This window comes from Paenibacillus arenilitoris, assembly GCF_014705655.1.
GTDB classification, from domain to species: Bacteria; Bacillota; Bacilli; order Paenibacillales; family Paenibacillaceae; genus Pristimantibacillus; species Pristimantibacillus arenilitoris.
In genome coordinates this window covers 1-57671 of sequence record NZ_JACXIY010000009.1, presented here as the reverse complement: position 1 = coordinate 57671, position 57671 = coordinate 1, and the positions used below count along the sequence as shown (strand labels likewise).

The following is a 57671-nucleotide window of genomic DNA, read 5'->3' as shown; positions in this document are numbered from 1 at the left end:
GTTAATACGTAAGCGAGCAGAAAAGCGACCGCATTAATAAGCACGACCGTAATGAATACGTACTTTAAAGTCAATAAAAAGGATTTCCAAAACACCGTATCTTGAAAGACCGAAAAATAGTTTTGAACGCCTACGAAACTGCTTGTCGTCGAAATGCCGTCCCAGTTCGTAAAGGTCAAATAAATGCCATAAAGGAAAGGAACGATCATTACGGCAAGAAAAGCAAACAATGTAGGTCCGGTAAACAGCAGCCGCAGACGCAAACGATTCCACAGCCCTTTTTCCGTTATCATCATGATCCCTCGCATTCGTGGATGGTTTGCTTGCGCGAAAGCAATCAAACGCAATCGGCTTACCCCGTCGTTTGGAAAAGGGTAAGCCGGCGTATCGCGGCTAATAATTACTTAACCGACTTCCAATATTCCTGAATTTCTTTGGTCAGCACGGAACGATCCGCTTCGCCTGCTAAATATTTTTGCATGGAGGCGCCGATTTTGGCCCAGTGATCGGCCGGCAAGGTGCTCATGGAATCCTGCGTCTTGCCTTCTGCGATATAATCGGTAATCGATTTCGCCAGCGGATCTTGCGCTTCAAGCGTGATGTTCTTGAAAGCGGGAATGATATTCGCTTTGTTCACAAGGAAATCTTGACCTTTGTCGCTGTAGACCATCCACTCAAGGAATTTCTTAGCGGCCGTTTGCTGCTCTGCCGTATTTTTCTCCTTGTCGAGCACCAGCCGTTTGGATACCGCGGAAGAAATTTGCGTGTTGCCGAAGTCGTCCGCGTTGTTGCTGACGGGTACCGGCAGGAAGCCGTATTGACCGCTTGCCGTATCGAAGCCGCTAATTTGCGGCCAAGCCCAGTTGCCTTGGAACCAGATGCCGACCTCGCCTTTGCCGAGCACTTCCGGTCCTCTCTCGTAAGTGCCGGACAACGGAGATGCCTTATCGATGTTGTATTTCGCCATCAGATCGAACGTATCGAGCAGTCCATTATAGACGGAGTTGCTGGTCAGCTCGATCTTACCCGCTTTCAGGTCTTTTACGAACTGCGCAACGGCCGCCGGATCCGCCGACTGGCCTGCGTAAGCAAGCGGCAGGTAGTGGGCGCCGAGCGACCAATCCATGGGAGAAACGATGAGCGGCGCTTTGCCGGAAGCCTCGATTTTTTTGAACAGCTCCTCCAGCGCCGCGGTCGTGTTGATCGCTGCCGGATCGAACGTGCCGCCTACCGCTTGATCGACCACGGCTTTGTTATAAATAAAGCCGTAGCCTTCGATCGCCAACGGGAAGGCATAGTTCTTGCCGTCAAACGTTGTCAGCGCGGTGCTGCGGTCAACCGCATCCGCCATCCACTTCTCGCCGCTCAGATCAAGGACGCGGTCTTTGAATTTTTCAACGTCGCCCGTATCCAGCATCGTAATCGTTGCCGGGTTGCCGGAGGCGTATAGCGCGGACGCTTTCTCGAACGGCGACTGCCCCGCCGGCACCGGTATGATTTCCAATGTGATATCGGGATTATCCCCCTTGAACGCCTTCGCCGCTTCTTCAAGCTGCGATTGAATTTCACCCTTCGAGTTGAGAAGCGTAATCGTTACGGCCGAGCCTCCGCCGGTCTCGCCGGATGCGCCGGAATTGCCGCATGCGGCAGCGAGCATAACGACGATTAGCGATAATGCCAGTGCTTGCATCCATTTCCAAAATTTCATTGGTCTGCCCCCAATTCATGAAAATTGTTGCGGTTTTTGAAAAATTGTAAACCGCTTTCATATCGAATTATAAAGTCGTTTGTGTAATATGTCAATCGTTTGACATATCAAACGTTTGACATATTTGTGGAAAATAAAAAATCCCCGCACCGCGCAAGGGATTTTCCGTCCTTCGATCTATGTCGTTGATCGTTCTACGATAGCTACCGGCAAAATATTTTCCGCTTCGAACGGCTCATCGTTCAGTTGCCGCATGATCAGATCGACGGCTTTGCGTCCGATCTCGGCGATCGGCTGCTTAATTGTCGTAATCGACGGAGTGATCAAGCTTGCCGCATTAACATCGTCATAGCCGATAATTTTCACATCGTGCGGGATACGCTTGCCGGCGGCTGCGCACTGCTTCACCGCAAATGCCGCAATAATGTCGCTCGTCGCAAACACCCCGTCGATATCGGGATGCTCCTCGAACAACCGTTTCATAATAGGCTCGTACTGCATTTGATCGAATACATTCATGTCGGTTTGAATGATCAGATGTGCCACCTTTTTTTCCTTCATGACCGATTGAAAGGCTTCCGTTCTTTTGTTGGCCAGCAGCTGCAGCTCCAGATTGCCGCAAATATGAGCGATTTTCGCGCAGCCTTTATCGGCCAGAAGATTTGCCGCAAGCTTGCCGCCCGTATAATTATCGGATGAGATGTAAGGAATTTCGCTGCTGATTTGACGGTCGATCGTAACGATCGGCGAGCTTAAATTTTTGTATTCTTCGACCTGAAGCGTGTGGCTGCCCATAATGATGCCATCGACGCGGTTCCGCTTCAGCATTTCGATATAATCCTTTTCTTTCACCGGGTCGAGCTGGGAGTTGCATAAAAGCAGTTTGAAGCCTTGGTCATAAGCGTAGTTTTCAACATGGTTGGCAAGCTCGCTAAAGAAAGGATGAGAGACGTTCGGTATAATAAGACCGATTACGTTGGACTGCTTCCTGAGGAGAGAGCGCGCGATTTCGTTCGGCTGATAATCAAGCTCCTCCATCACTCGAAACACTTTGGTTCTTGTCGCTTCGCTAATATATCCCCGGTTATTCAAAACGCGGGAAACCGTCGTTACGGACACGTTCGCTTTCTTCGCGACATCATGGATCGTTGCCATAGTATCCCCTTTGCATCCTGCAGTAGTTCCAGCTATCCAACCATTATAGCGAAATCCGGGAAATATTTATACAGAAAAGAGCCTTTTTCGATAAGCCCGTCTCGGCTTATCAAAAAAGGCTCTATTTACGTGCCTGCCATTAAGCCCAGGTCGGCTGCACTTTAAGCACGGCCACTTCCTTCTCGCGCTTGTAAGGCGAGGAATCGCCCTCGGATTGCGAAGCCGCCGATACGGCCGCAACCGTCGTAAGCTCGCGCGCGGGCATCGTCAACACGCCGGCGGCGGCCAGCTTGCCGGCAGCCGCGGCTGCGCCTTCCCCGGACTCCTCGCGCCAAATATCCGCTCCCAGCGCGGCGAGCTTGCCGGTAATGTCGACATAGCCGCGATCCACGTGGTGGAGGCCGGATACTTCCGTTACGCCGTCGGCGCGCAGCGCCGCGCAGATGAGCGCCGCACCCGCCCGCAAATCGGTGGCGCATACTTTCGCCCCGGTCAGCGGCAAGCCGCCGCTGACGATCGCCGTGCGGCCGTCCACCTTGATTTGGGCGTTCATCTTCTGGAATTCATCGACGTGCATGAACCGGTTCTCGAATACCGTCTCCGTCACGACGCTCGTTCCTTCGGACACGAGCAGGAGCGCCATCATCTGCGACTGCATGTCGGTCGGAAAACCCGGATGCGGAAGCGTCTTGACGTCCACCGACTTCAGCTTCGCACCGGAACGGACGCGAATGCCGTTGTCGCTTTCCATTATGTCTACGCCCATCTCCTGCAGCTTCGAGATGACCGGCGTCAGGTGATCCGCGATCGCGCCTTCCACGAAGACGTCGCCGCCCGTTATGGCCGCCGCGATCATGTAAGTACCCGCTTCCACGCGGTCGGGAATGACGTTATGTGATGCGCCGTGCAGCCGATCCACGCCTTCGATCCGGATCAGGCCCGTGCCGGCGCCGCGCACCTTGCCGCCCATCGCATTGATATAGTTGGCCAAATCGACGATTTCCGGTTCCTTGGCCGCGTTCTCGAGAATGGTCGTGCCTTCCGCCAAAGCGGCCGCCATCATGATGTTCTCCGTCGCGCCTACGCTGGCGACGTCGAGATAAATCTTCGCGCCCTTCAGTCGCGACTTTGCGCTCGCCTCGATAAAGCCGTGGCCAAGCGTAATTTCAGCGCCCATCGCCTCGAAGCCCTTCAAATGCTGATCGATCGGACGCGTGCCGATCGCGCATCCTCCGGGGAGCGAGATGCGCACCTTGCCGATTCTCGCCAGCAGCGGCCCCATCACCAGGAAGGAAGCCCGCATCTTGCGAATGAGCTCGTAAGGAGCCTCATACGACGTAATATGCTGTGCATGGATACGCATCGATTCATTATGATAAGTCAACCGCGCGCCGAGCGAGGCGAGCACCTTCTGGATCGTCATAACGTCGTCGAGGAGGGGGACGTCATAGATGACGCTGTCTCCTTCTGTCGCTAATAATGAGGCCGCCAATATCGGAAGAACGGCGTTTTTCGCTCCGCTGACGCGGACCGTTCCCGTAAGGCGCTGGCCTCCGCGGACGATAATTTTGGTCATCTGTGGTTCCCTCCGCGAACTGCAATTTCTATTTCCTATTCGTGAATATTTTGGAATTGAACGTTTTACCCAAACTTCATCTTATCATCCCATTACATAATTCGACAAGCGTTAAATTGCTGCCATATTTTACTTGCTTTTTTCCCGTCAAAATGAGACTTTCACCCTATAATACGGTACAAAAACCGGGATAAAAATACGTTTACATTCCATAAATAGGTTCCAACATATACCTATTCGCAAGCGATCCTTTTTTTCGTACCGTCATGTACTACCCATTGTTGACAAAATTCGATTTTGTTATTCGACAAAGCTCTTCAGAAGGACGGTATAGCCCCAATATTCCAAAATAAACTTGGCGAGCAAATGGCCCAAAACAACGGCTACGATGACCTGAAACATGCGAGCCTTCGGGCTGCGCGGGAACTTGAAAAAAGCGTCCCATTTAAATTCCTGCAGGATGAACCAAACGAGAATAATGCTTAAAATGACGATAACGATCGAAAACAGACCGGTCAGGCCGGCGGCATTTTGCGCAAATGAATAAAAGTCGTTGCCTGCGTTCATGGATCCTCCTATACATTACGTAATGACTCTGTGCAGCAGCACGGCAAAATCCGCCCGGCTCGCCTGCCGGTCCGGCCGATACAGGTTCGGCTGAACGCCTTCGATCAAGCCAAGCCGCTTCATCTCCGAGAGCATCGGCGCCGACCAGTCGTTTATCTCTACATCGCCGAACGGATTCGTCTGCGGCTGCTTTGGCTTCACACCCTCCGCATAACCGATTACGAATGCCATCTCCGCTCGCGTAATCGGCTGATCCGGCCGGAAGGCGCCGTCCGGGAAGCCTCTGATCCAGCCCTGCCGCGCGGCCGCGTCGACGGCGCCCGCCGCCCAGTGCGACGCCGGCACGTCCTGGAATCGATTCGACTGCGAGGCCGGCGATATAGCCGGCTTGTAAGCCTTCACGACCATCGCCACCGCTTCCGCACGGGTGATGGCGCGACCCGGCTCGAAACGGAATCGTCCCGTGCCGTCTGTGATCCCCCTCTTGCTCAAATCGATGATTTCTTCCTCCGCCCAATGGTTTTGAACGTCCGAAAACCCGCCGACGAGCTCCGCAGCTTGAAGCCGCATCCGATAATACTGCGTATCGAACGGGCTATCCGCCGTCAGCTTGACATAATATACGTCCGGCGTCAGCTGCTGCTCCTTCGTCTGCAGCTTACCCGAAGAGCCGGTATTCGCCTTGGCGAACGGCTTCATCCGCTTGTCGTACAGCTCGACCTTAAGATCGATATCCTTCGGAACGCCGGTTACCGACAACGATACGAGGCTCGGAGCCGCGAGCCGGTATTGATACCAGTCCAAATCGGAATAACTGCCGATCACGCCTATGTACTCCGTTCCGGGATTGATCATAAAGGCCTCGTACGTTTTGTCGTTCGGCTCGTTCGGATCTTCGTATTTCGGCGCGTAGTCCATATGCAGGGTGTACGTGCCGGCCGCCGGACTTGCTTCGGATGAGATCGCATTATGAACACGAATATAATATTTGCCCGGAGTCACAGTTATGACTGGTGAGCGCTCGGTCACGCCTTCTCCTTCATCGTCGTACAGCAGCAGCGACTCCCCCGCCTTCTGCAGCGCCAGTCCCGGATCGATTCGCGCCGTGTTCGCGTCGAGCGACAGGCTGAGCTTGCCGCCTTGGGCGAACGTAACGGCGAACCAGTCCCGGTCGGCGGTCTGGTGGAAGGTGCCGCTTACGTGCTGCGAACGAGGCTGCAGCGTGTACGCTTCATAGGAGCGGTCGTTCGGCTCGTAGGGATCGGCCTTGATCGTGAACGTCGCCGTCAGCCGGTAAGGCAGCTCGTCGCCGCTTTGGTTAAGGAGCTCGAGGTGAAGCAGATGCTGGCCTTTTTTGACGTCGAAATCGATCGATCGGCTTGCCAGCTTCGTGTCCGCCGCGCTCTTCCGGGCTCCGTCCGTATACTGCGTTACGCGGATCGGGGGCGCGACCGCCCCAGGGGCTATCAGCCCCTCGTAGCGAATGGTCAGCGTGCCGTCATACGGGGTATCGACTCTGTACCAGTCATGATCGCCGGCCCCTTGCAGCGCTCCCGACAGCTCCGAGCCGAGCAGCATTCGCGACGCCGACTTCATCTCGTTATTCGGTTCGTATCCGTCCGCCTTCAAGGCCGACCGAACCGCCCGATCGACCTGCAGCAAGCCGTAACCGGACATGCCGTCCGGACCGGCCGCGCCGACGTCCTTGGCCGTCTGCCTTAGCAGCTCGCGCACCTGATAAGGCTTCAAGCCGCCGAAGCGCGCCCATACGAGGGCAGCCGCGGCAGCAGCCTGCGGGGCTGACATCGAAGACCCTTCTTCTTTCTTATATAAACCGCCTATTGCGGTCGTAAACACGTTCCACGGGGCGATAAGATCGAGCTCGCTGCCCGGGTTCGAGCGCGGGTCGACCGCACCGCTAGGCTTCGCGCCGCCGACGGCGAGCACGGTCGGATAAGCGGCCGGATATTTCACCGCCGCCTTCGCCCCGAGCGACAGGCCGTCGTTGCCGGCCGCGGCGACCAGAAGCACCCCTTTGCTCTCCGCGTACTGCACGATGTCCAGCATGTACGGGGAATACCGGTGCAGGCCGACGGACAGCACGACGATTTTGGCGCCTTTGCGGACCGCGTACAAAATCGCGTCGCCAAGCTCCTGCTCCGTGCCGTCGCCATGATGGTCGAGCGCCTTGATCGGCATGATTTTCGCTTTGTGCAAAATGCCCGACACGCCGAGCCCGTTATTGCCGACGGCCGCGATCACGCCCGCTACGCTCGTGCCATGGCCGTTATCGTCGTCGGGCGGTTCGTTCGGGTTCACCAGGTTGGCCCCGGGCACGAGATTGGCCTTCAAATCCGGGTGGTCCAGGTCGACGCCCGTATCCACGACCGCAATCGTAAGTCCGGTCTGCTCGCGGACGGTCTCCCACGCCTTAGGCACGCCGATCTGCTCCAGGAAAGCCTGCTTCGGCAGCTCCGGGTCATTGGCGTTCGCCGCAGACGCGGCGGCCACGTCGAGCGCGGCTGCGGCGTCTGGCGCGGTGGCGGCATTGGACGCGGTGACTGAGTCACGCGCGGTGGCATCGGACGCGTTGGACGCGTGGGGTGCAGCCGTGGCGTCAGACGCGTCAGGCGTGGTGGTGGCGTCGGGCGTGGTGGCGGCATTGGCCGCGGTAGCCGCGTCACGCGGGGTGGCATCGGACGCGTTGGACGCGTCGGGTGCAGTCGTGGCGTCGGACGCTTCAGACGCGGGTTTGGTGGCGGGCGAAGCGGCGACGGATGCGGCAGTGACGTCACGCATGGTGGCGGCGTTGGACGCGTCAGACGCGGTATTGGTGGCAGGCGGAGCGGCCGCTTTGGACGCAGTAGCCGCGTCGAGCGCGGCTGCGGCGTCGGTTGCGGCAGTGATGTCACGCATGGTGGCGGCGTTGGACGCGTCAGACGCGGTGTTGGCGGCGGGCGGAGCGGCCGCTTTGGACGCAGTAGCCGCGTCGAGCGCGGCTGCGGCGTCGGACGCGGTGACGTCGTCGGACGCGCCGCTCGACGCTTCCGCGCCTTCCGGCGCCCCGGCTGCCGCTTCGCCCGGCAGCGCAAGCACGTGCACCCCGAAGTTCGGGTGCACGTATTCCACGCCCGGCTCGCTCCGCAGCCGGCGCAGCCACTCCCGTGCGTCCGCGCCCGCATCGGCCGGACGCACGAGCAATACCGCCGCCTCGTCCTGGCGGCGGAGCACTTCCGTCCCGCGCAGCTCATGCGCGAGCGCGGGATCGCGCCACTTGAGCAGCCAGCTCTGCGGCTGCTCCGCATCGGCGCCTGAGGCGCCAATGGCCGCGGCTTCGTCCGCCGCGGCGGGCGCCGCAGGCGCCGCTCCGGCAGCGGGCCCTGCCGGGCTCAGCCCGGTCAGGGCGACGCTGACGAGCAGCAGCGCGAGCAGCGCGCGGCGCAGAAGCGCGCGATGCTCGCGGAGCGGCGCGCTTGCAAAGCCGCGCAAGCGCGATAGCATATGGACGGCCGCGGACGCCTGCAGGCCCGCGCGGCCGGATCGTTCGATCCGGCGACGTCTCTGCTTCCGTCGCGGCTCTCTCTTGGTAAGATACCTTAATAATATCGTCATATCGTCTGCCTTTATTTATCGTATTGGGTATTGCGCCCTTTGTTTTTCCCACTCTATCAGTTCGATTATCGGTTGGCGATTCCCTTGTGATCGGTACATAAAGGGACGAAAGTCCTATCTTTTGATCAAATCAGCCCGAATAAATAGGAACCGAACAAACGCGTCCTCCTAGGGCAGAGCTGAACGCATTCGACGCTCTCTTCATTTCAAACATTGAAACTAAACAATTAGATCTCAACCTGTATTCCGAGCTAATTTCATTTTTTGAGCCTAAATCGCTGAAGTGAGGGGGATGGAACACTAACCATACGATGTAGTTTCAAATATTGAAACTAATCGGTTGCATAATCCGTCATAGCCGAATCTAGTTTCAATTTTTGCACTAGCGATGCGACAAACCTAACATGATCGGAATGTTTTTCTTTTTCAAAACAAAAAAGTTCCCTATTGTGAGAGTATGGCACTTATCCATAATCTCTCACAAAGGAGAACCAACCATGGATAAAGTACCGCATTTGACCACCATTCGTCAATGCCTAAATTTGCTGGAGTTCGATGAATACCGTTCGATCTTTGATGACCACCGTGCGCGCAAACTAACAACCGGGAATTGTATCCAACAGCATGTCGTCACCCAGTCGCTGAAATTGGAATCCTATGACGCCATCACCGAACGACTACGAGCAAGCAAACAGCTTCAATCCATGACGGGGCTCGCGAGCATTAGTTCGTCCGCTCTTTCTCGTAAAACGAACCAATTGTGTACGCATGCGTTACAAGGTTTGTTTACAGGACTTGCCGCCAAACTTCACGCTCTTCAACAATCGACCAACAAGATAAACGAGCCATTTGGTAAACTTCGGATCGTGGACGGCACAGACATCATCCTTCCACGCTCCCGTGCAGCTTGGGCTAACCATTGCCCCCGCCTGCGAGGCGTAAAGATGCATACCAGTGTAATCGTCGGTGATCCGGATTGCGTTTACCCTGATCGAATTAAGGAGAATGCGGAGAACGAAGAGAACGCCAAGTTTGGGGAGAAAAAGGAGAATGCGGAGTATGGGGAGAACCACGAGTGTGGGAAGAATGGCGAGAACGGCGAGTCTGGGAAGAATGGAGAGAACCACGAGTCTGTGAAGAATGAAGAGATATGCGAGTGTTTGAAGAATGGTAGAGCAGAAGAATGGTAAAGCGGAAGAGTGCCCGAGTCGAAGAGAGGAATATAAAAAGCTCCTATCCTGGAACAATCCAAGATAGGAGCTTTCCCGCAGCGCAGTCGGCCGCGACGGCGAACGTTAGCTGAATGGAACGAACAGCAGGTCGCGCCCGATCGAGAACACGGAATCGATCCAGCCCATGAGCGGGCCGGGGAACGCCCCGAGCGCCAGCGTGGCGACGGCGCATAGCCAGATGACGATGCCCGCCGTGACCGGCACCGGGATCGGCTGATCCGCGGCTCCGCTGCGCATGAACATTTGGCGAACGAGGCCGAAGTAGAAATAGTAGGAGATAACGCTGCTGACGACGATAATGCCGACGAGCCAATACGCCTTCGCGTTCGCCGCCCCGAACAGGATGAACAGCTTCCCGAAGAAGCCGCCGGATACGGGCAAGCCCGCCAGCGACAGGACGAACACGACCATCGCCGCGGCCGTCCAGGGCGACCGGTAGTACATGCCGGCGAAGCCCTTCAGCTCCTCGTGGCCCGCCGCCCGGCTGACGACGGCAAACACCGCGAAAGCGCCGATCGTCATGAAGAAGTAGGCGACGAGATAATAGACGAATTCCGAGAAGCTGCTGCTGTGCACGATCGTAATCGACACGCCGATCGGCACGAGCAGGTAGCCGGCGTTCGCGACGCCCGACAAGGCGAGCAGCCGCTTCACGTTCTTCTGCCTGAGCGCGGCCGTCGTCCCGGCCAGCATCGCCGCGGCCGCCATGACGAGCAGCGTCAGAAAAATATCGCCCGCTACGTCGGCGTCCTCTCCGGTTCTCGCAAAATAGACGGCGCCGAACATGATCCGGAATAAGGCAGCCATCGCCGCGCCCTTGGCGACGACCGCGAGAAAGGCCGCAACCGGCGTCGGAGCGCCCTGATACACGTCGGGCGCCCAGGCGTGGAACGGCGCCGCGGCGATCTTGATGCCGAAGCCCGCGACCATGAAGAGGAAGCCGACGTACACGAGCGCCTTGTAATCCGCCAACGCGGCCGGCAGCGCCTGATAGATGACGGCAAGATCGACCGAGCCGGTCACGCCGTATATATACGACATGCCGAACAGGACGAAGGCGGAGGAAATGCCGCCGAGCACCAAATATTTGAATGCCGCCTCGGGCGACAAGGCCGAGCGGCGTTTCATGCCGACGAGCACGTAGCTGGTCAGGCTGAGCAGCTCGAGCCCGATGTACAGCGTCACCAAATTGCCGGAGGAGGCCATCGTCATGGCGCCGATCGCGGCCGGCAGCAGCAGATAGAAAAACTCTCCTTTGTCCGTAATCTCCCCGTCATCCCGGACGGTGCCCAGCGCCAGCAGCACGATCAGCGAAGCGCCGGCCAGAAAGACGATTTTGAGCAGGCTCGCGAAATCGTCGATCCGGTAGCTGTTCGCCAGCAGCTGAATCGTCTCCGCTTCGGCTCCCCCTTGGTTCATATCCAGCATCCGCCATAGCACGAGCCCGAGCGAGGCCAGCAGGCCCGCAAGCGTCAGCCAGCCGATCGACGTTCTGCCGAACTTGTTCGGCAGGAGCAAATCAATCGCGACCAACAGCAGAAATACGGCGGCAAGCGCCAGCTCCGGGGCGAGATAGAGCATATCGGTCCATGTAAGCGGTGTGAAAGAAGCGCCTTCGAACATGGTCTAACCCCCCGCCCTTGTCGCAAGTAATTGTTCGAACAGGCCGCCGATGCTGGTTTGCATCGTATCCGTCAGCACGGACGGGTAACAGCCCAGCAGCAGGATGAACGCCAGCAGAACGATCATCGGAACCGCTTCGACGAGCCGTGCGTCCCTCAGCGCGCCGTACTTCTCCCGCTGCGCGCCGAACGTGATCTTGAGCACCGCGCGCAGGACGTATGCCGCCGTCAGGACGATGCCGACCACCCCGAGCGCCGTCAGCCAGCGCATCGATTCGAACAGGCCGAGGAACGCCAGAAATTCGGCGACGAAGCCGGACAGTCCCGGCAATCCGAGCGACGCCAGCCCCGCCGTCAGCAGCACCCCGCTCATGAACGGCATCGATCGCGCCAGCCCTCCGAGCTTCGCCAGCTCCGTCGTTCCGGTTCGCTCGAACAGGCTGCCGACGATTAGGAACAGCAGCGCGGAGATGAGGCCGTGCGAGACGAGCTGGAACAGCGCGCCCTGCAGGCCGATTTCGTTAAAGGCGGCCAGCCCGAGCAGCACGATGCCCATATGGCTGATCGACGAATAGGCCAGGACGAGCTTGAACTCCTGCTGCCTGAACGCCAGCAGCGCCCCGTACAAAATATTGACGACGCCCAGCGCCGCCAGCACGGCGGCCCATTCCCGCACCTGCTCCGGGAAGAGCAGCACGCCGAACCGGAGCAGGCCGTACGCGCCCATCTTCAGCAGCACGCCCGAGTGGATCATGACGACCGAAGGGGGCGCTTCCGTGTGCACCTTCAGCATCCACGTATGGAACGGAAAGACCGGAAGCTTGATGCCGAACGCGACCAGCAGCATGATGAACAGCGTCCACTGCATCGCGTCCGTCATTTGGAACGGGTTGACCCCGCCGAGCTGATCCGGCGACAGGTTCACCCAAGCGTTCGGATCCGCCAGGTTGCGAAGAATATCCGCATAGCTTCCGCTGTAGACGAAGCTCGCCTGCTCGCCTGCCTGGTCGATGCGGAAGCCCGCGGTATTGACGAGCAGCACGAACGCCAGCAGCATGATCGCCGAGCCGATTCCGTTATAGAGCAGAAATTGGTTCGCCGCCCGCTCGCGGTGGAAATACCCCCAAATGCCGATCAGGAAATACATCGCGACAAGCGTGATTTCGAAAAAGACGAAAAACAGAAACACGTCCCGCGCCAAAAACACGCCGAGCATGCCCGTCTCCAGCAGCAGGAACCAGACAAAAAACGATTTCCAGCGCTTCTTCACGTGGACGGCGGCCAGCGCCGCCATCGCCGTCACCAGCGCCGTCAGCAGCACGAGCGGCATCGAGAGGCCGTCCACGCCAAGCGCGTATTGGAATTTGAACACGAATTCGGATACGCCGTTCTGCAGCTCCTTGTTCAGCGGAATTTCCGCCCAGCTTAGCTGCTCGTCATACGCCGCCCCGCCCTGCTGCTTGTCGAAGTCCGCATACAACCATAGCGACAGAAGGAACGGGACGATCGTCGCGACGATGGCGGCCGTCTTCATCCAGCCGCTCCGCTGCTTCGGAAGCAGCAGCACGACGAGAAGCCCGGCAAGCGGTGCCAGCAGAATGAGAGACAGAATCGGAATGTCCTGCAGGATGCTCATGGCCAGAACCTCCTTCCGACGATCGCGGCGACGAGGACGACGAAGCCGATCGCGGCCGCCAGGCCGTACGTCTGTACCTGTCCGTTCTGCAGCCTGGCCGCCGTGCGGCCGGCATACGCGGTCGCGATGCCCGCCAGGCGGACGAGGCCGCCGATGATGTATTCGTCGACGACCATTAGCACGGAGCCGATCGTTCTGATCGGCTTCACGATGACCGCCGCGTACAATTCGTCAGCGTAATAGCCGTTCTCCAGCAGCTTGACGAGCCATGGCGCCCGCTCGGCGGCCGCCTTCCGGCTGACGCCGCCCTTCCCGTAGATGAGCCAGCCGACGTATAAACCGAGCAGACCGACGGCAATCGAAGCGACGATCGCCACGCCGCTGCCGTGCGCGGCTTCGGCTTCTCCGCTCAGCCACGAGCCGAACCAGCCGTTCCATGGCGTCTCGACGAAGCCTGCCGCCGCGGCGAGCACGGCGAGCACGACGAGCGGCGCCGTCATGACGGCCGGCGCTTCATGCGCGTCCGCGGACGCGGAGCCCGGCTTGCCCATGAAGACGAGGAAGAAGAGCCTCGCCATGTAGAGCGCCGTGCAGAAGGCGGCTGCCAGACCGACGACGAACAGCAGCGGGTTCGTCTCGATCGCGGCCGTCAAAATCATGTCCTTCGACCAGAAGCCGGAAAACGGCGGAATGCCGGACAAGGCGAGCGCGCCGACCGCGAACGTCCAAGCCGTCACCCGCATTTTCGAGGCAAGTCCGCCCATTTCGTGAATGTTTTGCGTATGTACCGCGTGAATGACGCTGCCTGCGCCGAGGAACAGCAGCGCCTTGAAGAACGCGTGCGTGAACAGGTGGAAGACCCCTCCCGTCAAGGAACCGAGGCCGAGCGCCATCATCATATAGCCGAGCTGGCTTACCGTCGAGTAAGCCAATATGCGCTTTATATCGTTCTGCGCGAGCGCGACGGTCGCCGCGAAGATGGCCGTGAAGCCGCCCACGTAGGCGACGGTCTCCATCGCCGCCGCGGAATCCTGGAAAATATCGTACGTCCGGGCGATAAGAAAGACGCCCGCCGCCACCATCGTCGCGGCATGGATGAGCGCGCTGATCGGCGTCGGCCCCTCCATCGCGTCCGGCAGCCACACATGCAGCGGGAACTGGCCCGACTTGCCGATGGCTCCGAGGAAGATGAGCAGCGCGATGAGCGTCGTAATGCCCGTCGTAATCGCGCCCGACTGCCCGTCGAACACGCTTTGGATCGTCGTGAAATCGAGCGCGTGGTCCGGCATGTACCAGAACAGAAGCAGGATGCCGAGCAGCAGGCCGGCGTCGCCGATGCGGGTGACGATGAACGCTTTTTTGGCGGCCGCCCGCGCCTTCGGCTTCGTGTACCAGAATCCGACCAGCAGAAACGAGCATACGCCGACCAGCTCCCAGAAAATATAGAGCGACAGCAGGTTATCCGAGAGCACGAGCCCGAGCATCGAGAACGTGAACAGCGATACGTAGCCGTAAAATACGGTTATCCGCTCGTCGTTCTTCATGTAGCCCGCCGAATAAAGATTGACGAGGAAGCTCACCAGCGTGACGACGACGAGCATCATCGCCGTCAGATTGGTCACCTCGAAGCCGATGCGAAGCGTATAATCGCCGATCGCGATCCAGTCGATGGCGTTGTTGTAATCGACGGCTCCCTCGCCAAGACGTTCGACGACGATTAGAAGCGACAGCACGAATGCCGCCAGCGCGCCGGCCGAGCCGATGAGCGCGCCCGCCTTGCGGAAGCCGCGGCCGAGCGCGGTCAGCAGGAGAAACGCCGCAAGCGGGAACAGCGGAACGAGCCAAGCCGCTTGTGTGTACATGTCCATAGGCGCGCTACCTCCTCATTTTGTCGAATTCGTCCACGTTCACGGTGCCGCGCATGCGGAAGAGCGCGATCAATATCGCGACCCCGATCGCGGCTTCGGCGGCGGCGACCGTAATGGTGAACAGCGAGAAAATTTGTCCGGTGAGCGACGGCACGACGCCGTACTTCGAGAAAGCGATCAGGTTCAGGTTGACCGCGTTCAGCATGAGCTCCAGCGACAGCAGCACGATGACCGCGTTCCGCTTCGCGAGCGCCCCGTAAAGCCCGATGCAGAACAGGATCGCCGCCATGGTCAAATAGGATGGAAGCATGCCCTCTAATCCGCCTCCTTCTTCGCCAGCACGATCGCCCCGATGAACGCCACCGTGAGCAGGACGGACAGCAGCTCGAACGGCACGACGTATCCCGTATACAGCAGCTCGCCGATCGCCATCGTATTATCCTCGCCCGCCTGGAAGGGCGCCGGCTCCGGGAACGTCGTCGAACGAATCGCATAGAACAGAACGCCGAACAGACACAGCGCCCCGATGGCCGCAAGCGCCTCATGCAGCGGCTTCGCCTTCTCCCGCTCCGCCCCCTGATGCTTCGTCATCATGATGCCGAAGATCATCAGAATCGAAACGGCCCCGGCGTAGATCAGCACCTGCACGAAAGCGACGAACTCCGCCTCCAGCAGCACGAACATACCGGCGAGGCCGAGGAACACGGCGGCCATGGAGACGACCATGTGCACGACCTTCTCCAGGCTGATCATGAGCACGGCGCCGCAGATCATGATCGCGGAGAACACGAAGAACGCGGCGAATTCACCCGTAAAATCGATGTTGAACAACTATTTGCCGCCCCCTTTGGCCGGCGCTCCGATGTTGTTGTTGTCCTGGCGGACGAGCGTGTCGTTGTCCGTCAGCCACTTCGCGTCCTTGAACAGGTCGTCGCGGCTGTAGGCGGACAGCTCGAAATGATTCGTCATGACGATCGCCTCGGTCGGACATACCTCGGTGCACAGGTCGCACAAGATGCAAATTTCAAAATTGATGTCGAACGTGTCGATGACCTTCCCTTTTTTGTCCGGATCGGGGTTCGGCTTGCCGGTCAGCGTGATGCAATCGGTTGGACAGATACGCGCGCATTGGTTGCAGACGATGCACAATTCCGGGATGAAGTGCTGGATGCCGCGGAATCTGTCGGGCATCTCGATCGGCACGTCGGGATACGAGGTCGTCACCTTCGGAGCCGCGAGCGACTTCAGCGTAACGCCCAGCCCTTTCATTAATCCGTTCATACTGCTGGCCCCCTTGCGATCATTTGATAAACAGCTCCATATAGACAGCGGTCAGAAACACGTTAAGCAGCGATACCGGCAGCAGCACCTTCCAGCCGAGCCCCATGAGCTGGTCCACGCGAATGCGCGGGAAGGTCGCCCGGATCCAGAACAGGAAAAACACGATGAACGCGAATTTCAGCAAAAACCAGACGATGCCCGGCACGAATTCGAGGAACGGCGCGGGCGCATGCCAGCCGCCAAGGAACAGCACGGTCGTCAGCGCGGCGATCGCGTAGACGTAGACGTATTCCGACAGCATGAAGAAGGCGAAGCGGAAGCCGCTGTACTCGACGTGATAGCCCGCGACGAGCTCCGATTCCGCCTCCGGCAGGTCGAACGGCGTCCGGTTGAGCTCCGACACGGCCGCGATGAGGAAGACGGCGAAGCCGATCATCTGCGGCAGGAAGTTCCAGTTCCAGAACCAGCCCCCGTCCTGCGCCGCCACGATATCCCGCAGGTTCAAGCTTCCGCTCAGCAGAATGACGCCGACGACCGAAATGACGAGCGGCACCTCGTAGCTGATCATCTGCGCGGCCGAGCGCATTCCGCCGAGCAGGGCGTACTTGTTGTTCGACGCCCAGCCCCCGAGCACGATCGCCAGCGTCGAGATGCCCGACAGCGCCACGTAATAGAGCAAGCCGACGTTCAAATCGGCAAAATAAAGATTTTGCGAATACGGCAGGACGGCGAGCACCGTGAAGGCCGGGATGTATGCCAGCGCCGGCGCGAGCACGAACAGCAGCCGGTCCGATTTGCGCGGAATCGTGTCCTCCTTGATCAGCAGCTTGAATATATCGGCGACCGTCTGGAACAGCCCGAGCGGGCCGACCCGGTTCGGACCGACCCGCAGCTGCATCCAGCCGATCACCTTCCGTTCGAAATATATCGCGTACGTGACGAAGCCGAGCACGATGAACAGAAAAACGACCGCCCAAAGAAACAGCACGAGCGCGCTTCCCCACGTAATCGGTTCATTCAGCCAAGGGGGCATTAGCAATCGACCTCCCCGACGACGATATCGACGCCGCCCAGTATCGTAATGAGATTCGTCATCGTCTCGCCGACCAGCAGCTTCGGCAGGATTTGCAGATTAACGAAGGAGGGCCGGCGGAATTTCAACCGGTACGGCTCCGCCTTCCCTTTGGAGACGATATGGCAGCCGATCTCGCCGCGCGGCGATTCGATACGCACGTACACCTCGCCGGCCGGCGGCCGGATGACCCGCGGCACCTTGCCCATCGTCTCTCCTCCGTCCGGAAACTGCCGCACCGCCTGCTTCAGGATGCGCAGGCTTTGGCGGATTTCCTCCAGCCGGATCCGGTACCTATCGTAGCAGTCGCCGTTCTTCCCGAGCGGCACGTCGAATTCGAAGCGGCTGTACAGGCTGTAAGGCTCCGCCTTGCGCAAATCCCAATCGACGCCGGTACAGCGGAGGTTCGCGCCCGACAAGCCGTAATCGATGGCCGTTTCCGCGTCGTACTTGCCGATGCCCTTGATGCGGGCAAGGAAAATCTCGTTGCCGCTGACGAGCTTGTCGTACTCTTCCAGCTTATTCTCCATGTACGGAATAAAGTCGCGCACCTTATCCATCCAGCCAGGCGGCGCGTCCCACTTGACGCCGCCGACGCGCATGTAGTTGTAGGTCAGCCGGGCGCCGCACAGCTCGTTGAACAGATCGATGATGATCTCCCTGTCGCGGAATGCGTACAGGAACGGGCTCATCGCGCCGATATCGAGCAGGTACGTGCCCCACCAGACGAGATGGCTGGCCACGCGCTGCAGCTCCATCACGATCAGGCGGAGAAATTCCGCCCTCTCCGGCACCTCGAGTCCCATCATCGTTTCGACCGCGTGCACGAGCACGTAATTGTTCGTCATCGCCGATACGTAGTCCATGCGGTCCGTGTATGGGATGATCTGCGTAAAATTCAAGCTTTCCGCGATCTTCTCGGTTCCCCGGTGCAAGTAACCCATGACCGGCGTCGCCTCGGTAATCACCTCGCCGTCGAGCTTGACGACGATGCGGAATACGCCGTGCGTGCTCGGATGCTGGGGACCGACGTTTAAGAGCAGCTCTTCTGTACGGATCAAGGGCTTGTTACACCTCCGAGTCTAACGGTTCGTAATCTTTGCGCAGCGGATGGCCGACCCAGTCGTCGGGCATCATGATGCGGCGCAGGTCGGGATGGCCGGGAAAGTCGATGCCGAGCAGGTCGAAGATCTCCCGCTCGTTCCAGCCCGCGGTCGCCCATACCGGAGTCGCGGAATAGACGGACGCGCCTTCCCGCTCCGTCTTCACCTTGATGGCGGCTTCCCGCTTCGTGCCGAGCGACACCATATGATAGACCACTTCCATATGCGTCTCGTAATCGACGCCGGACACGTTGCGCAAATAACGGAACGAAAGCTCCTCATGCCGCTTCAGCAGCTCCGCCGCCGGCCGCCAATGCGCGTTGCGCACGACCACCGTCGGCATGTCGCCGTTCAGCTCGTTCACGTAAGCGTCTTCGACCGCTTCCTCCGATACGTCCCGCTTCAGCAGCTCGACGATCCGCTCCAGCTCCGGCTGCTTCGGCGACGGCGGCTTCGGCTCCGGCGGCGCGGCTTCCGCCGCTTCCTTGTCGGCCTTCTCCTTCGCCGCCGCGCGGGCGGCCCTCGCCTCCGCCGCCGCCTTCAGCTTCGCTTCGCGCTCCGGGTCAACGGGCGGCGTTTGCGCTTCCCCCGCTCCCCGCGCGCCATCCGGAAGCGCTTTCTCCTCTTCCTTCTTCTCCTCGCTCATCGCCCGGTCACCCGCTTTCCGGTCTTCGCCTCGTAGCGGATTTTCTCCTGCAGCTTGTTGATGCCGTAGATGAGCGCGGCGGGATTCGGCGGGCAGCCCGGAATGTACACGTCGACCGGCACGATCTGGTCGACGCCCTTGATCACCGCGTATGACTTCACGTAAGGCCCGCCCGCCGTGGCGCAGGAGCCCATCGCGATCACCCATTTCGGCTCCGGCATCTGGTCGTACAGACGGCGCAGAAGCGGCCCCATCTTCTTCGTCACGGTGCCGGCCACGATCATGACGTCGGACTGGCGCGGCGACGTGCGGAACATGACGCCGAAGCGGTCGAGGTCATAGTGCGAAGCGCCCGTTCCCATCATTTCGATCGCGCAGCACGCCAGGCCGAACGTAAGCGGCCACAGCGAATTGCTTCTTGCCCAGGCTTTCAATTGCTCAAGCGTCCCCATGAAGACGTTGCGTTCCAGTTCTTTGCGTTCTTCCAGCGAAATCGACTCTAAACTGAATTCCATTTGAGCACCTTCTTCTTCCAGGCGTATAGGAGACCGACAAGCAGCATCGCCGCAAAAATAAACATTTCGACGAGCACAAACAGGCCGAGCTTATTGTATGCGACGGCCCACGGATATAGGAAAACGGTTTCTACATCGAAGATGACGAACATTAGCGCAAATAAGTAATAGCGGATGTTAAAACGGACCTGTCCCTCGCCTACCGGCTCATTGCCGCTTTCGTAAGTGGTTTGCTTCGGCTCCGTCGGCCTGCTCGGCCTGAGAAGCCGGCCAACCGTCAAAGCCGCAACCGGCAGCAGAATGCCCAGCGCGATAAAAATAGCCACGACGACATAGTTGCTGGCGTAGTTTTCCACACGATCGCCTCCGTCACTTGGTATGATACGGACCGTTGCCGTTGGGTCGATTTTCCTCACAATTATAACAAAAGCGTCCATCGCCGTCTATGACGGAGTTAGGCCGGAGAAGGCTCTTCCCCTTGCCCCTTGTCCGCCTCGGAGCCCCGGTTGCCGCCGGCCTGCGCCAGCTTCGGAAACATTCCCCCGCCGTTGTCCCTGAGCCCTCGGATCGCCGCAACGGCCAGCAGCAGCGACGGCAGGAGCAGCCCTTGAAAGGCGCTGTACGTCGTCCAAACCCCCATCGCGAATAAATTCGTATGCGCCGAGTTGCGGTACGCGATCAGCGAGAGCGGAATGACGAGGACCGAGTACGGAAAGACGAGCGGCCTGTATGTCGACAGGTTCAGCATTTGACCGGTCAGCACCGCAAGTACGTACACGCATAGCACCAGCTTCATGAACACGGTGCCGATCCACACGATAGCCACCAAAATCTCCACCCGAACGAGAATTTCTTCGATGTTGATATTTTTCGCCATGTCGTACACCGCGAACGGGCTTCTCGCCGTCTCGCTCACGCCGAGCACGCCTATGAGGAATACCGTGAGCAGACAACCCGTCACCGTAATGAGAACGACCGTCCAATTGATATAACGTTTAAGCTTCGGCCGTTCCTCCTTGTCGACGAGCGGCAAGATGACCGTGATGAAGACGAATTCGCAGACCGGGAATCCGAATACCGGATAGACGCCTTTGATCGGCCTCTCGAAGCCTTCGTACAGCAACGGCTCGAATTGGCTCAGCTCGAATTGGTTCAACAGCGATAGCAAGATGATTAAGACAACAAACAAACCCCACGCGAACAAAATTTCGCCCGTTCTGGCGATCGTTTCGATGCCGAGATAGACCCCGTAGATAACGACGATCATGAAGGTGACGTCAATGAACCAATCCGGCGTCTGGGGCAGCACGGACAAGCCCAGAAAATCGGAGATGTTCCGCAGCACCAAGGCGCTGAGCAGCAGAAAAAACAAAATATAGGTGAAGGTCAGCGCCTTCCCCGCCCATGTCCCAATGACCCGCTCCGCGTATTGGGCGATCGACAGGTTCGGGAACCGTTCGGCCAGCGCGAGGTAGACGGCCATCACCAAATAATTGACCGGGCCGACCAGCAGCATCGATATCCACGCATCCTGCTTGGCGATCGCCGTAACGGCCGTCGGCACGATTAACGCCGCGCTTCCGAGCCCGAACAGAAAAAAGATTTTCGCGCATTGGCTTGCCGAAATCGCTGCGTTGTTGAGCCCTGCGTATTTACTCATTCCGGTTATAATTCCTCCTGAATCCAGCCGAGAATCGGCTTGTAAACCGGCCCGAACAGGTACGTGATCCCGTCTACCGGATTGGGCATGGGCAATCGCAGCTGCACGCCGATCGCGTACGTTGTGCCGATCGCCAATAGGAGCAGCGCCCACGCCCGTTCGCGCTTCCGCCCCTTCTTCCCGTTGCGAATCCAAATCAACGTTCCCGCAACCGCCGCAAGCAGCGAAATCCCGATTACGATCAACACCTTCGTTCACCACTCATTTCACGATAGATTCGCCGCGTACGCCTGAGCCGATTAGGTTGGCGGTGCAAGTCACTTCGCTTGCCACCTCCGGGAATCGCCGCTCCCAATCCTTCTCGAGCCGCTTCCAAATCGCGGGCTCCTTCAAGTAGACCTCGAGGCCCCAGCCGAGCACGTCCGATCGCAGACTCTGTTGCGCCTTTCGAATCGCGGCTTCCGCTTCGCTCTTGACGACTCCGCTTGCAAGCAGGCCGATTTCGTCGATCGTGCCCTCGTTTCCGACATCGACGCCAGGACACATAATTTCCTGAATGCTTCCCGTTACGAGCAGATTGGCCTTGATTAAAGGCATGCCGTCCGGCTCTCGCTCGACTTTGTATTTCCGCGACGCGTCGTGCACCTCGACGACCAGATGGCCGTCGGAATTCGGACAGGCCAGCGTAATGATCGTGCTCTTCACCTCGTCTTGCAGCCAGGCGAGCCCTCTAGATTCCTTAGGCTTCAAGAAATCGACCAGCTTGCCCTCCTTAAACGCGGCCAGCGTCGATAAGGCCGGATACGCCGATGCGGGAATCCGGGTCAAGTTATCCATCTTATTGCGCATCTCCTTCCTGCCCTCCAACCGGATGGAGGGCAGGACCGCCTGCTGCTGTCCTTTTCCCGTCATGCGAATCAGTTCGTTGACTTCCACCACGTAGTTCATCCCGTAGCTTTCCTGGTTCACTTCGATCATCTCGTGCATTTGGTTAATCGGAATCGACTCCATCTGCGTCGTCGTTTGCAGCAGCTGCTCCGCTTTCAAACCGCGGGCCACCATGACCGATATATCGGTTCGGATGTCCGGATTCCGTTCGATGAGATCGACGAGCGGATAGATGCCCCTGCGCGCCATTTTTTCGCCGATGATCAGCATTTGCGTGTGGGAGAAAAAAAGCCGCCGCGACGTCTTGGCCGACATTTTGCGGATCGCCTCGAACATCGTATTGCCGGTTTCCGTAAACGTCGTGACCGGCGCCCCGCCGATGCCCCCCTTGCTTTCGGCGGCGACGTTCTGCGCCAGTACGACTTGGGCGGTTAACCGGAGCTCCTGCTTGCCCGTCGGATCTACGTCCACCCCAAGCGCCATGACGACGCCGAGCTTGTCGAGGTACCGCAGGTCCCAGCAGCCCCCAAGCAGAATCGAGCAGGCGGACAGCAGCAGCACGGCCTTGACTTTCATCGCCGCCATGCCCCGAAGTCGGCCTTTCGCCGAGTGCCCGCTCATTGCCCCGGTTCCTTTCTCGGCTCCAGCTCGATTTGCTCCCTGACCGGATTGTTAACGGCAAGCTTCTGCGGACGCTCGCGCATGAGCCAGAGCGGCGCCCTTACGAGCGTATCCTTCAAATCCTTGAAATAAAGCGGAGCGAACGGCTTCGTGTACGGGATGCCGAACGAGCGGATGTTCGACAGATGGAGAAGCAGCAGGAGTACGACGAGGCCGATGCCGTAGAACCCGAGGGTCGAGGCGGCGAGCAGCAGCAGGAAACGGAGCAGACGGGCCGCAATGCCGAGACTGTAGGCCGGCGAGACGAAGCTGGCGATCGCCGTGAAGGATACGACGATGACGACGGCCGGCGAGACGATGCCCGCTTCGACGACCGACTGCCCGATGACCAAACCGCCTACGATCGATATCGTGTTCCCCGCCGCGCTCGGCATCCGGATGACCGCTTCCCTCAATATTTCGAATACGAGCTCCATGATGAACGCTTCCAGGTAAGCCGGGAACGGCACGCCTTCCCGCTGGGCGGCCAGCTTCAGAAGCAATTGGGTCGGAATCATTTCCTGATGATAGCTGACGATGGCCACGTAGACGGACGGCATCAGCAGGGCAATCAGGAAGGATACAAACCGCAGCATCCGGAGAAAAGTGGCGATATCGTAGCGCTGATAGTAATCTTCGGACGACTGGAAGAACATGTTCATAATGGTCGGCACGATGAGGACGAACGGCGTGCCGTCCACAAGAATCGCGATCCGTCCTTCAAGCAGATTGCCGGCGACCGCATCGGGCCGCTCGATATTCATGACTGTCGGAAACGGGGTCCACATTTGCTCCTCGATCAGTTCCTCGATATAGCCGGACTCCAGTACGCCGTCGATCTTAATGGCGTCCAGCCGCTCGCGCAAATCCTTCAGTACGTTCTCGTCGGCGAGACCTTGAATGTACATGATGCATACCGGCGTTTGCGTCAATTCCCCGATCGTCTTCTGCTCGAGCCACAGCTTCGGGCTGCGAATCTTTCTGCGGATCATGGCCGTGTTGACGCGGATCGATTCGGTGAAGCCTTCCCGCGGCCCCCGGATCGCCATTTCCGTCTTCGGCTCCTCGATGCCGCGCCGCTCCCCGCCGACGACGCTCGACGAGATCGCCTTCGAAGTACCTTCGAACAGGATGAGGCAATAGCCGAGGAGCAGCTTCTCGAAAAACTGCTTCCAGTCCTTGATTTCGTTCACGATTCCCGTCGAGAGCACGTGGTTTTTGAACATGCCGGGAAGCTCGTCCGGCCGCGCTTCGGCCGCCTGCGCGAACCGTTCCCGATGCAGCGGCTGAAGGACGAACTCGTTCATCCTCTCGTCGTCGACCATGCCCTGCACGTAGACGACAAGAACATTCGTCCGGATGCTGTTCATCAGCTGCATTTCCCTGAAAATGACGTCCGCGCTTTCGCCCATCTGCTGCGCGATGAACTGCCGATTTTGCTTCAATTCGGCGAAGAGGGGCCGGTCCGCGTAGGGCTCGAGCTGCTGCTGCTCGTGCTTCTCCGCCCTGGCGGATTGCTTTGCCGTTTTTTTGCCCGCTCTCCCGACGCCGCGCTTGTAACGACCGACCACTAGCCCCTCTCCTCCCGGCCTTGACATAAGTTTCGATCTTAGGATAACTCTTCCATGTCCTTTTTATGTACGCCAAGCTCCGCGCAAAAAATAGCCGCAGGATCGGCTCCTAGCGGGCTCCTGCGGCTTTATTTGGAATAATGCGTCTATCTGATTCTGGACTCCGTCAGCTTGAATTGTCCTACGAGCTGCTGCAGCAGCTTGGTGATCGATTCGACGCTTTGCGACGTCTGCCGCACGTTCGACATTTCGCCTATCAGCTCCTGCACCTTGCCTTCGACGTCCGAGGAGACGCTTCGGTTCTCCCTGCTCACGAGCGCGATCTTCTCCATAAGAGCCACGACCTCGTCGACAACCTGCGACTTGCGCAGATCATCCCGATTCGCGGCCGCCAGCGTGCTAGTTGCCGCCGCCACCAGCTGATTGCCTTCCTCGACGACGCGCGTTCCTTCGTCCATGGACGCGTAAGCTTCCTTCGCTTCATTATAAATATGACTGGTGATGGCATGCACTTCCTCGGTTGACTTCTTCGTCATGTCCGCCAGCTTGCGGATTTCCGAAGCGACGACGGCGAAGCCTCTGCCCTGCTCCCCTACGCGCGCCGCCTCGATCGAAGCGTTAAGCGCCAGCAGGTTCGTCTGCGCCGAAATTTCCTCGATCACGTGGAGGACGCCTTGGATCTCCTGCACCGTTTCCATGAATTTCGTGATCGTGCCGTTCGTCTCGCCGACCTTTGCGGAGATTTGATGCATTTTGTCGCCGATGCGCTCGACTTCGGAACTGGCCACCGCGATCTGCTCCGCCGCCTGCTCCTCGATCAGGCGCAGCGTCGAGCGCATGTCGCCGGCCGCGTCCTTCGCCAAGTCAATGTCCTTCAGCTGAAGCCGGATGCTGCCGATCATGTCGTTCACTTTGCCGCTGACTCTCTCCGTCGAAGCGGCGGTAACCGATGCCGACTCGTTCAAGCTGTGCTGGCTGGACAATACGTCCGCGGAGGCAAGCTTCACCTGCAGCATGATGCCTTCGAGCGAATCGATCATGTTGTTGATCCATTTCGCGAGCTCCTTCGATTCGTCATTGTCGAATTCGCTTAGCGCGAGCCGCTGCGTCAAGTCGCCTTTGCCTTCCGCGTTCATCCGGATAAACCCGTTTATTTTGCGCATATGCGAGACGACGCGATCCGCCTCCTTCTTCTGGAATGCGCCGCTGAACAGAAGGCCGAAAAGTAAATTGAAAGCCCCGGCCGCAAGCGCGGTCGCCCATACCGGGGCGCTGGCCGCGACGAAGACGATAAGCAACGCCGTCAAGAGACTTAAGGACGCGATCGCGATCATCTGCAGCTTGCGCTGTCTCCAGCCGATGCTTCGAATCCGGTACACTTCCTCCAGGTCGCCCTCGCACATCATGCCCCACAGATCCGGACAGTGCGGCAGCCGGAACGTCACGCCCTTGCCGATAACGGGAATGTGGCGATAATCGGAGTAGCCCGGGAACTCGACGAACAAATTGCTGCCGTTCTTGATCGTATTCGCCACGCCGGGATGCAGCCGGCCGGTGGCCGGGTCGGTGAACATGATTTCGAGCTCCGTATGCTCCTTGACCGAGACGGTGCCCCAAGCGGTCGTTACGCCGTCCTTTAAATTTTCGCCGTGCGTGAACGTGCGGTCCTCGAACCGGCTGCGCGACAACGCCGTCCCGGGCGCGATATCGGTGTTCAAGCCGGCCTTCGCCATAAATAAATAGTTGTCGCCCGAATCCGGATAGACATGCCCCGATTCTCGTTGGATGAGGTCGCCCAATACGTCGTTCGGCACCCGGCCGCACAGCGTGCCGGCGAAGCTGCCGTTCACGGTCAGCGGATAAATAAACATCAGCGTCATTTGGTCGTGAAAGGAGGAAGTACGCGCGCCGAGCTTCAAGGTGAGCGGATCCCGGTACGGCCCGAACAGGCAGTTTTGCCGCTTGCCGCCGCCGTCCGAATGCCGGAGCCCCGCATGAAAGACGCCCCCGTCCTTGTACGACGTCCCGATATGCGAAGCGTATGTAGAACCGATAACCGTCTGCCCGGCATCGAGCACGAACAGCTCGGTGAAATCGACGGCTCTCGCGTAGGTTCGCTCAAGCAGAAGGGCAAGCCTGGCTTGCTCCTCAAGGCGATCATCGTCCGCCAGGAGCGGCGACAGCTGCTCGGCCAATCGTCCGAGATGGCTCCAGCAATCGGTCGCCCAGACATTCAACAGCTCCTTGCGCGTCTCCGCGATGCTCTCGAAGGTTTGCTCCACATCCTCCTTAAGATCCTTGTTCAAATGCCATGAGACCCATAATGGAAATCCGGCTTTCGCACCTAGCCAATCAAACATAGGAATCTCCCCCTGTCTTTTCTACCATCTCTGATGTGAACTATATTAACATATAATAGACAGATATTCATACATATTATTAGATTATTGCATAAAAAAAAGGACAAAACCTGACACTATTTCGTCGGTTTCGCCCTAAAACACGAATATTCCGTTCTATTTATTTTTTGTTACCGCCGCCTGCCCGCCTCATGAGCCACATAAAATACGGCGCGCCTATCAAGGCGGCTATCAGGCCTGAAGGGATTTCTTTCGGCGCGAATAATGAGCGGCCCAGCAGATCGGCCAGCACGAGCAGCAGTGCCCCGAGCAGCGCGGTTAACGGCACGAGCTTGCGATAATGCGGGCCGACGAGCGCCCGCGTCATATGCGGGGCGATCAGGCCGACGAATCCGATCGCTCCGACGACGGATACCGCGGCAGCCGCCAGAGCGACGCCGAGGCCGCCTACCCACAGCCTCGTCCGATCCACCTTCAAGCCGAGGTTCGTTATCGTCGCGTCCGCGAACTGAAGCACGTCGATTCTCCGCGCAAGCAGCCACGCGATCGGCAGCAGGATGACCGGCCAATAAATCAGCTGCCAGAAATCTTCCCATGTCCGCGCATAGGTCGTGCCGGCAAGCCAGACGAGCGCCGACGCGACGGTCAGCTTCATCCGGATGACGAGAATTTGCACGATCGCGCTGCCAACCGCCGATACGCCGAGGCCTAGCAGGGCGACGACCGCCGGCTGAAAGCCGCTTCTCCGGCCCAGCCAGAATACGATGGCCGACACGAGCACCGCGCCGGCAAAGGCGCCCGCGGGGAGCCACTGGATCGATAGGCCCGTGAAGACACCGAGGATTGTCATCGCTCCGACGCTCGCCCCGGCGGTGACGCCGATAATCGACGGATCGGCCAGCGGGTTGCGGACGACGCCCTGCAGCAGCAGACCGCTGACGGCAAGCGCCGCTCCGGCAAGCGCCGCCACAAGCGTGCGCGGCAGCCGCATCTCCACTACCATCCGCTTCACGCCTGCTTCACCGTTCCCGAGCAAAGCGCCGATCACGTCGCCGATCGGAAGCTTCAAGCTGCCGAAAGCCAAGCTGACGATAATGCCAGCTATAAGCAATATGGCCAATGCTGCAACAAGCGCGGGATACGGTATTTTCGACAACGTATGCGAAGCGGCCGAAGCCTGCTCAGGCGCACCTTCCCGCTTCGCTTTAACCGTTCGAAGCACGAGCCAGACGAGCCAAGGTCCTCCGATCAAAGCCGTAACCGCTCCTGCGGGCAATGGACCCAGCGAATGCTTGAATTGCATGGCGACGACATCCGCGGCGATCACGATGACCGAGCCCCAAATGAACGAGGTCGGCAGCAGCGCGATAAATCGTTTGGCTCCGAGCATCCGCATCAAATGCGGCGCGATCAGACCGACGAAGCCGATCGGCCCGACGACGCTTACCGCGACCGCGGCAAGCAGGACGGCGATGGCCAGACCCGCGAATCGAAGCTGCCACGCTTTCTGCCCAAGCGACGTTACCGTATCTTCATCCATCTCCATGAGATCCCACTTGCCGGACATCAGCAGCGCGGCGATCAGGCCGGCCGTTAACCACGGCCAAGCATGGACGACGCCGTCCCAGCCGTTTTGGACGAGCGATCCGGAGCCCCAAACGAACAAGCCCATCGTTTTTTGTTCATAGAACAGCTGAAGCGCGGCAATGATCGAGCTCAGCGTCATCGTTACGATCATCCCCGAGAGGGCGAGACGCACCGGCGACGCCTTCGTGCCGCCTGCCATAGCGAATGCCAAAACCGCCGCCAGCGCCGCCCCCGAGAAGGTCATGATCAGCGGAAATTTGGAAGCCAGCGCCGGCAGATAGATCGTGCAAACGGTCAAGGCAAAAAAAGCGCCCGCGTTAATGCCAAGCGTAGCGGCAGACGCGAGCGGGTTGCGCGTCGCGTTTTGCAGCAGCGCGCCGGCTACCGCAAGCGCCCCTCCTACCAATATCCCGATTACGGTTCTCGGCATTCTTAACGACCACACAATTTGGTGCTCCATGGCATTGTCGTCCGTCAACAACGCGTTAACGACAGTCTTCAGCGGGAGATCGGCATCTCCCTGCGTCAGATGAAAGGCAGACAGCGCAACAAGCAGAAGGAGCCCCGCTGCCGAAAGCAGCAGAGGGCTCTTCATCGATTGTTGCATATGCTTCCGGGCATGTATCCGGCTCATTATTTCGTCAATAACCCGGTTACTTTAGTCGCCAGCTGCTCTGCGGACAATGGGCCGCCGAAAGGCCAAATGCCGTCCAAATCGTACAACCGGCTTTCCTTCACGAATTGAAGCTCCTTATACACTTCGTTCTTCGGAAGCAGCTCGGAGAAAATCGTATCCTCGGGGCTGATCGTATAAAGCACGCTCGCTTGCTGCGCTTTCGTCAAGCCTTCAAGCGTTGTCTCCGAATAGCCGTACACTTGGAACGCTTCATCCTTGTGCGCGTTTTTCAGGCCGATCTTGCCGAGAATCGACATCGCCATCGAATTGTCCGTGAACAAGCGGAAGGTTGCTACGCCGTCCGTGCTCCAAGCCTGCGTCATGACTACCTCGTGGTTTTCTTTGCCCGCGGCCGCGAGCTTGGCTTTGTTGTCCTCGAAAGCCGCATGCAGGTCGGCAAGAACGCTCTCGCCTTCCTCTTGCTTGCCGACGGCATTCGCGATCGCCTTGAACGTTTCTTCCATTTCGGAATATTGATCGCCTTGCCCCTCTTCCGGATAAGGGTTGAAGATCAATGTCGGAGCGATTTCGCTAAGCTGATCGTAAAGCGCTTCATGGCGGAATTTAACGCCGATGATCAAATCCGGATCGATGCTCATGATCGTCTCGATGCTCGGTTCTTGGCGCGTGCCGACATCGACGGCCGAACCGTCGAGCTTCTGCTCCAAAGAACCGTACCATCCGTTATAGCCTTCAATATCGGCTACGCCCGCCGGCTGAACGCCGAGAGCAAGCAGATCTTCCGCATAAGTCCATTCCAGCACGACGACCTTTTTCACTTCGCCGGTCACTTCGGTTTCGCCCAGCGAATGCTTGATCGCGCGCGCGGCATTCTCGTCGGCGGCATTCGTTGCTTCGCCGGCATTATTCGTCTGCCCGGCGTTGGCCGTCCCCTGATTTCCCGCTCCGGCATTGGTTCCGCCGTTATTCGTCCCCCCGCAAGCAGCTAGGAACACCACCATAGCCGCAAGCATAAAACCGATAAACTTCAACCGTTTCATTCTCCAAACCCCCATATGAAAATGTTTCTCAACCAACTCCTTTTTACATGATAAAGATTCTCATTATCGATGTCAATGCCCAATTCGCAAATAAATCAAGTAGTAACCGGCTGACGCTACGCACGAACCGCTAGCTGCAACTTGCGCAGCTCGGTTCTGTGCCGTCCTTTGGCGGCATAAGCTCGTTTCGCGATGAAATATAAGCTCATTTATAAGTGCAAAACTTATATACTCGCATATTTCAAAAAAACACCGCCTTCGCCTGATGGCGAAAACGGTGCTTGTCGGTATCCCTTATTGTTGCTTGACGTTCAGACGATTCATCGCGCGCTGCAGAGCAAGCTCCGCGCGGCGGAAATCGATCTCGTCGCGCTTCGCGGCAAGACGCTGCTGCGCACGCTGCTTCGCCGCTTCGGCGCGCTCAACGTTGATATCGGTCGCAAGCTCCGCGCTTTCGGCAAGAATAACGACCTTATCCTTGCGAACCTCGATGAAGCCGCCGTTCACCGCGACAACGTCAACCTTGTTGCCTGCGCGCTTGATCGTTACGGGAGCGATGCGAAGCGGCGTTACGAGCGGAATGTGGTTCGGCAAAATGCCAAGCTCGCCCTCTACGCCCGTTACGCTTACCATATTCGCCGTTTCCTCGTATACTTTGCGCTCAGGCGTTACGATTTCTACCAAAAAGGTACTCATGTGGATTCCTCCCGCCTTTCGCTATTACAGCGTTTTGGCTTTCTCCACGGCCTCTTCAATCACACCTACATACCGGAAAGCTTCTTCCGGAAGGTCGTCATGTTTGCCCTCGAGAATTTCTTTGAAGCTGCGAACGGATTCTTTAACCGGAACGTATTTGCCCGGCGTGCCCGTGAACGGTTCGGCAACGTGGAACGGTTGGGACAGGAAGAGCTGGATCCGGCGCGCGCGTCCGACCGTCAGCTTATCTTCCTCGCTCAGCTCGTCCATGCCGAGAATCGCGATAATGTCTTGAAGCTCTTTGTAGCGCTGAAGAATTTTCTTAACGCCTTGCGCCACGTTGTAATGCTCCTCGCCCAATACTTCCGGCGTAAGGATACGGGAAGACGAAGCGAGAGGGTCAACCGCTGGGAAGATACCCATCTCGGAAATTTTACGCTCAAGGTTCGTCGTTGCGTCCAAGTGGGCGAACGTCGTTGCCGGCGCCGGATCCGTGTAGTCGTCCGCCGGTACGTAGATCGCTTGGATCGACGTAACCGAACCTTTCTTCGTGGACGTGATACGCTCTTGCAATTGACCCATCTCGGTTGCCAGCGTCGGCTGGTAACCTACCGCGGAAGGCATCCGGCCGAGAAGAGCCGAAACCTCGGAGCCTGCTTGCGTGAAGCGGAAGATGTTGTCGACGAACAGAAGCACGTCTCTGCCTTCCGTGTCGCGGAAATATTCAGCCATCGTCAGACCCGTCAGCGCAACGCGCTGGCGCGCTCCCGGCGGCTCGTTCATTTGTCCGAATACCATTGCCGTTTTGCTTAGTACGCCGGAGTCTTTCATCTCGTGGTACAGGTCGTTACCTTCGCGCGTACGCTCGCCTACGCCGGCGAATACGGAAATACCGCCGTGCTCTTGCGCGATGTTGTTGATCAGCTCTTGGATCGTTACCGTCTTGCCTACGCCCGCGCCGCCGAAGAGGCCGATTTTGCCGCCTTTGGCATATGGGGCGAGAAGGTCGATAACTTTGATGCCCGTCTCGAGAATTTCCGCTTGCGTGGACAATTCGTCGAAAGCAGGCGCCGGGCGGTGGATCGGAAGGTTGATTTCCGATGTTACGTCGCCGGCTTGGTCGATTGGCTCGCCGAGCACGTTAAATACGCGGCCCAGCGTCGGAGCTCCAACCGGAATCGTAATCGGTGCGCCCAAGTCAACGACTTCCATGCCGCGAACGAGACCGTCCGTCGAGCTCATCGCGACCGAGCGTACCATGTTGTCGCCGAGATGAACGGCTACTTCAAGCGTCAAATTAATATCGATGCCGCCCTCTTGGCCCTTCTGCTCGATCTTGACGGCGTTCAAAATTTCCGGCAGGTTGCCGCGTTCGAACTCTAAGTCGACGACCGGACCCATGACGGATACAACGCGTCCTTTTTTCATGGTTTTCCCTCCTGGTTCCTTCTTGTTGCCGCAGTCCGGTCAGCTGCCGATAGCGGCTGCGGACGATGCGGCGTATATGATCAGATATTGGTTTACGATTGTGCGTTCGCTCCGGCAACGATCTCGGAAATTTCCTGCGTGATCGCCGCTTGGCGCGCCCGGTTGTACGTGAGCGTCAGCTGGTTGATGAACTTGGTCGCGTTCTTCGTCGCGCTGCCCATCGCGGTCATCCGCGCGCCGAACTCGCTGGCCTTGCCGTCCAGCACCGCGCTGTAAATAAGCGTCTCCGCGTATTTAGGCAGCAGCACCTCCAGCACGCCCTCAGGCGACGGCTCGTATTCGTATGTCGCAACCGATGCGCCGCCGTCGACTTCCTCAAGCGGAAGCAAGCGCACTTCCGTCGGAATTTGCGTGATCGCGTTCACGAACTGATTGTAGAACAGGTAGAGCTCGTCGTACGCGCCTTCGGCGAACTTGCTGACCGCCGTGTAAGCGACCGACTTGATGTCCGCGAACGTCGGGGAATCCGGCAAGCCGGTTACTTCCTCGAGAATCGGCATGTTGCGGCGGCGGAAGTAATCCCGGCCTTTGCGTCCGATGACGAACAGCACGTACTCGTCGTTCGATTTATGCTTCTCGCGAATCGTTTGCGTTACTTTGCGAAGCACGTTCGCGTTATATCCGCCCGCAAGACCACGGTCCGACGTAATGACGAGGTAACCCGTCTTCTTGATCGGCCGGCTCTCCAGCATCGGATGCTTCACATCCTTCGTGCCGGCGGCGATGCTCGCTACGACTTCCTTCAGCTTCTGCGCGTAAGGACGCGCCGCTTGTGCGGCTTCCTGCGCGCGTCTCAGCCTGGACGCCGCGACCATCTCCATCGCTTTCGTGATCTGCTTCATGTTCTGTTTGCTCTTGATTTCGCGTTTAATGTCGCGCATGCCTTTTGCCATTTGTTTCACCCGCCTTTGCTGCGCCGGAGCTTGTTTAATCAAAGGCCTTGAGGGCATGGGCTGCGATCGGGACTATTGCCTCGGCCGCTATTGAAGTCGAATATTTTGGATTACATGTTCTTATGGTTAATATTCGAGCTTCAAAAAGCGGCACGTAAACTCTCCGGCAACAGTCCCGTTCTCCGCCCACCTTCAAGGCGTTTGATACACAGAGCTCTTTGGCGCCTGGTGTTGGTAGCAGTAGGGGACTACGCCCGGACTTGATCGGACGGGCGTAGTCTTGTAATTATTAAGCCGTTACGGCAAAGCTTTTCTTGAATTTGTTGATGGCGTCGACAAGGGCTTTCTCGTTGTCGGCAACAAGGTCCTTCGTGTCGCGGATCGAATGGCCGATTTCCGGATGGTTCGAATCCAGGAACGCGAGGAACTCTCTTTCGAAACGAAGAATGTCGCTTACCGGAATTTCGTCCAGGTGGCCTTTAACCGCGGAATAGATCGAAATGACTTGCTTCTCGACCGGCATCGGCTGGTTAACGCCCTGCTTCAAAATTTCCATCGTGCGCGCGCCGCGGTTCAGGCGGGCAAGCGTCGATTTGTCGAGGTCGGAACCAAACTGCGCGAACGCTTGAAGCTCGCGGTATGCCGCAAGGTCAAGACGGAGCGTGCCGGCAACCTTCTTCATCGCTTTGATTTGAGCGGAGCCGCCTACGCGGGATACGGAAATACCGACGTTAACCGCCGGACGTTGACCCGAGTAGAAGAGATCGGCTTCAAGGAAGATCTGACCGTCCGTAATCGAGATTACGTTCGTCGGAATGTAAGCCGATACGTCGGATGCTTGCGTTTCAATGAACGGCAGAGCCGTCAGGGAACCGCCGCCGAGTGCGTCGCTAAGCTTGGCCGCGCGCTCCAGCAAGCGGGAGTGGAGATAGAATACGTCGCCCGGGTAAGCCTCGCGGCCCGGAGGACGGCGAAGCAAGAGCGAAAGCTCGCGGTATGCCGCGGCTTGCTTCGACAAGTCGTCGTAAATGACGAGAACGTGCTCACCTTTGTACATAAAGTATTCGCCCATTGCGCAGCCCGCATAAGGCGCCAGGAACAGCAATGGAGCAGGCTCGGAAGCGCCTGCCGTTACGACGATCGTGTACTCGAGCGCGCCATGGCGGCGGAGCGTCTCGACAACGTTCGCGACGGTGGATTGCTTCTGGCCGACGGCAACGTAAATACATTTTACGCCGTTGCCCTTTTGGTTGATGATCGCGTCGATCGCGATCGCCGTTTTACCGGTTTGACGGTCGCCGATGATGAGCTCGCGCTGACCGCGGCCGATCGGGACCATCGCGTCGATCGCTTTGATGCCCGTCTGCATCGGCTCATGAACCGATTTACGGTCGATAACGCCCGGTGCCGGGGATTCAATCGCGCGGAATTGAGTCGTATTGATTGGACCTTTGCCGTCAAGCGGCTGTCCAAGCGGGTTGACTACGCGGCCGAGAAGCTCTTCGCCGACCGGTACTTCCATGATGCGGCCGGTACGTTTCACTTGGTCGCCTTCGCGGATGTCCGTGTAAGGTCCGAGGATTACGACACCGACGTTGCTTTCCTCAAGGTTGAGCGCCATGCCGACAACACCGTTAGCGAATTCGAGCAATTCGCCCTGCATCGCGTTCTCAAGGCCGTGTACGCGGGCGATACCGTCACCGACATTGATTACGGTGCCGACGTCTACGACTTGAATTTCGGATTTATATTGTTCGATCTGTTGTTTAATCAGCGTGCTGATTTCATCAGGTCTGATACTCAATTCATTCACCCCTATCTTACGTCCGTTAGATTTTAAACGATTTTTGCAAACGTTCCAGCTTGCCGGACAAGCTGCCGTCGTACAGACGGTCGCCGATTCGCACTTGAATGCCGCCTAACAGGGACGGTTCAACGACCTGCTCGGCAATAATGGTTTTGCCCGTAATTTGCCCGAATTGCTCCGTTACGCCGGCCAGTTCTTCCGCAGTCAGCGCTTTGGCGGCGTAAACCGTCGCATGAGCCTGGCCCAGCGATTCTCCCGCGATTTTCACGAATGCCTCGTACACCTCGGCAATCACGTCCTGGCGTCTGCGGGATATGAGCAGCTTCACCGTGTTCAATACGAGAGCGGATACGCGATCGCCGAAAGCCGACTTCAGCAAAGCGATCTTCTTCTCCGCGTCGATGCTAGGCAAGGAAAGAAACTTTTGGATATCCGCGTCTTGTTCAAGCGAGTCTACGATCAGCTTCAGCTGCGCCTCGACTTCGGAGACGATCTGCTGCTGCGAAGCCAGCTCGAACAACGCTTTAGCGTAGCGCTTCGCTACGACCGTATCCCGGCTCATTTGCTGCCAACTTCTTTCAGGTATTGATCAACCAGCTGCTCCTGGGACTTCTCGTCAACCTGCTTCTCCATGATTTTCGAAGCGATCTTGACGGAAATGCCGCCGACTTCGGTGCGAAGAGCCGCGATGGCTTTGTTCTTCTCGCTCTCGATATCTTTGAGCGCGTCGTCCTTCAGGCGAGTCGCTTCCGATTTCGCCGATTGGACGATTTCGTCCGCTTGCTTCGAGCTCGTCGTTCTTGCTTGCTCGATAATATCGTAGGCTTCCTTGCGAGCCTGCTGGAGCGCCGCCTTCTGCTCTTCCATTTGCTGCTCGGCCGCTTTGCGGCTGGATTCAGCCGTGTTCATCTGCTCAAGGATAAGCTCTCTGCGCTTCTCCATGATCGCGAACAAAGGACCGAATGCGTACTTGCTAAGCAGCCAGTACAATATTCCAAATGCTATAATCGCATATACTGTCGATTCCCAATGCCATCCCATTGAAGCCACTCCTTTCTTACCTCAGTAATGTCTTAATCACAACGAAGGCGAAGAGGGCTAGGCCTTCCCCGCCATTCGATTTGTTCAATTATGCTGCGAAGAAAGCGAGGAAGCCGATAACTACGCCGATGATCGGCACAACTTCGACGATACCTACGCCGATAAACATTGTTGTTTGAAGCTTGCCTTGAAGCTCAGGCTGACGAGCAATTCCTTCAACTGTCTTACTAACGATCATACCGTTACCTACGCCTGCGCCGACGGCGCCCAAACCTACTGCCAATGCTGCTGCCAAAATTTCCATTTGTAAATCCTCCTCAATAAAATATGTTAGTTTGTTATATAGCCAAACCCAGAGCTTGATGCTCGCTCAAGGAATTAAGCGCCTTGCTAGTGGTGGTCGTCCTCGTCGTGGATCGCCGCTTGGGAGATGTACACCATCGTCAGCATCGTGAACAGGAACGCCTGGATGCCGCCTACGAATATACTGAAGCCCTGCCATGCGATAAGGAACGGAATGCCGACCCATTTGAGCATCAGAATCGTCGCGATCAGAACCTCGCCCGCATAAATGTTGGCGAATAGCCGCAGCGCAAGCGTAACCGGCTTCGAAATGGTCTCGATGATGTTGACCGGGAAGAATATCGGATACGGGTGGAAATAGTGCTTCAGGTAATGCTTGTTGTTCAGCTTCAGGCCAAGATAATGTACGATGACGAATACGATCAGGGCTAGCCCCGCCGTCACCGAAATATCGGCCGTCGGCGATTTCCACCAGGCGATCTCGACATGTTCCTTAACCATCTCTTCCGTAATGCCCAGCCAAAGCATCTCATGATGCGGCACGGTCACGATACCGAATGGCAGGCCAAGCAGGTTGGAGATGAAGATAAACATGATCAGCGTCATGCCCAGCGATAGAAACGGCTTAACCCGCTTCAGAGGCATCGCGCTGGAGATGAGGTTGTGAACGAAATCGACGACCCACTCCAGAAAATTTTGCATCTTGGACGGGTTGTCCACCGACAAGTTCGCGACCGCAAGCCTTGCGACAAGGAACGTCACCAGCGCAGAAATCGTGATGGCGATAAAGCTGGCAATTTCGATATCAAGCGGCCCTAATTGCCATATGGGAAATTCATGCATGTAAAATTTTCACCCCTTTCCGCTAAGATTGTCGTTTATTGTGAATATAAGCTGCTGCCAGAAGAATAAACGGCATGACCATGCATCCGATTAAAGCGGCCGGCATGCTGAACTTCTCCGGGAAACGGTAGGCAAGCATCGCAACCAACAGCACCGTCGCGATTCGGCTTCCAAGGCCAAGCCCCATCTTGCGCGGCCCGCCGCCCGCCGCCCGCATCGCTACGAGCTCCACCCTGCGCCTCAGTAAAAACGCATTCATGTAGCTTGCCGCGAGCCCAAGCAGAAGTCCGAGGGACACCGTACGCCACTCCGGCAAGAAAGCCCATACAATAAGGCATACCGCCATCGCGTAAAAAAGGGCGCGCACCGCTGTCTTCATTATGTTATCCATCGGATTCCTCCATAACCTTCTTCACGAGCAGAATGGCTGAGAGTATTCCGACAGCCAGACCGACCAGGATGCCTCCGACCGTCCAACCTCTGCCGGTTCCGATGCGGCCGTCCAGGTAGGATCCGATCCAATAACCTAAAAAGATACAAACGGCGACTTGGATGCCCAGCGCGCCGACAAGACCCGCCGCGAAGAGCGGATTGTCCCTTCTGTTCTTTTTGCTCATAGGCTTATACCCCTGTCAATCCTCATTTATTTTATCGAAGCGGCGCAAGGTTTGTCAATTGATATAAAGACAATCTTTTCGACCAAAACCCTTGATTTATAAGGTGTTCCAAGCCGCGAAAACCGTACAGTACTACTGTATGCTGTACATTTTGGAGGGAGTCCGCGGGCGGGACGTAAACTATGAACGTTGTGTGAACGAGTCGGGACGCTGTCCGCGTCTTCCAAAATGATGCAATATCGCGTCCGCGATCCGCTCCGAAGCCCGGCCGTCGCCGTACGGATTGGCTGCCTGGCTCATGCGGCCGTAGAGCTGCGGATCGTTCAGAAGCGCCTTCGCCCGGCCATAAACCCGCTCCTCGTCCGTGCCGACCAGCTCGAGCGTTCCCGCTTCGATGCCTTCCGGCCGCTCCGTCGTATCGCGCAGCACAAGCGTCGGCACGCCGAAGGAAGGCGCCTCCTCCTGCAAGCCGCCGGAATCGGTCATGATCATGTACGCGTGCGGATAAAAGTTATGGAATTCAAAGACGTCGAGCGGCTCGATCAGACGGATGCGGGGATGGTCGCCCAATATTTCGTTCGCGGGCTCCCTTACCGCGGGATTCGGATGGACGGCGTATACGACGGCCACGTCCTCATGCTCGTCCGCGATCCGCTTGACCGCGCGGAAGATGTTCCGGTGCGGCTCGCCTAGCGCTTCCCGCCGGTGCGCGGTCATCAGAATCATTCGCTTGCCCTTCGCCCAGTCGATGACCGGATGCGAGAACGACTCGTCCACCGTGTATTGGAACACGTCGGCCGCCGTATTGCCGGTTACGTAGATCGAAGCCTCCGGCTTGTTCTCTTTGCGCAGGTTGCCCGCGGACCATTCCGTCGGCGCGAAATGCACGTCCGAGAGCACGCCGGCCAGCTGCCGGTTCATTTCCTCCGGATACGGGGACATCTTGTTCCATGTCCGCAGGCCCGCCTCGACGTGGCCGACCTGGATCTGCTTCAGAAACGCGGCGTAGCTGGCCAGGAACGTCGTCTGCGTATCGCCGTGAACGAGCACGATGTCCGGCTTCGCCTGCGCCAATACCGGATCGAGCCCTTCAAGCACGCGAACCGTCGTCTCGGTCAGCGTCTGGCGGTCTTTCATCACGTTCAGGTCGTAATTGGGGCTGATCTCGAAGAAATCGAGCACCTGGTCCAGCATTTGGCGATGCTGGGCCGTCACGCATACGATCGATTCGATTTCTTCCTCTCGCTTCTGCAGCTCGAGAACGAGCGGCGCCATCTTGACCGCCTCCGGGCGGGTACCGAAAATTGTCATTACCTTCAGTTTGGACAAATCATTCCACTCCTATTATAAAACTCGCGCCAATTGCGCTAATTCGTGCCGAACATGCGGTCGCCGGCATCGCCGAGGCCGGGAACGATGTAGCCTTTCTCGTTAAGACGCTCGTCCAGCGCGGCGATGTAAATGTCGACGTCCGGATGCGCGTCCTGCACCGCCTTCACGCCTTCCGGGGCCGCGATGAGACACATCAGCTTGATCTGGTCGCAGTTGCGGCTCTTGAGCGAGTTGATCGCCGCGATCGCCGAGCCTCCGGTCGCCAGCATCGGATCGATCACGATCAGCAGGCGGTTCGGGGCGTCCGTCGGCAAATTAATGTAATATTCCTTCGGCTGCAGCGTCTCGTGGTCGCGGGCAAGGCCGATATGGCCGACCTTGGCCGACGGGATCAGCTTGAGTATGCCGTCCACCATGCCGAGTCCCGCTCGCAGAATCGGCACGAGGCCGAGCATTCTGCCTGATATGATTTTCGAATCCATCTCGGCGACCGGCGTCTGCACCTTGATCGTCTCAAGCGGAATTTCCCTCGTCAATTCGTATAACATTAAGGTTGCGACTTCATCGACGAGTTCCCGAAAATCTTTCGTATTCGTCTCTTTATTCCGAATAAAAGTCAGCTTGTGCTGAATTAACGGATGGTCGCAAATGACTAATTTGCTCATGGAGCGGTATTCCTCCCGTTTGTTGTTGTAAGGCCTAAACACAATCCCGTATATTATAGCACTGTAAACAGGCCGTTGCATCTTGTGTTTTGCGCGAAGGAGCATAAAAAATCATTAATCTTACTATTCGTATCCAGATGTAAAACTAAACCAAAGCATGCCCTTCGGACGCGCCTGAAAGGAAATGACTTCCTAATAATAGGCAGGGCTCTCGATACTAGCGGGCAGTACATAAAAAAGACAGCGCCGCCAAGCGCTGTCCTTCCAACTTCCGGAACGAGGCATCCCGCCTAACTGCCGCAGCCTCCGCCTCCGCCGCAGGAGGAGCCGCAGGATGATCCCCCGCCCCCGCCGCCGTCACCGCCGCCGGACGAGTCGCCGCCCGATCCGCCGCCGTCATGTCCGCCCGCATTGTCCCTGCCGTCGTCCGACGACGCGCTGCAGACGTAAGTGGAATCGCCGCTTCCGTTCGCCTTGCGTTCCTCCTCGTTCTGCTCCTGATCCATCTGCCTCGCGAAATCGTCGGGGCTTGCGATCGAGTGAAAAATGAGAACGCCCGACAGCAAGCCGGCCGTACCGAGCGCGGGATCATAGCCGCCGCCATCGACGGGCCTGCGCGTTCCGCCGAAGTCCTTATCGCCTCTATGCGCTGCGGCCAGCTGCTTCTTCGCGCGATCGATCAAATAGTCGGCCGTGTCGCTTAAATCCGAATATTTCGCCGCAGCCTTTACGTTAAACCATTGCGAGCGCAGCGCCTCTCTGCCCAGGCTCTCAAGCTCCTCCAGCTTTTGCGGCGACAGCCGGGTTCGGAAAAAAGCTCCCCACAGCCTGCCGCTGGCCGGCGCCTGGGCGAAGAGCTCGGCGTATACCCAATCGAACCAGGCTCTCTCGTCCGGATGCGGCTGTGCGCCGGGGGCATGCGGCGCATGATGGATCATCTCGCCGCAGAATCGAGTACAGAACTGCTCGTATTCCCTCGTAAACATGAGGAACTCGTGCCATGCCGCGTCCGCCTGCCCGCTGTACATCGGAACGCCCCGAAGAACGCCGCACATGAGGAAGTAGCGCTTAAGCTCGAACCATGTCCAGTTCCACTCCCGCTCCGACACATTCGGATGCTCGCGTAATACCCGGTCCTTCACCCGGCTCTCGATATCCGGGCCAAGCGCCGACTCCAGCCTCTCGGCGGCCGGTCTGGCCGGATGTCCGGACGGCACGCCGAGCGAGGCCGGAACCTCATCGGCCGGCCACGGGGCGAACGCGTTCGTCCGGCCGTAGCCGCGGCGGCCGCCGCTTCCTTCCCCGGATGCCCTGCGGGCGGCGCCGGCGGCGACCGTAACGGCGCGCACGATGAGGATAATGGCTATGACAATAATCAATATCGTTACGAATTCCGTCATCTGTACCTCCCTGAAAACGTGTATATCCATATATTAACACATACCGCGGCCGCTCTGTCGATTAAAACCGGCGCGGACGCCGAAAAGGCCGTCCTCCGCCCGGGCAACCCCGTTCGGAAGACGGCCTCTCCTATTTTTATGCGTAATGGCAAGAAGCGAAATGCCCCTTGCTCACCTCGAGCAATTTCGGTTCGTCCGTCTTGCACTTCTCCGTCGCGATCGGGCAGCGCGTATGGAACTGGCAGCCTCTCGGCGGATTGATCGGACTTGGCAAATCGCCCTTCAGCACGATGCGCTCCCGCTCCGCTTCGACCTGCGGGTCGGGAATCGGAATCGCGGACAGCAGCGCCCGCGTGTACGGATGGCGCGGATTGTCGTACAGCTCGCTGCTTTCCGCAAACTCTACGATTTTGCCCAAATACATGACCGCGACGCGGTCGCTGATATGCTTGACCATCGACAGGTCATGCGCGATGAACAGATAGGTCAGCCCCATCTTCCGCTGCAGATCCTGCATCAGGTTGACGACCTGCGCCTGAATGGAGACGTCCAGGGCGGAGATCGGCTCGTCGGCGATGATGAACTTCGGATCGACCGCGAGCGCGCGCGCGATGCCGATGCGCTGACGCTGCCCGCCCGAGAACTCGTGCGGATAGCGCGTCGCGTGCTCGGGGTTCAGGTTGACCAGATCGAGCAGGCCCTCCACCTTCTTCTTGCGTTCCTTCGCGCTTCCCGCAAGCTTGTGAATATCCAGCGCTTCCCCGATAATATCGGTTACCGTCATGCGGGGGTTCAGGGACGCGTAAGGATCCTGGAAAATCATCTGCATATTGCGTCGCAGCGCCTTCAGCTCCGAGCCGCGCAGCTTGTAGATGTCCTTCCCATCGAACGTCACGCCGCCGCTCGTCGGCTCGTACAGCCGCATGATCGTCCGTCCCGCGGTCGACTTGCCGCAGCCGGATTCGCCGACGACGCCGACCGTCTCGCCGCGCCCGATTGAGAAGTTGATCTCGTTGACGGCTTTCAAAATTTTCCCTTTGCCCAAATTAAAAAACTTGCGCAAATCGTTCACTTGCACTAATGGGGAGCTCATACCGGCACCTCCCTGTTTGCGTACGGATGCAGCATCCAGCAGGCGGCCGCATGGGAGTCGCTGCCCTTGATGCCATGCAGATCCGGATCGTTGTCCACGCATACCTTCATCGCTTCGTCGCAGCGCGCGCAGAAGCTGCAGCCGGCCGGCGGCTTGATCAGATCCGGCGGCGTCCCCGGAATCGGGATGAGCGGCTCGTCTTTCTTCTGGTCAAGGCGAGGCAGGGAGCGAAGCAAGCCGCGCGTATACGGATGCTGCGGATTTTGGAAAATTTCCCACTTCGTGCCCGTCTCGACGACGCGTCCGGCATACATGACGATGACGCGGTCGCACACGTCGGCGACGACGCCGAGGTCATGCGTGATCAAAATGATCGACGTGCCCATCTTCGCCTGCAAATCCTTCATGACGCGCATGATTTGCGCCTGGATGGTGACGTCGAGCGCCGTCGTCGGCTCGTCCGCGATCAGCAGAGATGGGTTGCAAGCGAGCGCAATCGCGATCATGACCCGCTGGCGCATCCCCCCCGAGAATTGATGCGGATATTGCTTGATGCGGGCCTCGGGATTCGGAATGCCGACAAGCTGCAGCATTTCGATCGCGCGCGCCTTCGCGCCGGCCGCGTTCATGTTCTGGTGCTTGACGAGTCCCTCCATGATCTGGTCCCCGACGGTCATCGTCGGATTGAGGGACGTCATCGGATCTTGAAAGATCATGCCGATTTTGTTGCCGCGCACCTTCTGCATCTCTTTCTCCGACAGCTTCAGCAGCTCTTCACCTTCGAACAGGACGGAGCCGCTCTTGATTCTGCTCGGAGGAGACGGAATCAGCCTCATGATCGATTGGGCCGTCACGGATTTGCCGGAACCGGACTCGCCGACGATCGCGACCGCTTCCCCCTTCTTCACGTCGAAGCTGACATTGCGGACGGCTTGCACTTCGCCGCCGTACACGTCGAACGACACGCTTAAATCTTTCACTTCCAGCAAGGTCTTCATCTTACGCGACCTCCTCTCCGCTACACGGGTTGTTTTTATTTTTTCAGCTTCGGATCGAACGCGTCCCGCAGGCCGTCGCCGAATACGTTAAAGGCGAATATCGTCAAGCTCAGGAGGAATGCCGGGAACAGCAATCTCCATGGATAAATCGTCATGGCGCCGATGCCGTCGTCGATCATCGTTCCCCACGATGCGACCGGCGATTGAACGCCGAGGCCGAGGAAGCTTAAGAAAGCTTCGGTAAAGATCGCGCTAGGCACCGTCAGCGTAAGCGTTACGAGTATCGGGCCCATCGCGTTCGGAATCAGATGGCGGAAAATAATGCGCATCGCGCCTGCGCCCAAAGACTTGGACGCCAAGGCGTATTCCTGGTTCTTGAGCTGCATGATCTGGCCGCGCACGATCCAGGCCATATTGATCCAGCCCGTAATGGACATGGCGATAATGATGGTGGTCAAGCTTGGCTCCATCACGACGAGCAGCAGGATGACGACGAGCAAATAAGGAATCGAATATAAAATTTCGGCGAAGCGGTTCATGATCTCGTCGACTTTGCCGCCGTAATAACCCATGATGCCGCCGTAAATAATGCCGATTACAAGGTCGATCAACGCGGCCATCAAGCCGACGAAAATCGATACCTGCGCGCCCTTCCAGGCTCTCTCCAGCATGTCGCGGCCAAGATCGTCGGTGCCGAACCAATGGGCGGCGCTCGGCGGCTGGTTCGTATTCGTCAGATCGTTCGTGAAATGGTCGTTCGGTGAAATAAATGGCACGCAGATCGCGCACAGGATGATCGCTATAATAATCCAGAATCCCGTCATGGCCAGCTTGTTGCTAAGAAGACGCATCCGGATATCCTGCCAGGCGGTCAAGCTCTTGCGCCCGGCTTCGTCCCGGCCGCCGAGGTCCCTGTTTATTTTCTCAAACGCTCCCGGCGTCAGATTGCCTAAGGAATTTATGTCTACACGCTTAGACATGAATTATTTCCCCACCTTTCCGCCGGACGCCCGCATGCGCGGATCGACGAACACATATGCGATATCGGCCAAGAATCGGGTCGCCATCAGGATGATGGCGTAAAAAATCGTGATCCCCATAATCAATGGGTAATCTCTATCCGTTACACTCTGAACAAAGTACTTTCCGATTCCCGGAATGCCGAAAATCTCTTCGATGACCACGGACCCGGTAATAATACCGGCCGTCAGGTAACCCAAGTACGTAACAACGGGCAGCATGGAATTGCGAAGCGCATGCCGCATGACGATGACGTAGCCGGAAAGTCCTTTGGATTTGGCAGTTTTAATGAAATCCGAGTTCAAAACTTCGATCATGGTGGATCTGAGCAATCTTGCGATAAAAGCGATAGGACCGGATGCCAAAGCGATAGTCGGCAAGACGTAGTCCATAGGGCCGTTCAGGCCGGCCACTTCGAATATTCTAATTTTAACCGCGAATAAATATTGCAATAAAGGCGCCAAGACCAAGCTTGGTATCGCGAGGCCGATAACGGCAAGGATCATAGCGAGATTATCCAAAAACTTGCGGTGATGCATTGCTGCCAAAATACCAAGAATGCTGCCCACGACAACGGACGTAATAATGGCCGAAATGCCTAGTTTCAACGAATAACCAAAGGATTGAGCTATCATTTTGTCGACGGACTGGAATTTTTTCTTCATGGAAATGCCCAGGTCGCCTTTGACAAGGTTTTTCAAATAAGTGCCGTATTGGACGATAAGCGGTTTGTCCAATCCATAATACGCTTCCAAGTTTTTCTGCACTTGTTCGCTTGTCGCTTTCTCGGATTGCAACGGACTGCCGGGGACGGCATTCATGAGCACGAAAGTTGCGGTAATAAGCAAAAACAGCGACAGCAGCATGAACAAAAATTTGCTTAAAATGAAGCGGACCAAGCGATCACCCACTCTCCCGATCTTAATGGCATTTGAAAAAGGGCATATATAGAGACTATATACACCCTTTCCCAAACTGGTTGCTCTAAGTTAGTTGCTATAGATTGACAATCATGAGTGACCGAATTACTCTTTGCTGCCGAATACCCAGTCGATATGGCCTGCATAATCGGATCCGACGTTTTTAAATCCGTCTTTCAGCATGGTTACCGTCGTGTAGTAGTACAAAGGCAAAGCGCCCATGTCTTCGGCAAATGCGATTTTCTCGGCTTCCGCCATCATTTTGATGCTTTCTTCAGGCGAAGCGGCAACGAGCGAGTTGTTCAACAGCTCATCGACTTTAGGGTTGCTGTATTTACCGTCGTTGTTGCCGGATTTCGAATGAATCAAATCGTACGTGAAGTTGATCGGGTGGTTAATGTCCGCACCCCAGCCGGAACGGGCGATGTCGAATTGACCCGCTTTTCTCGACTCCAGGAACGTACCCCACTCTTGGTTAGCCAGCTTCACTTCTACGCCAAGGTTTTTGCGCCACATGTCGACGATCGCTTCCGCAATCGCTTTGTGGCCGTCGTCCGTGTTGTAAAGAAGCGTAATTTCCGGCAATGCGGTCAGGTTGCTCTCGGCAAGGCCTTCCGCAAGCAGCTTCTTCGCCTCTTCCACGTCTTCTTTAAAGTAATCCGTATCCGGGTACAATTCTCGGAAGTTTTTGCCGCCGGCGCCGGCGATGCTAGGAGGCACCAAGCCGAATGCAGGCTGCTGGTTCGCTTTTGCAACGTTGTCGATCAGCGATTGGCGATCAACGGACATAGCGAAAGCTTTACGGATCTTCGCATTGTTGAACGGTGCTTTATTGTTGTTGAACAGGTAGTAGTACACCGATGCGACCGAAGTGATTGTCGCTTTGCCTTCCTCGACCAGCTGCGGCGTTCTGTCGGTAGGCACGGAGCCCGCTTGCGCGCCGATCCAGTCGATTTTGTCCGTATCGTACAAGTTGTAAACCGTGTTCGTATCGTTGATCAACGAAATCGTTACTTTATCGAATTTAACGGCGGACGCATTATAGTAGTCCGGGTTTTTCTCGAGTACGAGCTTGTCCTCATGCGCCCATTCCTTCAGAAGGAAAGGACCGTTCGAAACGATCGTCTCTTTCTCGGAAGCCCACTCGGGCTTGCCGTCAACGGCTCCTTTGTTTACCGGTAAATAAGTATAGTGGGAAATAAGGCTTGGGAAATAAGGCGCAGGCGTGTACAATTTCACTTCCAGCGTATAGTCGTTGGTAGCTTTAACGCCTACTTCGTCGACCGTGCCGCCGCCCGTGTTATATTTCTCGGCGTTCTCGATGTAGTAGAGCATGTACGCATATTCCGAAGCCGTCTCCGGATTCAAAGCGCGTTTCCAGGCATATTCGAAGTCATGCGCGGTAACACTTTCGCCGTTGCTCCACTTCACGTCGTCGCGAAGCTTGATGGTGTAAGTTTTGCCGTCTTCGGAAGCCGTTATTTCTTCCGCGATTGCATTCTCCGGCTCGCCGTTTGCGTTCAGACGGGTAAGACCTTCGTACAGACCGGCTGCCACGATGCTCGATTGCGCATCCGTCATGAGGGCGGGATCCAAGCTTGGCGGCTCGCTCGCGAGCGTGAAGCGGAATTCTTGAGGCGTCGTTGTTTCTCCTCCGTTAGTTGCCGCTCCGCCGTTATTCTCAGACGGTTTGTTGTTATTGCCCGCACATGCGGTCAACAACATGCTTAAAGCGATGACGAGTACCAGCATAACTTGTGCCGGTCTTTTGAAACTCCCTTTCACCAACATCAACTCCCATTTTTTATATAAATTTGTTAAAACCGACTTTAATAGGGTGAAGATGACTACTAATATTAACGTGTCATAAATACTAACATTAAGATAATATTAATCGACGATATAAAATATACATCTTAGAATTATTAATTGTCAACACGAATGTTGACCACAAAAGTTTCCATGCCATGATCTTATTATGCCCAGCGCGAATTTTTACTTGCATGCGGAATAAAGCTGTTTTTCCCTTAAAAGCTTCACTGCATTAATGCGAATTTGCATTAATGCAAGTTCGCATTAATACGTATCAGCACTAATACGGATAAGCATTAATGCTTATTTGCGTTACAACGGGTATACATTAATGCATATCCGTTTTAAATCAATTCAGCAAGGCGGGAAACGAGGGGTTCAGGGATAAGATCATGAGGAATAAGCAGGCTGACATTTACGCAAAACGCGAATGTCCCACTCCCGAAAACCTCTTCTCTTGTACCATAACAGTAATATTATGGTAATATTTATTTTAATAATAAATCACATATCTATTACATATCGCCTCCTTTTGCCTACATGCCCTGGAATGCAAAAACGCCGTCACCGGTTAGGATCACCGGGACGGCGTTTCTTCTATGCAAGCTGCTTCTTATTCGTATTTCATTGCCGGATACAGCGGATATTGCGCGGTCAGGTCACGCACCATGCCGCGCGCCTTCGCCAGCACCTCTTGATCCTCAGGGCTCTTAAGCACGAGCGCGATGACTTCTGCAATGACCTTCATTGCGTTCTCGTTCATGCCGCGAGCGGTGGCCGCAGGCGTGCCCACGCGGATGCCGGACGTGACGAACGGGCTGGTCGGGTCGAACGGGATGGCGTTCTTGTTGACCGTAATGCCGACTTCGTCAAGCACATGCTCGGCCGCTTTGCCCGTAATATTCAGGTTGCGCGTATCGATCAGCATCAGATGGTTGTCCGTGCCGCCGGATACGATGTTGAGTCCTTTGGCGGCCAATTCTTCGGACAGCACCTTCGCGTTTTTGACGACTTGCTCCGCATACGACTTGAATGCCGGCTGAAGCGCTTCGCCGAAAGCGACGGCCTTCGCCGCGATGATATGCATCAGCGGACCGCCTTGCGAACCCGGGAACACCGCTTTATCGATAGCGGCCGCCCAAGGCTTGCGGCACAGAATCATGCCGCCGCGAGGCCCGCGAAGCGTCTTGTGCGTCGTCGTCGTCACGAAATGCGCGTGCGGCACCGGGCTTGGGTGAAGACCTGCGGCTACCAAACCGGCGATATGAGCCATGTCCACCATGAACAAGGCGCCTACGTCGTTTGCGATTTGGCCGAGCTTCTCGAAATCGATGATGCGAGGGTATGCGCTGGCGCCGGCTACGATCAAGCGCGGACGGTGCTTGAACGCAAGCTTGCGCACCTCTTCGTAATCGATCATGAACGTATCCTCTTGCACGCCATATGCCACGAAGTTGTAGAGCAAGCCGGATGCGTTAACCGGACTTCCGTGCGTCAAGTGGCCCCCGTGCGCGAGGTTCATGCCGAGCACCGTGTCGCCAGGCTTGAGCGCGGCAAGATAGACGGCCATGTTCGCCTGCGCGCCGGAGTGCGGCTGCACGTTCGCGTGCTCGGCGCCGAACAGCTCCTTCGCGCGGTTGCGGGCCAGGTCTTCTACGATGTCGACATGCTCGCAGCCGCCGTAGAAGCGTTTGCTCGGATAGCCTTCCGCATATTTGTTCGTAAGCACCGAGCCCATCGCTTCCAGCACGGCTTCGCTGACGATATTTTCCGAAGCGATCAATTCGATGTTGTCCCGCTGGCGTTGAAGCTCCAGGCCGAGCGCTTTTAGTACTTCAGGGTCCTGCTTGCGCAAATTTTCCATTTCAAGTTCCTCCTCGGTTAGTTGGCTCTTTTATTTGATTAATCCGGACAGCCGGCATTGAATCTATAAATAAGATAAGGAAGCTAGTCGCATGTTCCGGCCGCTTGCCCGGCGCCCTCGTCCCGCTCCGGCTCGTACACGGCGCGTACCCCGCCGATCAGCTTCGGCCTTGCGTAGGCCATCGTGACATGCGCCTCTCCGATACTTCGAATCGAAGGCCTGACCGGGACGGCCACGCGCTTCAGATGCATCCCGATGAACGTGTCCCCGATATCGATGCCCGCATGCGCCTGAATGGCTTCTACCAGGCAAGGCGACTCCAGCTCGCGGAAGGCGTACGCCGCCATCGAGCCTCCCGCCTTCGGAATAGGCACGGCGCTTACGGTCTCGAGGCCAAGCCGCTCGGCGGCCGACCGCTCGATCACGAGCGCCCGGTTCAAATGCTCGCAGCACTGGAAGGCCGGCACAAACCCGGCCTCCTGCCGGACCGCTTCCACCCCCGCGTAGATCTTGGCAGCCGTCTCGAGCGTTCCCGCGGTGCCGATGCGCTTGCCGAGCACCTCGCTCGTACTGACGCCGACGACGAGCAATTGTCCCGCGGCAATCCCGCCGGCTTTGACAAGCTCCCGAACGACGGTCTCCACCTCGCCCGCGATCCGACCCAGCATCAAATCATCCTTCTTCGTCATAGGGCATGCCCTCCGATTAAGAACGCGCGGAATCGTTCTCTTCGATTTGCTTCACTTTGTTCAATCGTCCCACGTGGCGCTCGCCCCTCGAGAACGGCGTCTCCAGCCAGATGCGGATAATTTCCTGGGCTACGCCCGGACCGATGACCCGCTCGCCCATCGCGAGCACGTTCGTGTCGTTATGATCCCTCGTCGCTTGCGCCGAGAACAGGTCGTGCACGAGCGCGCAGCGAATGCCCCGAACTTTGTTGGCCGCGATCGACATGCCGATGCCCGTGCCGCAAATCAGGATGCCGCGTTCCGCTTTGCCGCTCGCGACAAGGTCGCATACCGGAAGCGCGTAATCGGGGTAATCGACCGATTGGTCGCATTCGCAGCCCACGTCCTCGACTTCATGGCCGAGCGACTCAAGATAAGGAACGACGACTTGCTTCAGGCTGTATCCGCCATGGTCGGCGCCAATAGCAATTTTCAACGTAAAAGACCTCCTTCGAATTGAAGCATCACAGTGCTAGTATACCTATTTTTAAGCAAAAAGACGAAAAAAGAGCAAGACATGCTTAAACAGCATGCTGCTCTTTGCCCAGGCGACCGGCCGTATATTCCGATGCTCCACCGTGGTTAGCCCACTTCCGTCGCCAGTTACATCGGAAACCCTATTGGTGTAAATCCTATACACGCTTATATTGTTATAATAGCCGAAGCCGGTCGAAAAATCAATCGGTTCCGCGGCGCGCCGGCGCCTGTCCTTAACGCTTCTTCAGCTTGTCCAGCAGCTTCGAGACGGCGGCTTCGAGCTCCTCGGCGCAGCTTCTGTACATCGACAGCGAGCCGCCGAACGGGTCGACGATGTCGAAGCTCGGAATGCGGCGCTCCAGCTCCAGCAGCCGGCTGCGCTCCAAGGACGATAGCTGCTGCCCGAGCGCCTGCTTCATGTGAAGGTCCGTATACAACCCTTCCAATTCCTCGATATCCGCGAGGACGCCGTCGTCCTGATTGGCGTATTCCTTGAGCGTATACGACTTGTCGACCGCTTCCGGATACCATTGCAGCAGCGCCCTCTTGTGGCTCGAGGTCATGGTCAGGATGAGATCGGCCCAATTCACCGCTTCGCCCGTAAGCGCCCGGGACGAGCCCGTATGCTCGATGTCGCGCTGCCGAAGCGTCTCGAGTGCGTGCGCCGATACCGGCAGGCCGTCGACCGTCGATACGCCCGCGGAGCGGACCGCCACCGTAATTCCCCGCTGGGCGGCCATCCGGCGCAGCATCGCCTCCGCCATTGGCGAGCGGCACGTATTTCCCGTACACACAAATAAGATCCGTTTCACTTGCGACAGCTCCTTTCCGACTCAAAAAATAAACAATACCCCGAATACGAGCAAAATCGCGCCTCCGCAAGCCTCGCCGTATTCGCCGAGATTGCCGCTTACTTTGCGCCCGAGCAGCAGCCCCATTATCGACAGCAGCCCGCCGAACAGGCCGAACAGCAAGATCGTCGCCCATATATTAGCCGCGAACATCCCGAGCGTAATGCCCACAGAAAAGGAGTCGACGCTCACGCTGATCGCCAGCACGAGCAGTCCCCACAATGATCGGTGGTCGAATGACTGCACCGCTTCTCCGCGAAGCGAACTGTAAATCATGTGCCCGCCCAGCAGCACGAGCAGGATGCCCGCGGCGGTCGAGGCCACGTCTCCGAGCAGGCCGCTTACGTAATGGCCGGCGAACATGCCGGCAAGCGGCATCAAAACATGGAACAAGGCGATAACGGCGCCAAGCTTCAGCACGTCCGGCAGCCGAATGCCTTTGAGGCCGATGCCGAGTCCGAGCGAAAAGGCGTCAAGCCCGAGCGCTAGCGCTATAATGAGCAGCGTGAGCAGCTGCCCGGCATGCAAAGGTGCGTCGATCAAAGCCAATCTCCCCCATGTCCGCTTGGTTTCTCTACCAAACATATGCGGACGGGAGGACAAACATACGCCTTGTCTTCTATACCGTTACGATTCGGTGGCCTGCGGCTTTGGCCATGCGGTTCATGAGCGCCGCGCCGATCCCGCGCTCGGGGCAGGCCTCCGCCCATATGCGCTGAACGCCGCCGGCGTCCATGCCGCGCAGCGCCGCGTACAGCCGGTGCGCCGCCGCCTCCAGCTCCGATTCGCTGCCGAGCGAATAGACATGGTCCGCGGCGTATAAGCCAAGCCTCTCCTCGAACGCCAGCACGCCCGTTGCTTCGCCGCGCGCCTGAGCGGCGCCGGCCTGCTCGCGGATATACCGGACGACAGCCTCCGGCCGGCCCTGTACGAGCTCGAGCTCGCCCTCGGGGGCATAATGGGCGTATTTCATGCCAGGCGAGCGCGGCGCCTCTTCCGGCGCCTCCGAGGAAGCCGCGTCGATGACGGCGCCGGGCACGGCGAGCTGAAGCGATTCCCGCGTAACGCCGCCGGGACGCAAAATCCGGATCGTACGCTCGCCGGCCAGCTCGACGACGGTCGATTCCAGTCCGACCCCGGTCGCTCCGTCGTCAACGACACCGTCGATGAGGCCGTCCAAGTCCTCGATTACATGCTCCGCCAGCGTCGGGCTCGGCTTGCCCGACCGGTTCGCGCTAGGCGCCGCCACCGGGCAGCCGGCCAGCGCGAGCAGCGCAAGCGCCGTCCGGTGATCAGGCATCCGCACCCCGACGGTGGCAAGGCCTGCCGTCACGAGCGGCGACAGCACCCCTTCGCGTACGGGCAGCACGATCGTCAGCGGCCCCGGCCAGAAGCGGTCCATCAGCGTCTCCGCCAGCTCCGAGGGGGACAGCGCAAGCTCGTCCAGCTGCCGCCTGTCGGCAATATGCACGATCAGCGGATTGTCCGCGGGCCGCCCCTTCGCGGCAAAAATCCGGCCAACGGCCGCCGTGCTCCGGGCGTCGGCGCCAAGCCCGTATACCGTCTCCGTCGGGAAGGCGACGACGCCGCCGCCGCGCAGCAGCTCCGCCGCTTCCCGAAGCTCCGTGGCGAGCCGGCCGCCTTCCAGCCGCCCGACCCGCCAAATAGTAGTCATCGTCATCTCTATCATTCAATCCTTGCTCGTTATTTAAAATAACCAATACACCGCTATTATAGCATATGCGCCGGCAAACGAGTGCAACCGGCCCAAGCGCAAGCGGCGGCGGCGTCTCAGGTAACGAGACGCCGCCGCCGCTTGGGCTGGTCATGCAAATAACGATTTGATCCACTCCACGAACGATTTAATCATTTCCCACAGAAAGAACTTGACCTCCGGCGCGCTTGCTTCTTCGGGAGCCTCCGCCTTCTCCGCGGACGCCTGCAGCTCTCCCGCCTTCGCGGGAGCGGCCGAAGCCGTCTCCGTCCCCGCGGCGGCTTCATCTGCCGCCGCGGCCTCGCCGCTTGCCGCATCGATGAAGCATAGCGGCGGGAACAGCACGCACCACCAGTTCTGGCCTTCGCCGGCGCCAAGCGTAATGCGAAGCGCCTCATAATCGCCGGCTGGATAAACTTTGTTTCCGTACATTTTCGTCGGGAACGGCACGATGCCGAGCTCGGCCGAAGAGCCGTAATCGTAACCCCGGCTTCTCAGCACGGCTTCCGTGATCCGTTCGATTTCCGGCATATTCGCCATGATCGTCCGGCGCGCTTCCTCGATCGTCTGAGGGCCCGTCGCCCAGCCGTTCATCGCTTTGACGATTTCATCCCGGACCAGCCGCTTCACGACTTGATCCGCGGGACGATCGGAATTGGCGAGAATGCGGAGGCGGATCGCCTCCTGCGGAATTTGGCCGCCCGCGACCGCGGCGTCCATCTGCTGGGCTTCCCAGCTCATGATGAGCACGATAAGAACGAATACGATATAACCGTACGATTTGCGGTAAGGAAATTTATAAGGTCCGAACCTCTTTTGGGATAAGGAATGAGTTTTATAGGAATAATAGCTGGACATACGCACAAGCTCCTCTCGCGCACCCGTCGGTGCGACCGCTTGCGTCCCGGAACGTCTTTATCCGTCAGTATGTCCGCCATCGCGTTTATATAAACCTAGCAATCTCTTATTTTGCCCCTGCGGCAATCGGTCAGTGCGCTCCGCCCTTAAGATTAAGAATCACGACGCCGGCGATGATCAGAACAATGCCCAACGCGGTCGTCAAATTCGCCGTTTCCTTCCAAACGACGATCCCGACCACGGCCGTCAGCGCCGTGCCGACGCCCGACCAAATAGCGTAGGCCGTGCCGAGCGGAATTTGCTGAAGCGACAAGGAGAGCGAGTAAAACGCCGCGGCGAAGCAGACGACCGTCGCAATGGACGGGTACAGCTTCGTAAAGCTGTCGGAAGACTTCAGCATCGAGGTTCCGACGATTTCGGTCACGATGGCCAGCGCCAAAAACAAATAAGCTTTCATTTCGTTTCCCCCTCTTCGCTTGCGGCGGGACCGCCGTCCCGGTCCGTATAGACGCCCTGCAGCAGCAGGCCGACCATTTCCCTAAGCACCCGGTCGAGCGGCTTCCTGCGACCTACGGCGGAGCGGGCGTCCATGAAGTGGTTGAGCGCGCCTACGTACATGCCGATGAACACCTCCGGATCGAACGGGCGCAGCACCTCTTCCTCCCGCCCCCGTTCGACGAGCAGACGGAAATTATCCCAACCCATCTGAAGATATTCGTCCATGACGGCCCACTGTCGCGGGAACATTTGCTTCAGCTCGAGAAGCGACCGCAAATCGCCGAACGCATAGCCCTTCGGAATCGTAACCAGCACCTCGAACAGCTTTTGCTTCGTGGACAATTCGGGATCGGCCATAATGTCCCGCTCGCACTCACGCATTTCGTTGACCGCCTGCTCGACCAGATACGCGACGATCTGCTCCTTCGATTCGAAATGCTGGTAGATCGTCTTCGTGCTGACGCCCAGCGCGCCGGCCACATCCCTTATGCTGAAACGAAGCCCGCGCTGCAAAATTTCTTGAACAACCGCTTCGGCGATTCTGTCTTTCAAGAGGGTTCACCTTCTTCCGGAATGCATAAATCATATATTGGAAAACAAATTGTTTTCATCGTTTTCCAATAATCAGCTTAATCGATATTCCGAATATTGTCAAACAGTTGCCTAACGATTTCCAGCTCGCACGTTTCGCGCGGATGGCAAAAGAGGTATAATCACAGAAACAAAAATTTAAAGGCGGATGCATGATGGAAATCCAACAAGCCTACGATACCTATAAACCGCTGCTGCAGTCGATTGCCTACCGGATGCTCGGCTCCTTCAGCGAAGCCGAGGACGCGGTGCAGGACGTGTACGCGGATTACTTCCGCTTGCAATCGGGTCCGATCGAGAACGAGAAAGCTTATTTAATCCGCATGCTGACGAACCGGTGTCTCAATGTGCTGCAATCGGCCCGCAAGCGAAGGGAGGTCTATCCCGGCACGTGGCTGCCGGAGCCGGATGTCAGGCAGGCGGGAGAGACCATGGATCCGGCCGAGCTTTACGACCGCGACGAGAGCGTATCCTACGGGCTGCTCGTCATGCTGGAGCAGCTGACGGCGACGGAACGGGCCGTCTTCATCCTTCGCGAATCGCTGCAGTACGAGTATTCGGAAATCGCCGAATGTCTGCGGAAGTCGGAAGCGAACTGCCGCAAAATATTCAGCCGCGCGAAGAGCAAGCTGAACCCGCTTGCCGCGGCTCCCGCTCCGTCCGGCAGCACCGAGCCGCTCGTCGCGACGTTCATCGCGGCGGCTCGAAGCGGAGACTTCGGGGCGCTGGTCGAGCTGCTGGCCGAAGAGGCCGTCCTGCTCGCCGACGGCGGCGGCAAGGTTCGCACGGCCGTCTTCCCGATATACGGCAAGGAGCGCATCCTTGCTTTGTTGAAAGGCACCTTGGCGAAAGGCTTCTTCGGGGACGGAGAGCAGCTCGTCGACGTCAACGGCCAGCCCGGCTTCATTCTCTACAGCCACGGACGGCCTTCGAGCATTCTGTGCTTTCAGTGGGACGAGCGGCAAAGAAAGGCGGAGCGGATTTTCGTCGTGTCCAATCCCGATAAGCTGGAGACCGTTTTAAAAGGGATCAAAAATTAATCGTCGCGGATGTCACAATTCGCGGACCTGTTTTGTCTTAGAGGTACAGAGCCGTTAAGCGTCTTTGCTAAACCAATGAAATAGGAGATGAAACGCCATGCAACAGAGAACGAATATAAACAAAGAACTCCCTGGAGCCTATGAGGCGATGTTCGGTCTTCAGAAATACGTGAACGGAACGAGCCTTAGCGCGGGGCTTAAAGAATTGATCAAAATCCGCGCCTCGCAAGTGAACGGCTGCGCCTTCTGCATCAACATGCATACGAAGGAAGCCCGAAGCCTCGGCGAAACCGAGCAGCGCATCTACGCGCTGAACGCATGGCGGGAGACTCCTTATTTCACGCCGGAGGAACGCTCCGCCCTCGCGCTTACGGAAGCCGTCACCGTCATCACGAAGGAGCATGTGCCGGATGCCCTCTACGAGGAAGCGGCCCGTTACTTCGACTCGAAGCAGATCGGCGAGATCATAATGTCCATCGTCGTGATCAACGCCTGGAACCGCATCGCGATCAGCACGAACATGATGCCGGAATAAGACGGGCGTCGGCCTGGCGGAGATGGCCCGGCCCCGCCGTAGCTGGTGCCCATGGCGGTATCGGCCGGTTTCGACCGCGGACGGGAGCCCTTTCTCGCGCTCACTGTTGCGGATCTGCCACGCGGAGTGGAAATAGCGGTAATTTGGGGTGCTATTTCGCAAATGTCGGACCTTTTCTGCCAAATAGCGGAACAACAAGGCGTTATTCGCCCTCCTGCGGCTTCTATGCGCCGGAAAAGAGCCGAATAGCGGTAATTTGGGGCGCTATTTCGTAAATGTTGGCCCTTTTCGGCCAAATAGCGGAACAAAAAGGCGTTATTCGCCCTCCCGCGGCCTCAAAGCGCCGGGAAAGAGCCGAATAACGGTAATTTGGGGCGCTATTTCGTAAATGTTGGACCTTTTCGGCCAAATAGCGGAACAAAAAGGCGTTATTCGCCCTCCTGCGGCTTCTATGCGCCGGAAAAGAACCGAATAGCGGTAATTTGGGGCGCTATTTCGTAAATGTTGGCCCTTTTCGGCCAAATAGCGGAACAAAAAGGCGTTATTCGCCCTCCCGCGGCCTCAAAGCGCCGGGAAAGAGCCGAATAACGCCAATTCATTCCTTTATTTTGAAAGGCGATGTCCTGCTTGCGCAGGATAGCGCCTTTTTTTACCGTTATTTACGCGGCGAGTCGCTGCGCTTCCGCTAGCGAGGCTGCGTTTGGACCGCGATCACGTGGCGCTCGATGCCCGCATAATCGTCGATGATGCGTATCTCGTCCCACGCGCCAATGCCGCGCAGCATATCGGCCACGATGCGGGGCTGGCCGATGCCGAGCTCGAACGCGACGATACGCGGCAGCTTCGCCAACAGCGGAAGCTGCTCCAGCATGCGGCGGTACGGCTCCAGCCCGTCCGCCCCTCCATCCAGCGCGAGCCGCGGCTCATAGTCGCGCACCTCGCGCTGCAAGCCTTGCAAATCCGCCGCGGGAATGTACGGCGGATTGGACACGAGCACGTCGATCGCTTCGCCGACGCGCGGGGCAGCGGAGCTGCCCCCGGGTTCGCGCCCCGCCAGGAAGGGCGCGAGCAGGTCGCCCTGCACGAACGCCATTCGGCCCGCCGCCTCATGGCGGGCCGCGTTCGTGCGGGCGACAGCCAGCGCGTCCGGCGATAGGTCGGACGCGCGTACACGCCAGCGGGGACGCTGCACCGCAAGCGTCACGGCGATGGCGCCGCTGCCTGTGCCGACGTCGACCACCGTCGGCGGCTCTTCCTCGCCGCGCAGGCTCACGCGCGTCGCACCGCCTTGTTCCGCTCCGCCTGCAAGCATCGCCTCCCTTGCGCTCTCTGCGCCGTTTCTCGCCTCCTCAGCGCTCCCCGGCTCGCCGCCCGCTCCTCCGCCCTGCTCCGGCGCACCGCCTTGTTCCGCTCCGCCCGCAAGCGTCGCCTCCCTTGCGCTCTCTGCGCCGTTCCACGCCTCCTCAGCGCTCCCCGGCTCACCGCCCGCTCCGCCGTCCGTCTCCGGCGCACCGCCTTGTTCCGCTCCGCCCGCAAGCGTCGCCTCCCTTGCGCTCTCTGCGCCGTTCCTCGCCTGCTCAGCGCTCCCCGA

General features: G+C 57.9%; 55 protein-coding genes and 1 riboswitch (1 of these 56 running past the window's edge). Of the genes, 3 read left to right on the top strand and 52 right to left on the bottom strand.

Translation table 11 applies throughout. The features are described 5' to 3' along the window. The 6 genes from IDH41_RS07275 to IDH41_RS07250 all read right to left on the bottom strand — a co-directional run. Window positions 1-293, bottom strand: partial view of a carbohydrate ABC transporter permease gene (locus tag IDH41_RS07275; protein ID WP_190859620.1) — the 5' end (the start) only. The gene continues 592 nt to the left of window position 1, outside the view; 293 of the gene's 885 nt are visible here — the first part of the coding sequence; the start codon lies at window positions 291-293; its stop codon lies beyond the left edge, outside the window. A gap of 107 nt (window positions 294-400) precedes the next feature. After that, window positions 401-1708 carry an ABC transporter substrate-binding protein gene (locus IDH41_RS07270; protein WP_190859618.1) on the bottom strand — a complete coding sequence of 436 codons (1308 nt, stop codon included), beginning with the start codon at window positions 1706-1708 and terminating at the stop codon, window positions 401-403. A 177-nt stretch (window positions 1709-1885) separates the two neighbouring features. Continuing rightward, window positions 1886-2863, bottom strand: coding sequence for a LacI family DNA-binding transcriptional regulator (locus IDH41_RS07265; protein ID WP_190859616.1), 978 nt, complete (start codon window positions 2861-2863; stop codon window positions 1886-1888). 139 nt (window positions 2864-3002) lie between these two features. After that, on the bottom strand, window positions 3003-4439 hold the full coding sequence (gene murA / locus IDH41_RS07260; protein WP_190859614.1) for a UDP-N-acetylglucosamine 1-carboxyvinyltransferase: 1437 nt from the start codon (window positions 4437-4439) through the stop codon (window positions 3003-3005). Window positions 4440-4739: 300 nt separating this feature from the next. Next, on the bottom strand, window positions 4740-5006 hold the full coding sequence (locus IDH41_RS07255) for a DUF1146 domain-containing protein (protein WP_190859612.1): 267 nt from the start codon (window positions 5004-5006) through the stop codon (window positions 4740-4742). A gap of 15 nt (window positions 5007-5021) precedes the next feature. Next, window positions 5022-8618: a S8 family serine peptidase gene (locus tag IDH41_RS07250; protein WP_223829519.1), complete on the bottom strand. Its 3597-nt coding sequence runs from the start codon at window positions 8616-8618 to the stop codon at window positions 5022-5024. Between the two features lie 497 nt (window positions 8619-9115). Here IDH41_RS07250 and IDH41_RS07245 point away from each other — a divergent pair, with 497 nt between their 5' ends. Then, complete coding sequence (locus IDH41_RS07245; RefSeq protein ID WP_190859610.1) at window positions 9116-9808, top strand: hypothetical protein; 693 nt, start codon at window positions 9116-9118, stop codon at window positions 9806-9808. Between the two features lie 105 nt (window positions 9809-9913). Here IDH41_RS07245 and IDH41_RS07240 read toward each other — a convergent pair whose 3' ends face one another. The 45 genes from IDH41_RS07240 to IDH41_RS07020 all read right to left on the bottom strand — a co-directional run bounded on the left by IDH41_RS07240 (window position 9914) and on the right by IDH41_RS07020 (window position 54466). Further along, window positions 9914-11473, bottom strand: a complete 1560-nt coding sequence (locus tag IDH41_RS07240) for an NADH-quinone oxidoreductase subunit N (RefSeq protein WP_190859608.1) — start codon at window positions 11471-11473, stop codon at window positions 9914-9916. A 3-nt stretch (window positions 11474-11476) separates the two neighbouring features. Further along, window positions 11477-13108: a complex I subunit 4 family protein gene (locus tag IDH41_RS07235; protein WP_223829518.1), complete on the bottom strand. Its 1632-nt coding sequence runs from the start codon at window positions 13106-13108 to the stop codon at window positions 11477-11479. Then, window positions 13105-14976 (bottom strand): NADH-quinone oxidoreductase subunit L, encoded by a 1872-nt coding sequence (gene nuoL / locus IDH41_RS07230; protein ID WP_190859606.1) that lies wholly within the window; start codon window positions 14974-14976, stop codon window positions 13105-13107. Before nuoL ends, IDH41_RS07235 begins: the two co-directional genes overlap by 4 nt. 7 nt (window positions 14977-14983) lie before the next feature. Then, window positions 14984-15286, bottom strand: coding sequence for an NADH-quinone oxidoreductase subunit NuoK (nuoK, locus tag IDH41_RS07225; protein ID WP_190859604.1), 303 nt, complete (start codon window positions 15284-15286; stop codon window positions 14984-14986). 5 nt (window positions 15287-15291) lie between these two features. After that, window positions 15292-15807: an NADH-quinone oxidoreductase subunit J gene (locus IDH41_RS07220; RefSeq protein WP_190859603.1), complete on the bottom strand. Its 516-nt coding sequence runs from the start codon at window positions 15805-15807 to the stop codon at window positions 15292-15294. Beyond that, window positions 15808-16257: an NADH-quinone oxidoreductase subunit NuoI gene (nuoI, locus tag IDH41_RS07215; RefSeq protein WP_190859601.1), complete on the bottom strand. Its 450-nt coding sequence runs from the start codon at window positions 16255-16257 to the stop codon at window positions 15808-15810. 19 nt (window positions 16258-16276) lie between these two features. Continuing rightward, a complete protein-coding gene (gene nuoH, locus IDH41_RS07210) occupies window positions 16277-17290 on the bottom strand; it encodes an NADH-quinone oxidoreductase subunit NuoH (RefSeq protein ID WP_190859599.1) in 1014 nt (337 codons plus the stop codon). Next, complete coding sequence (locus IDH41_RS07205; protein ID WP_190859597.1) at window positions 17290-18390, bottom strand: NADH-quinone oxidoreductase subunit D; 1101 nt, start codon at window positions 18388-18390, stop codon at window positions 17290-17292. Before IDH41_RS07205 ends, nuoH begins: the two co-directional genes overlap by 1 nt. 7 nt (window positions 18391-18397) lie before the next feature. Further along, complete coding sequence (locus IDH41_RS07200) at window positions 18398-19078, bottom strand: NADH-quinone oxidoreductase subunit C (protein ID WP_190859595.1); 681 nt, start codon at window positions 19076-19078, stop codon at window positions 18398-18400. Next, window positions 19075-19593: a NuoB/complex I 20 kDa subunit family protein gene (locus IDH41_RS07195; protein WP_190859593.1), complete on the bottom strand. Its 519-nt coding sequence runs from the start codon at window positions 19591-19593 to the stop codon at window positions 19075-19077. The genes IDH41_RS07200 and IDH41_RS07195 overlap by 4 nt, the downstream gene beginning before the upstream one ends. Beyond that, complete coding sequence (locus IDH41_RS07190) at window positions 19578-19949, bottom strand: NADH-quinone oxidoreductase subunit A (RefSeq protein ID WP_317890694.1); 372 nt, start codon at window positions 19947-19949, stop codon at window positions 19578-19580. Before IDH41_RS07190 ends, IDH41_RS07195 begins: the two co-directional genes overlap by 16 nt. 98 nt (window positions 19950-20047) lie before the next feature. Next, window positions 20048-21253, bottom strand: coding sequence for a GerAB/ArcD/ProY family transporter (locus IDH41_RS07185; protein WP_190859589.1), 1206 nt, complete (start codon window positions 21251-21253; stop codon window positions 20048-20050). A 5-nt stretch (window positions 21254-21258) separates the two neighbouring features. Next, entirely contained in the window at window positions 21259-21501 is a 243-nt protein-coding gene (locus IDH41_RS07180) for a hypothetical protein (RefSeq protein ID WP_190859588.1), read from the bottom strand. A 13-nt stretch (window positions 21502-21514) separates the two neighbouring features. Beyond that, window positions 21515-22762 (bottom strand): Ger(x)C family spore germination protein, encoded by a 1248-nt coding sequence (locus IDH41_RS07175; protein ID WP_190859586.1) that lies wholly within the window; start codon window positions 22760-22762, stop codon window positions 21515-21517. Continuing rightward, window positions 22759-24372, bottom strand: a complete 1614-nt coding sequence (locus tag IDH41_RS07170; protein WP_190859584.1) for a spore germination protein — start codon at window positions 24370-24372, stop codon at window positions 22759-22761. The genes IDH41_RS07175 and IDH41_RS07170 overlap by 4 nt, the downstream gene beginning before the upstream one ends. A 146-nt stretch (window positions 24373-24518) precedes the next feature. Then, on the bottom strand, window positions 24519-26732 hold the full coding sequence (locus tag IDH41_RS07165; RefSeq protein ID WP_190859582.1) for a methyl-accepting chemotaxis protein: 2214 nt from the start codon (window positions 26730-26732) through the stop codon (window positions 24519-24521). Window positions 26733-26892: 160 nt separating this feature from the next. After that, a complete protein-coding gene (gene fhuB / locus IDH41_RS07160) occupies window positions 26893-28953 on the bottom strand; it encodes a Fe(3+)-hydroxamate ABC transporter permease FhuB (RefSeq protein WP_190859580.1) in 2061 nt (686 codons plus the stop codon). Further along, complete coding sequence (locus IDH41_RS07155) at window positions 28953-29996, bottom strand: ABC transporter substrate-binding protein (RefSeq protein WP_190859578.1); 1044 nt, start codon at window positions 29994-29996, stop codon at window positions 28953-28955. Before IDH41_RS07155 ends, fhuB begins: the two co-directional genes overlap by 1 nt. A gap of 294 nt (window positions 29997-30290) precedes the next feature. Beyond that, window positions 30291-30692 carry a F0F1 ATP synthase subunit epsilon gene (locus tag IDH41_RS07150; RefSeq protein ID WP_190859576.1) on the bottom strand — a complete coding sequence of 134 codons (402 nt, stop codon included), beginning with the start codon at window positions 30690-30692 and terminating at the stop codon, window positions 30291-30293. A 24-nt stretch (window positions 30693-30716) separates the two neighbouring features. After that, the gene (gene atpD, locus IDH41_RS07145; RefSeq protein ID WP_190859573.1) at window positions 30717-32120 is read right to left on the bottom strand and encodes a F0F1 ATP synthase subunit beta; all 1404 of its coding nucleotides are present in this window, start codon (window positions 32118-32120) and stop codon (window positions 30717-30719) included. A gap of 92 nt (window positions 32121-32212) precedes the next feature. Further along, a complete protein-coding gene (atpG, locus tag IDH41_RS07140; RefSeq protein ID WP_190859571.1) occupies window positions 32213-33073 on the bottom strand; it encodes an ATP synthase F1 subunit gamma in 861 nt (286 codons plus the stop codon). Window positions 33074-33362: 289 nt separating this feature from the next. Beyond that, window positions 33363-34877 (bottom strand): F0F1 ATP synthase subunit alpha, encoded by a 1515-nt coding sequence (atpA, locus tag IDH41_RS07135; RefSeq protein WP_190859569.1) that lies wholly within the window; start codon window positions 34875-34877, stop codon window positions 33363-33365. Window positions 34878-34902: 25 nt separating this feature from the next. After that, a complete protein-coding gene (locus IDH41_RS07130; protein ID WP_190859567.1) occupies window positions 34903-35442 on the bottom strand; it encodes a F0F1 ATP synthase subunit delta in 540 nt (179 codons plus the stop codon). Then, window positions 35439-35921, bottom strand: coding sequence for a F0F1 ATP synthase subunit B (atpF, locus tag IDH41_RS07125; RefSeq protein ID WP_190859565.1), 483 nt, complete (start codon window positions 35919-35921; stop codon window positions 35439-35441). Before atpF ends, IDH41_RS07130 begins: the two co-directional genes overlap by 4 nt. A gap of 88 nt (window positions 35922-36009) precedes the next feature. After that, on the bottom strand, window positions 36010-36225 hold the full coding sequence (gene atpE / locus IDH41_RS07120) for a F0F1 ATP synthase subunit C (protein WP_190859563.1): 216 nt from the start codon (window positions 36223-36225) through the stop codon (window positions 36010-36012). 86 nt (window positions 36226-36311) lie between these two features. Beyond that, complete coding sequence (gene atpB, locus IDH41_RS07115; protein ID WP_190859561.1) at window positions 36312-37067, bottom strand: F0F1 ATP synthase subunit A; 756 nt, start codon at window positions 37065-37067, stop codon at window positions 36312-36314. Window positions 37068-37089: 22 nt separating this feature from the next. After that, the gene (locus tag IDH41_RS07110) at window positions 37090-37458 is read right to left on the bottom strand and encodes an ATP synthase subunit I (RefSeq protein WP_190859559.1); all 369 of its coding nucleotides are present in this window, start codon (window positions 37456-37458) and stop codon (window positions 37090-37092) included. Beyond that, a complete protein-coding gene (locus IDH41_RS07105; protein WP_190859556.1) occupies window positions 37451-37684 on the bottom strand; it encodes an AtpZ/AtpI family protein in 234 nt (77 codons plus the stop codon). Before IDH41_RS07105 ends, IDH41_RS07110 begins: the two co-directional genes overlap by 8 nt. A 180-nt stretch (window positions 37685-37864) precedes the next feature. Next, a complete protein-coding gene (gene wecB / locus IDH41_RS07100) occupies window positions 37865-39013 on the bottom strand; it encodes a non-hydrolyzing UDP-N-acetylglucosamine 2-epimerase (RefSeq protein ID WP_317890693.1) in 1149 nt (382 codons plus the stop codon). A 38-nt stretch (window positions 39014-39051) separates the two neighbouring features. Beyond that, on the bottom strand, window positions 39052-39681 hold the full coding sequence (upp, locus tag IDH41_RS07095) for a uracil phosphoribosyltransferase (protein WP_190859555.1): 630 nt from the start codon (window positions 39679-39681) through the stop codon (window positions 39052-39054). A 290-nt stretch (window positions 39682-39971) separates the two neighbouring features. Beyond that, the gene (locus IDH41_RS07090) at window positions 39972-41081 is read right to left on the bottom strand and encodes a glycine-rich domain-containing protein (protein WP_190859553.1); all 1110 of its coding nucleotides are present in this window, start codon (window positions 41079-41081) and stop codon (window positions 39972-39974) included. Between the two features lie 136 nt (window positions 41082-41217). Next, window positions 41218-42174 carry an ABC transporter ATP-binding protein gene (locus tag IDH41_RS07085; protein ID WP_190859551.1) on the bottom strand — a complete coding sequence of 319 codons (957 nt, stop codon included), beginning with the start codon at window positions 42172-42174 and terminating at the stop codon, window positions 41218-41220. Next, entirely contained in the window at window positions 42171-43172 is a 1002-nt protein-coding gene (locus IDH41_RS07080; RefSeq protein ID WP_190859549.1) for an ABC transporter ATP-binding protein, read from the bottom strand. The genes IDH41_RS07085 and IDH41_RS07080 overlap by 4 nt, the downstream gene beginning before the upstream one ends. 35 nt (window positions 43173-43207) lie before the next feature. Beyond that, window positions 43208-44152 carry an ABC transporter permease gene (locus IDH41_RS07075; RefSeq protein WP_190859547.1) on the bottom strand — a complete coding sequence of 315 codons (945 nt, stop codon included), beginning with the start codon at window positions 44150-44152 and terminating at the stop codon, window positions 43208-43210. A 3-nt stretch (window positions 44153-44155) separates the two neighbouring features. Next, window positions 44156-45091 (bottom strand): ABC transporter permease, encoded by a 936-nt coding sequence (locus tag IDH41_RS07070; protein ID WP_190859749.1) that lies wholly within the window; start codon window positions 45089-45091, stop codon window positions 44156-44158. Window positions 45092-45217: 126 nt separating this feature from the next. Continuing rightward, the gene (locus IDH41_RS07065) at window positions 45218-46897 is read right to left on the bottom strand and encodes a peptide ABC transporter substrate-binding protein (RefSeq protein ID WP_317890692.1); all 1680 of its coding nucleotides are present in this window, start codon (window positions 46895-46897) and stop codon (window positions 45218-45220) included. Window positions 46898-47537: 640 nt separating this feature from the next. Continuing rightward, window positions 47538-48788, bottom strand: a complete 1251-nt coding sequence (gene glyA, locus IDH41_RS07060; RefSeq protein ID WP_190859546.1) for a serine hydroxymethyltransferase — start codon at window positions 48786-48788, stop codon at window positions 47538-47540. 83 nt (window positions 48789-48871) lie between these two features. Beyond that, window positions 48872-49477: a TIGR01440 family protein gene (locus IDH41_RS07055; RefSeq protein WP_190859545.1), complete on the bottom strand. Its 606-nt coding sequence runs from the start codon at window positions 49475-49477 to the stop codon at window positions 48872-48874. A gap of 16 nt (window positions 49478-49493) precedes the next feature. Continuing rightward, complete coding sequence (rpiB, locus tag IDH41_RS07050; RefSeq protein ID WP_190859544.1) at window positions 49494-49952, bottom strand: ribose 5-phosphate isomerase B; 459 nt, start codon at window positions 49950-49952, stop codon at window positions 49494-49496. 99 nt (window positions 49953-50051) lie between these two features. Then, a riboswitch (ZMP/ZTP riboswitch) is annotated at window positions 50052-50133 on the bottom strand. A 93-nt stretch (window positions 50134-50226) separates the two neighbouring features. Beyond that, entirely contained in the window at window positions 50227-50805 is a 579-nt protein-coding gene (locus tag IDH41_RS07045; RefSeq protein ID WP_190859543.1) for a low molecular weight protein arginine phosphatase, read from the bottom strand. Between the two features lie 21 nt (window positions 50806-50826). Beyond that, the gene (locus IDH41_RS07040; protein WP_223829517.1) at window positions 50827-51387 is read right to left on the bottom strand and encodes a manganese efflux pump MntP; all 561 of its coding nucleotides are present in this window, start codon (window positions 51385-51387) and stop codon (window positions 50827-50829) included. Window positions 51388-51463: 76 nt separating this feature from the next. Further along, window positions 51464-52525 (bottom strand): L-threonylcarbamoyladenylate synthase, encoded by a 1062-nt coding sequence (locus IDH41_RS07035; protein WP_223829516.1) that lies wholly within the window; start codon window positions 52523-52525, stop codon window positions 51464-51466. A gap of 144 nt (window positions 52526-52669) precedes the next feature. Beyond that, window positions 52670-53416: a stage II sporulation protein R gene (gene spoIIR / locus IDH41_RS07030; RefSeq protein ID WP_190859540.1), complete on the bottom strand. Its 747-nt coding sequence runs from the start codon at window positions 53414-53416 to the stop codon at window positions 52670-52672. Window positions 53417-53546: 130 nt separating this feature from the next. Continuing rightward, on the bottom strand, window positions 53547-53873 hold the full coding sequence (locus IDH41_RS07025) for a DMT family transporter (protein WP_190859538.1): 327 nt from the start codon (window positions 53871-53873) through the stop codon (window positions 53547-53549). Continuing rightward, entirely contained in the window at window positions 53870-54466 is a 597-nt protein-coding gene (locus IDH41_RS07020) for a TetR/AcrR family transcriptional regulator (protein WP_190859536.1), read from the bottom strand. The genes IDH41_RS07025 and IDH41_RS07020 overlap by 4 nt, the downstream gene beginning before the upstream one ends. Before the next feature lie 194 nt (window positions 54467-54660). Between IDH41_RS07020 and IDH41_RS07015 the strand changes: the two genes are divergently transcribed. Both IDH41_RS07015 and IDH41_RS07010 read left to right on the top strand, forming a co-directional pair. Further along, the gene (locus IDH41_RS07015) at window positions 54661-55545 is read left to right on the top strand and encodes a sigma-70 family RNA polymerase sigma factor (RefSeq protein WP_190859534.1); all 885 of its coding nucleotides are present in this window, start codon (window positions 54661-54663) and stop codon (window positions 55543-55545) included. A 97-nt stretch (window positions 55546-55642) separates the two neighbouring features. Continuing rightward, a complete protein-coding gene (locus IDH41_RS07010) occupies window positions 55643-56080 on the top strand; it encodes a carboxymuconolactone decarboxylase family protein (RefSeq protein ID WP_190859532.1) in 438 nt (145 codons plus the stop codon). A gap of 685 nt (window positions 56081-56765) precedes the next feature. Here the strand turns inward: IDH41_RS07010 and IDH41_RS07005 are convergent. Beyond that, on the bottom strand, window positions 56766-57671 hold a 906-nt coding region (locus IDH41_RS07005), incomplete at its 5' end, for a N5-glutamine methyltransferase family protein (protein WP_223829515.1).

What these genes read in the sequence shown, in the direction of transcription:
- IDH41_RS07270 (WP_190859618.1), bottom strand. Translation starts at nt 1,708, where the DNA reads ATGAAATTTTGGAAATGGATGCAAGCACTGGCATTATCGCTAATCGTC.
- IDH41_RS07265 (WP_190859616.1), bottom strand. Translation starts at nt 2,863, where the DNA reads ATGGCAACGATCCATGATGTCGCGAAGAAAGCGAACGTGTCCGTAACG.
- murA (WP_190859614.1), bottom strand. Translation starts at nt 4,439, where the DNA reads ATGACCAAAATTATCGTCCGCGGAGGCCAGCGCCTTACGGGAACGGTC.
- IDH41_RS07255 (WP_190859612.1), bottom strand. Translation starts at nt 5,006, where the DNA reads ATGAACGCAGGCAACGACTTTTATTCATTTGCGCAAAATGCCGCCGGC.
- IDH41_RS07250 (WP_223829519.1), bottom strand. Translation starts at nt 8,618, where the DNA reads ATGACGATATTATTAAGGTATCTTACCAAGAGAGAGCCGCGACGGAAG.
- IDH41_RS07245 (WP_190859610.1), top strand. Translation starts at nt 9,116, where the DNA reads ATGGATAAAGTACCGCATTTGACCACCATTCGTCAATGCCTAAATTTG.
- IDH41_RS07240 (WP_190859608.1), bottom strand. Translation starts at nt 11,473, where the DNA reads ATGTTCGAAGGCGCTTCTTTCACACCGCTTACATGGACCGATATGCTC.
- IDH41_RS07235 (WP_223829518.1), bottom strand. Translation starts at nt 13,108, where the DNA reads ATGAGCATCCTGCAGGACATTCCGATTCTGTCTCTCATTCTGCTGGCA.
- nuoL (WP_190859606.1), bottom strand. Translation starts at nt 14,976, where the DNA reads ATGGACATGTACACACAAGCGGCTTGGCTCGTTCCGCTGTTCCCGCTT.
- nuoK (WP_190859604.1), bottom strand. Translation starts at nt 15,286, where the DNA reads ATGCTTCCATCCTATTTGACCATGGCGGCGATCCTGTTCTGCATCGGG.
- nuoI (WP_190859601.1), bottom strand. Translation starts at nt 16,257, where the DNA reads ATGAACGGATTAATGAAAGGGCTGGGCGTTACGCTGAAGTCGCTCGCG.
- nuoH (WP_190859599.1), bottom strand. Translation starts at nt 17,290, where the DNA reads ATGCCCCCTTGGCTGAATGAACCGATTACGTGGGGAAGCGCGCTCGTG.
- IDH41_RS07200 (WP_190859595.1), bottom strand. Translation starts at nt 19,078, where the DNA reads ATGAGCGAGGAGAAGAAGGAAGAGGAGAAAGCGCTTCCGGATGGCGCG.
- IDH41_RS07195 (WP_190859593.1), bottom strand. Translation starts at nt 19,593, where the DNA reads ATGGAATTCAGTTTAGAGTCGATTTCGCTGGAAGAACGCAAAGAACTG.
- IDH41_RS07185 (WP_190859589.1), bottom strand. Translation starts at nt 21,253, where the DNA reads ATGAGTAAATACGCAGGGCTCAACAACGCAGCGATTTCGGCAAGCCAA.
- IDH41_RS07175 (WP_190859586.1), bottom strand. Translation starts at nt 22,762, where the DNA reads ATGAGCGGGCACTCGGCGAAAGGCCGACTTCGGGGCATGGCGGCGATG.
- IDH41_RS07165 (WP_190859582.1), bottom strand. Translation starts at nt 26,732, where the DNA reads ATGTTTGATTGGCTAGGTGCGAAAGCCGGATTTCCATTATGGGTCTCA.
- fhuB (WP_190859580.1), bottom strand. Translation starts at nt 28,953, where the DNA reads ATGAGCCGGATACATGCCCGGAAGCATATGCAACAATCGATGAAGAGC.
- IDH41_RS07155 (WP_190859578.1), bottom strand. Translation starts at nt 29,996, where the DNA reads ATGAAACGGTTGAAGTTTATCGGTTTTATGCTTGCGGCTATGGTGGTG.
- IDH41_RS07150 (WP_190859576.1), bottom strand. Translation starts at nt 30,692, where the DNA reads ATGAGTACCTTTTTGGTAGAAATCGTAACGCCTGAGCGCAAAGTATAC.
- atpD (WP_190859573.1), bottom strand. Translation starts at nt 32,120, where the DNA reads ATGAAAAAAGGACGCGTTGTATCCGTCATGGGTCCGGTCGTCGACTTA.
- atpG (WP_190859571.1), bottom strand. Translation starts at nt 33,073, where the DNA reads ATGGCAAAAGGCATGCGCGACATTAAACGCGAAATCAAGAGCAAACAG.
- IDH41_RS07130 (WP_190859567.1), bottom strand. Translation starts at nt 35,442, where the DNA reads ATGAGCCGGGATACGGTCGTAGCGAAGCGCTACGCTAAAGCGTTGTTC.
- atpF (WP_190859565.1), bottom strand. Translation starts at nt 35,921, where the DNA reads ATGGGATGGCATTGGGAATCGACAGTATATGCGATTATAGCATTTGGA.
- atpE (WP_190859563.1), bottom strand. Translation starts at nt 36,225, where the DNA reads ATGGAAATTTTGGCAGCAGCATTGGCAGTAGGTTTGGGCGCCGTCGGC.
- atpB (WP_190859561.1), bottom strand. Translation starts at nt 37,067, where the DNA reads ATGCATGAATTTCCCATATGGCAATTAGGGCCGCTTGATATCGAAATT.
- IDH41_RS07110 (WP_190859559.1), bottom strand. Translation starts at nt 37,458, where the DNA reads ATGGATAACATAATGAAGACAGCGGTGCGCGCCCTTTTTTACGCGATG.
- IDH41_RS07105 (WP_190859556.1), bottom strand. Translation starts at nt 37,684, where the DNA reads ATGAGCAAAAAGAACAGAAGGGACAATCCGCTCTTCGCGGCGGGTCTT.
- upp (WP_190859555.1), bottom strand. Translation starts at nt 39,681, where the DNA reads ATGAGCAAATTAGTCATTTGCGACCATCCGTTAATTCAGCACAAGCTG.
- IDH41_RS07090 (WP_190859553.1), bottom strand. Translation starts at nt 41,081, where the DNA reads ATGACGGAATTCGTAACGATATTGATTATTGTCATAGCCATTATCCTC.
- IDH41_RS07085 (WP_190859551.1), bottom strand. Translation starts at nt 42,174, where the DNA reads ATGAGCTCCCCATTAGTGCAAGTGAACGATTTGCGCAAGTTTTTTAAT.
- IDH41_RS07080 (WP_190859549.1), bottom strand. Translation starts at nt 43,172, where the DNA reads ATGAAGACCTTGCTGGAAGTGAAAGATTTAAGCGTGTCGTTCGACGTG.
- IDH41_RS07075 (WP_190859547.1), bottom strand. Translation starts at nt 44,152, where the DNA reads ATGTCTAAGCGTGTAGACATAAATTCCTTAGGCAATCTGACGCCGGGA.
- glyA (WP_190859546.1), bottom strand. Translation starts at nt 48,788, where the DNA reads ATGGAAAATTTGCGCAAGCAGGACCCTGAAGTACTAAAAGCGCTCGGC.
- IDH41_RS07055 (WP_190859545.1), bottom strand. Translation starts at nt 49,477, where the DNA reads ATGACGAAGAAGGATGATTTGATGCTGGGTCGGATCGCGGGCGAGGTG.
- IDH41_RS07035 (WP_223829516.1), bottom strand. Translation starts at nt 52,525, where the DNA reads ATGACGATGACTACTATTTGGCGGGTCGGGCGGCTGGAAGGCGGCCGG.
- spoIIR (WP_190859540.1), bottom strand. Translation starts at nt 53,416, where the DNA reads ATGTCCAGCTATTATTCCTATAAAACTCATTCCTTATCCCAAAAGAGG.
- IDH41_RS07025 (WP_190859538.1), bottom strand. Translation starts at nt 53,873, where the DNA reads ATGAAAGCTTATTTGTTTTTGGCGCTGGCCATCGTGACCGAAATCGTC.
- IDH41_RS07015 (WP_190859534.1), top strand. Translation starts at nt 54,661, where the DNA reads ATGGAAATCCAACAAGCCTACGATACCTATAAACCGCTGCTGCAGTCG.
- IDH41_RS07010 (WP_190859532.1), top strand. Translation starts at nt 55,643, where the DNA reads ATGCAACAGAGAACGAATATAAACAAAGAACTCCCTGGAGCCTATGAG.